Here is a 51018-nt window from a genome sequence, read left to right on the forward strand (position 1 = left end):
GCGTGCTCGCGCACGAGCAAACGGGCAACGCGTCCGTGTTGATCGGTCTTGGCGACAGCTTGCGCGCGCAATGGCGTGACGACGAGGCACGCGCGGTCTACCGCGAGGCAGCCAAGTTGGCGCCGGATTCCGTGGCGCCGCAACGCGCCGGGCTGCCGGATCACCAGCGATTTCGTCTGGACGTCGGTGGCGAATACAGCAGCCTGTCGAACGGATCGCCGGCCTGGCAGGAAGGCTCCGTCCGCCTGGCGTATTCGATCGACGATCGCAACGTGGTTTCCGTCAGTTCGGACGTGAGCCGGCGATTCGATACGACCGACGTCTATTCCGAGTTGAGGCTGGATCATCGGTATTCCGACAGGTTGAGCGTCTATCTCTATGGCGGCGGCACACCCGACGCATCGATTCTGCCGAAAGTGGCGGCCGGTACCGGCGTGCAATGGCGGCTCGATAGGGAGGCCGGCAAGCGGCCGACTTTCGCGACGCTCGATGCGCGTTACGCCCGCTATGAGACTGCGCGGATCTGGTCCGGTAGCGTTGGCGCGATCCAGTATCTCGGCGACGATCAGCTGTGGGTCACGGCGAAATGGATCAACACGCTGGACGAACGAAACCGGTATCTGACGGGGTACGCGCTGCGCGCGGATTGGCAGGCGTGGCGCCGGCTGCGTCTGCTGGCAGGGTTCGCCGATGCGCCCGAGTCGGACCAGGGCGTGACCGTCAGGACCCGCGCCTTCTATGCGGGTGCCGTCTACGATGTCAGCGACTCGCTGGCGATCAACGTCTCGGCGGCGCGCGAGTTACGGCCGCACCTTTACGACCGCGACGTCGTAGGGCTCGGCATGACCGTGAAATTCTAAGCGGACGCGCCGATGCTCCGATCGATCCAGACCGCATCGCTCGCACTCAGCGCCATATCGGTGCTGATGCTGGGGATGCTGCTGCTCGGCCATGCGGTGCGCGGATGGCTGGCGTCACGCGATACGGAGCTGGCGGCGGCGCTGTCGCACGAGCTGATCCTCTGGCTGGTCGGTCCGGAAGCGAGCCTTGCCGAGATCAAACGCGCCGCGCGCCACAACCCGGCGCTGATGACGTCGCTCGTACTCAGGCTGGCGGGTCAGTTGCTTGGCGATGAGCATGTCCGGCTGATACAACTGGCCAGCCAGTTGGGGCTGGAGGAGCGCATGGTGCGCGACTTGCAGCGGCGGAGGTCCGGGTTACGGCGGCGCGCGGCGGAGTCGCTCGCGTTGTTTGAAGATGACGCCTCGGCCCGCGCGTTGATCGTCGCTCTCGACGACCGCAAAGCCACGGTATGCCTTGCAGCCGCTTGGGCGCTGGCGCGACGGGGACATCACGTGCCGTTGAAGCAGGTCATCGACAAGCTGGGCGGATTGACCGACTCGATACTGACCCAGGAGTTGTTCGAGCGCCTGGCGAGCCACCAGATGTCGGATCTGATCGCGCTCGCCGCGGACGATCAAGTGCTGCCGCGGCTTCGCAGCTTGGCCATTCGCGCGCTGGCCGCGTCCGGCGACTACGCGCTGATTCCCGTCTTCACGGACGCCACGCGTTCGCGGCAGCCCGACGTGCGGGTGGCGGCGGCGCGTGCGCTGGGCCAATTGCATCATCCGATCGCCGCTTCGTCGCTGCGGGCGCTGCTGCGGGACGACGTGTGGTATGTCAGGGTGGCGGCAGTCGAAGCAGCGGGCAAGATCAACGTCGAAGCGCTCGACGGCGAGATCGAGACACTGTTGAGCGACGCCAACTGGTGGGTCCGGTTCCGGGCGGCGGAGGCCCTCGCGATGGAAGGCGAGCGCGGTTACCGCATACTGGAGCGCGCGGCGCAGGGTGGGCCGTCTGCGGCGCGCGACGTCGCTGCGCTGACGTTGCTGGAGCACAAGGAGATTGCATCGTGACCGCGAATGACATCTTGTCCGTGATCGTGCATGGCATCGTGACCGTCATATTGACCGTCAACGTGCTGCAGAACGCGCTGTACCTGTTCCAGATCGTCGCGGCGGCCGGTGGCATGATCCGTCCCGGTGTGAAAAGCGGGGGTATCCAGCTCTGGCGCCGCTATGGCGCGAGCGCCCCTCCGATCACATTGCTGGCGCCGGCCTACAACGAGGAGTTGGGGATCGTCGACTGTGTGAAGGCGCTGTTTGCGCTCGAGTATCCGCTGACTGAAGTGATCGTCATCAACGATGGCTCGACGGACAATACGCTGGGTGTCCTGACCGACGCGTTCGAGCTGATGCCGACTCAGCGCACGTTCGACGCGGTCGTCGCGCATAAGCCGATTCGCGGCATCTATGTGTCGCGCGTCCATCCGAACCTGCTCGTCATCGACAAGGAAAACGGCGGTAAGGCCGACGCGATGAACGCCGGGATCAACCTGGCGCGCGCGCCGCTGTTCTGCGCGATCGACTCGGACTCGCTGCTGGAGTCCGACGCATTGTTGCGTATTGTCCGCCCCTTCGTCGAGCAGCCACAACGCACGGTTGCGGTCGGCGGCGTAGTGCGTGTGGTGAACGGGTGCCGCATTCAGAGTGGACGGGTCGTCGAGATTCGCGCCCCAAGGCGCTTCCTGCCGCTCGTGCAGTCCATTGAATATCTGCGCGCGTTCCTGATGGCGCGCGTCGCGTGGAGCGGCGTGGACACGCTGATGTTGATCTCGGGGGCATTCGGCCTGTTCCGGCGTGACGTGGCGGTGCAGGTCGGTGGCTTCGGGACGGATACGATCGGCGAGGATCTCGATCTGGTGATCAAGATACACCGCCATTTGCGGGATCAACGCCGACCGTACAACATTGCATTCCTGACCGATCCGATCTGCTGGACGGAAGCGCCGGAATCGCTACAGGTGCTGAAGGGGCAGCGTTGTCGCTGGCAGCGTGGTGCGCTGGAAGTGTTCTTCAAGCAGCGCGATATGCTGTTCCGGCCCCGATATGGCCGTATCGGCTGGCTCGGCATGGGGCAGATCCTGATCGTCGATGTCCTCGGGCCGCTCGCCGAACTGTCGGGCTATATTCTGTTGCCTGCCTTCTGGGCGCTCGGTTGGATCAATGTCTCGTACTTGAACGCGTTCCTTTCGCTGGTCTTTCTGTTTGGCATGTTTCTTAGCGTGTCGTCGCTCGTGTTGGCCGAGCTTGCGACGCACCCGTTCCCGCGTTTGGGCGACTTGCTGCGGCTGGCGTTGGCTGCCGTGATCGAAAATTTCGGCTACCGTCAGCTGAACAGCTACTGGCGCATGCTCGGTTGGTGGCAGTTCCTGCGCAAAGACAAGTCTTGGGGGAAGATGACACGGGTCGGGTTCAACGCACACTAGGCAGTGTGACTTCGCCGAGGCAAAGGCTTGCCAGCCGTGGGAAATCAAACCTGGGTTTGCATTTCTGGCAGAGCCGCACGGTGTGGACAGAGCCCCGGCGATGGGGAGCGCGATTGGGCGCACCGGCTGAAGGAATAAAATCAATCCGACCCTAAAACATCGATAATTACCATTATGTCAATTTATATCGATGACCGACCACCACGACAGCGATGCTCGACGAGCCTGCTCGTGCCTCGGCTCGGACGAGATGGTCGAACGGGCCGCACCGTTATCGGTTCGCCCCGAGCCCTCGCCGAGTGACTTCGACGAGTCTGCTCAAGCATGGGGGCTTTCGCACGGCGCGCCCGGGCCTTGTGATGCTACCGCTTTGGAGATCGGCCGCGCGTCGTTGATTTCGTTGCGATAACCGGTGTCGCTTCCGTCGGCGCGCCCGCCGCGGTCGCGCGCTTGAACCACGGAGAACCCAGCGTGGCCGCGCTCATGTCGGAAGCCGCTTCGAGCAGCAGCGGCGCGAGCTCCTTGAGCCGGGATTCCGGCAGGCGACTCGTCGGGCCGGCGAGGCTCACGATGCCAACCACCGTGTCCGTTACCGGATTGCGCACCACCGCCGCGATCGATGCCATGCCGATCTCGTAAGTCTCGATCGCCATCCCGTAGCCGCGCTCGCGCGCGCCTTGCAGGTCTTTCAGGAACTGCTGGATCGTCTTTGGCGCGCGAGGCACGTTCTGCGCTTTCGAGCCGAGTCCGCCCTGCTTCGAAACGAGTTCGATCGCGCGTTCGTCAGGCAGCGTCGCGAGCCACGCCTGGCCGCTCGCGGTGCAGTGCAGCGGCGGCTGGCTGCCCATGTCCGGGTCGTAACGCAGCCCCGATTTCGCGCCCTGCGCCTTGCCGACGAATGTGATGTGATCGTCCTCGACCACGCCGAGCCGCGCCAATTCACCGGACGCCTCGGCCAGGCGGTCGAGTACCGGCTGGGAAATGTCGAACATCCCGCTCGTCGACATATAGATCAGCGCAAGCGATACGAGCTTCAGCGCCAGCATGTACTCGCCGTGTTCCCCGTCCTGCCGCACGAAACCTTCGTCGATCAGCATCGACAGCAGGCGATGCGTGCCGCTGCGAGGAATGTCGAGCGTATCGGCAATGGTGGCCAGCGGCATGCGGCCGCCGTTCTTTGCCAGCAATTCCAGCACTGCGAGCGCACGCTCGAGATTTCCTGCCATGGCGCCTTCTCATCCGTATCGTGATGGGCAAATGAGAACACAATTCCACACTGGAATTCAAGCGGATTCGCGCGGCGCGTCGATTTGGTCCGGCGCACAGCCCCGCCTTCACGCGATCCCGCGCGCCGCCTCTCGCGCCGCGCTCCCGTTCAATGGCCGGCACTCACGCTCACGGACACGAACGTTCCCCGGTGGCGCGCGCCCTTGAGGAGCACCGCCGCGCCGCCCACGGCCGCCGGCACCGCGAGCGCCGCAAAGACCTGGCCGAAGCCCCAGTTCGCATGGAGCATGGCCGCGCCCAGCATCGCGCCCGCAATGCCGCCGAAGCGACCGACGCCGAGCATCCAGCTCGTCCCGGTCGCACGCATCTCGGTCGGATAGGAGCCGGCCGCGAGCGCGCAAAAGCCGGTATTCGAGCCGTTCATGCAATAGCCGATGCCGAGCGCCAGCAGGCAGATCATGTTGAACGGGTGTGCCGATGCGCCCATGTACCAGGCGAGTACGCCGCATGCGAGCACGGTCACGCCGAGCGCGCGGTGCGGATTGAAGCGGTCCATCTGCCAGCCGATCAGCACCGATCCGACCGTACCGCCCGCCTGGAACAATGCCCCCACGACCGCCGCTTCGGCCAGCGAAAAGCCGAGGCCGCGAATCAGCGTCGGCAGCCAGCTGCCGAGCAGATAGACGGTGAGCAGCCCCGCGAAGTAGCAGATCCATAACATCACCGTGCCGAACGCGTGCTCGCGCGACAGGATCGCGCGCACGGGACTGCGCGCGTCGCGTGCTGGTTCGTCCGAAACGAAACACGTGCGTTCGTCGGCGGTGCCAGGCTGAACACGGTTCAGCACGCCGACGAGGCGTGCGCGCCGGCTCTCCTTCAGCGCGAGGTAACGCGCCGACTCGGGCAGCCACTTGACGAGCAACGGGACGTAGGCGACCGGCAACACGCCGCCGAGCAGCAGGACCGAATGCCAGCCCCACGTTTCGATCAGCCACGCGCTCACGAAGCCGCCGCCCGCCGCGCCGAAGGTGAAGCCGCAGAACACCGCCGTCACCATCAGCGCGCGGCGCCGCGGCGGCGCGTATTCGGCCATCAGCGTAGCCGCGTTCGGCATCGACGCGCCAAGACCGATGCCCGTCAGGAAGCGCAGCACCGTCAGCGATGCCACGCCGGTCGCAAACGCCGACGCAACGCTCCACAGGCCGAAGAACAGCACTGCGCTGACCATTACCGTCTTGCGACCGAAACGATCGGACATCGGGCCGGCAGCGAGCGCGCCGAACGCGAGGCCGAGCAGGCCACCGCTCATCACCGGGCCGAGCGCGTCACGCGGAATCGCCCACGCGCTGGAAATCGACGGCGCGATAAAGCCGATCATCACCGTGTCGAGCCCGTCGAGCATCACGATCAACATGCACAACAGCAGAACGAGCCACTGGAAGCGGCCCACCGGCTGCGCGTCGAGGAAGTGCTGGACATCGAGCGGTTTTGCACGGCTCGCTTCGTGATCCTCAGGAATTCGTTTCGGCCGCCGGGCCGTCTGCGAGGAACTCATGGGTGTGTCTCCGGGTTGTTGTTCTTCTTGTTTTGATGGATGCCCGATCTTCGCGCCGACGTGACGCCGGGCACGGATCGGGCCCGTTATATCGCCATACCGGCCGACATGCGATCAGGCCGGCACGGCCGACGCCTCGATCACGGCAAGCGTCGCCTCGCGCAGGCGGCGGGCCCGCGCCACGGCGGACGTCGTCTTCGCCCATCGATCGTTCGGCACCTCGACGCTGACCGGCAGGTGACCGGGCAGCGCGCGCAGGATGCCCGTCAGGTCGAGGCCGCCTTCGCCCGGCACCATCCGTTCGCAGCGCGCCTGGAACAGCAGCGTGTCGATGTCGGTCGGGCGCTCGGCCGGCGCGTCGCAGAACTGCACGTAGCCGAAGTATTCGTGCGGCAACGCACGCAGCGCGTCGAGCGACGATCCCGCACGATCGAAGTGGATCGGATCGACGATCAGCCCGGTGTTGGGCCGGCCGCACGCGTCGACGATGCGTGCGCCGGCGTCGATGTCTTTCACGTCGGTCCACGGCATCGGCTCCAGCGATGGCGACAGGCCGAGAGGCGCGGCGAGATCGCACAGCCGGCCGAGCCGGTCGACGGTGCGCGCTTCGTCGGGATCGTTGCCGGCCACGAGCACATAGCACGCGCCGAGTTCCGCCGCCGTTTCGAGCATCGGCAAGTAGCTCGTCACGTCGGTGTCGGGCTTCAGGCGCGCGATCTCGACATCGAGCACGCGCATGCCGGTATCGCGCAGGATCGACAGCGTCTCGCGCTTGAGCCGCGTGTCGCCGACGATCTCGTGGCGAATCTCGGTGTCGGTGGCCGGCAACAGGCGCAGGCCGACATAGTCGTAGCGCGCGTCGACCGCGCATTGCACCATCTGCGGCGGGTTCAGCTCGAGCACGGTCAGCGCCGACAGCGACAGCGGGCGGGGTTGAGGCTGGGTCATATCGTCTCCTTGATCGTCATTGCGCGGCGCGCGTCATGTTCAGCGCAACGGCGAGAACGGCGCGGGCACGCAGATCGTCGATTCCATCGTCGTGAGATGGGCAGGACCGCCCTTCGGCGGCCAGATGCCGTCCTTGACCGCTTCGGCGCGAATGCGCGAACGCTCGTCCACGCTCGCATACGGCCAGATGTTGAGAAAGCGCGGCACGTCGCCGTCGAGCGCGTACATCGCGCCGACCAGCGGCGAGCGCTTTGCGCGCTCCGGCACGGCCTGTTCCCACACGTCGATCGTGTGCTTCAGACTGCCGAGCTTCGTGCCATACACGCGCATCTCGTAGATGCCGCCATGCACAGCCGGTTCGATTGGCGGCAGGAACGGGAACAGCGCGTAGCTGGCGGTCTTCACGTCGACGATGCATTCGCCGCAACCGAACGGATTGCCTTCGAGCAGCATCCGCTTGCGCTCGGCGACGAGCGCAGCCTCCGATTCATAGCCGCGCAGCACGAGCACCTGGCCCAGCGTGCCGATGTCCGAGTACCAGCAGCCCAGCAACCTGCCGCCCTGCGGGTCGCCGCTTGCCTTGATCCCTTCGAAGACCTGCGCGTTCGCGCCGATCTTCACCGTGAGCGTCACTACGTCATACAGTGTCATTGCATTTTCCTTGAGGACGAGTCGATGCCAACGTGCACGCGGTATCCGGCGCGGCGTTGGCGAGAGAAAGCCCGGCGAGATAGCCGAAGGTCATTGCAGGCCCGAGCGTGATGCCGCCGCTCGGATAGCAGCCGGCCATCATGCTGGCGGCATCGTTACCCACCGCATAGAGGCCCGCGATCGCGCGGCCGGCGCGGTCGAGCACGCGGGCGTCGCGGTCGGTGGCAAGGCCCGCGAACGTGCCGAGGCTGCCTGGCAACAGCTTCACCGCATGGAACGGCCCCGATTCGATCGGCGCGAGACACGGGTTCGGCTGATGGTCGGCGTCGCCCTGCACGCGGTTGTACGGTGTCGAGCCTTTGTGAAAAGCCGGATCGGAACCCTGCTTTGCATACTGGTTGTATGCGGACACCGTATCCGCGAGCGCTTGGGCGTCGATCCCGCATTCGCGCGCGAGCGCGTCGAGCGTCGCGCCGCTCTTCAGATAGCCCGAGCGCCGGTACGGGCCGGTCGGGAACGGAAACGGCTTGGAGAAACCGAGCCCGTAGCGCCGCTGAAAACGATGGTCGCATACCAGCCATGCGCAGACTTCATCGCCGGCGGGCGTCGTATCCAGCAGCGCGGAGATGAAGTCGTGATACGACGACGCCTCGTTCACGAAGCGCTTGCCCGCGCGCGTCACGGCGATCACGCCCGGCTTCGCGCGCTCGATCAGATGCGGAAATGCGACGGCGGCGCCACCGGATTGCGGCACCAGCGAGACGGGCGCCCACGCGGCCGGCGCGTCGAGCGAAGCATCGAAATGCGCGCCGATCGATTCGCCGAGCCGGATCCCGTCGCCCGTATTGCAGAGCGGCGCCGCCGACCAGTGCTCGTGCCCCGACGGCGTATACGCGAAGGTCTGCCCGCGCCGCACCGGATCGTGCGGAAAACCACCGCAAGCGAGCACGACGCCACGCGCCGCGCGCACTTCGTGCACGACGCCAGCGATCTCCACGCGCGCACCGGTCACGCGCGCGGCATCGCGCATCAGGCCGATCGCTTTCGCGCGCGTGCGCAGATCGACGCCGCAATCGGCCGCCGATTTAAGCAGGCGGGCAACGAGCGCATTGCCGTTGACGAGATGCATCGAACGCCCGTAACGCAGCTTGTGCCACGTAAACGCGGTCAGCCTGCGGCCGACATGAAGCGCCGATTTCAACGATCGCGTCGCACGAAAGAAATGCGCGAGATCCTGACCGGATGCGAGCGCCATGCCCTTGATCGTCGTGACCGACAGTGGCTCGCGCAGCTTGTCGATCAGCGGGCCCAGTTCGCGGCCGTCGAACGGCATTGCACAGACCGAGCGCCCGCCCTTTCCAGCGCCCGGCGTGGTATGAAAGTCGGGAATGCGGTTGCCGTCGACGAAGCGCACCGCCGTGTGCCGCTCGAAGAATTCGACCATTTCCGGCCCGCGTTCGAGCAGCGCATCGGCCTTCGCGGCATCGAACTGCGCGCCCAGCTCATTCTTCAGATAAGTACGTGGCGCATCGATGCCTTCGTGAATCCCCGCGCGCGTTGCGAGCGGATTGCGCGGAATCCACATCCATCCGCCCGACCACGCGGTCGTGCCGCCGAACACGGCTTCCTTCTCCGCGACGATCACGCGCAGGCCTTGCGTAGCCGCCGTCACCGCCGCCGCGAGCCCGCCCGCGCCGGAGCCCAGCACCAGCACGTCGCAATCGAGTATCGGTTCACGTTTCATGTTCGGTATCGCCCGTTCAATGTCTCCAACGTCGAATACGAGGCAACTCGCGACGTTTGTGGAATGTTCTTTCGAAGTGGAATAGTATTCCAATAAAACGAGTTTCGCAAAGAGTTTGTGACGACATGGAGGCACGACAATGCGGGTACTGGTAACGGGCGGCAGCGGTTTTCTGGGCGCTTGGATCATCAAAAGGCTGCTGGCACGCGGCATGGAATGCGTGAGCTTCGACGTGTGCGCGAACCCGCGTCTCGTCGATGCGCTCGCGCCCGAACGCGCAGCGGCGGTGCTATGGCGCACCGGCGACATCGCCGATGCCGCCGACACGACGCGTGCACTCGACGGCTGCGACGCGGTGATCCATCTCGCGGGCATCCTCACGCCCGGCTGCGCGGGCGATCCCGTGCGCGGCGCGCAGGTCAACCTGATCGGCACGCTGAACGTGTTCGAGGCTGCGCGCTCGGCCGGGCTTCGGCGCGTGCTCTACGCGAGCAGTGCCGGCGTATTCGGCCCGGATGACGGCGCCGTGCCATTGCCGCAAACGCATTACGGCGCGTTCAAGCTGGCGTGCGAGGGTTCGGCGCGCGCGTACTGGCACGACCATGGGATCGCGAGCGTGGGCTTCCGTCCTCTGGTGGTCTATGGCGCCGGACGCGAGACGGGGTCGAGCGCGGGGCCGAGCCTGGCATGCCGGGCGGCCGTGCGCGGCGAGCGCTACACGATCCCGTTCAGCGGCACGACGGGCCTCGTGTTCGCCGACGATGTCGCAGCCGCTTACGAGGCCGCGTTGCTGCACGAGATCGAAGGCGCACACGCATTCACGCTGGCGGGCGAGATCACTCCCGTGGCCACGCTGATCGAGCGCATCGCGGCCATCGCGCCGGACGCGCGCATCGACGCCGACGGACCGCCGCTGCCGATCGCGACGGCCTTCCCCGGCGATCCCGCGCTCGCGCGCCTGCTGCCCGGCCTGCCGCAGACCGCACTCGACGATGGCCTGCGGCAGACCATGGCGTTCTATCGCCACGCGCGCTAGGCACGCGCCGGGACCCGCGGCGATGCGACGGCGACGTCCGCGGGCGGGACACCCGTGAGCGCCGCCACCGCGCGGTGCACGGCGAGCGTCGCCGCGAGCGTGCGCGCGGCGTCGTCGGCGGAACACAGCGGCGCTTCGTCTCCCTCGATCACGGCCGCGAAGTGGCGCAACTGCTCATGGTAAGGATCCGCGCCGTGCGGCGTGCAGCGCTCGACCGTCAACGGATCGTGCCAGCCCTTCCCGCTGCGGTACTCCCACAGATCGAGCTGCGGCAGCGTGAGCGACGCATCGGTGCCGATCAGGAAATGCGTGTTCACCTGCTGGCGCGGATAGTGCGCGGCCTCGCCCGCCGCGAGATCCCAGTTCCACGGCGACGCCGCGCAGTCCGATACGACCAGCGTGCCGAGCGCGCCGCTGTCGAAACGCAGCAACACCGCGGCCGTGTCCTCCACGTCGAAACCGCGCACGCCATTCGACGCCTGCGCCTGAACCTCGACGATCTCGCCGAGCAGGAAACGCATGATGTCGATGTCGTGAATGAGGTTGATCAGCACCGGCCCGCCACCCGCACGACGGCGCCATTCGACGTCGAAATACGCGTCGGGCTTGTAGAACGTCGCAAGCGCATTGGCCGCGACCGGCTTGCCGAGCCGCCCGGACTGCACGATTTCTCGCGCGCGCCGCAGGATCGGATTGTGGCGGCGATGGTGCCCGACCAGCAGCGGCACGCCGGCTTCGCGCGCGGCGCGACTCATGCCGGCCGCCTCTTCCACGCTGTCCGACACGGGCTTCTCGATCAGCGCGGGCACGCCACGCGCGATGCAAGCGAGGCCGACCTCCACATGCGTCGCATTCGGCGTCGCGACGATCGCGCCGTCCGGGCACGTCTCGTCGAGCATCGCCGCGTAATCGGCGAACCAGCGCAGCCCCTCGGCGCGCGCGAACAGCTCCGCCGCCGGCGACGGGTCCGCGATCGCCACGACTTCCACCTGCGGATGCACGCGCGCGCGCTCCACATGCATCCGCCCGATCGCGCCTGCGCCGATCACTGCCAACCGTTTCCTGGCCATCTCTTCATCTCCTTGTTTGGGTTGTACGACTCGTGTCCGGGACCAACCCGGTGAATACCCCGATTTCTTGAAATTATCTTTGATTGTTGAATCCTATTCCAGTTTGAACTAGAGTTCATCAAAAAATTCGGCGCGCGTCGCGAAGGCGCGCGACGGACGGACCATTCACCGGGAACAGGAGCGGAGACAAATGACTGACGAGCACCAGCAGGACGACAACCTTTCCAGCCATCGGGCAGGCGAGCGCGACAGCCCGGCGCTGTCGCGCCGCGCGTGGCTCGTGACCGCGGGCAAGGCGCTCGCGGGCGGCGCGGCGGCACTCGCCGCGCCCGCGATCGTGCGCGCGCAGGGCGAACAGCCGTTGAAGCTCGGCCTGCTGATGGCCAAGCAAGGCGTGTGGACCGAACAGGGCGAAGTGATCGCAAACGGCGTGAAGCTCGCGCTCGACGATGCCGGCAATCAGGCGCGCGGCCGGCGCGTCGACCTCGTGTGGTACGACGAGCCCAATCCGCAGTCGGCGCAGCAGAACATGCAGAAGCTCGTCGAGCAAGACAAGGCGATCGCGGTGATCGGCGGCACGAACAGCGGCACGTCGCTGGCGATGTCGTCGGTCGCGTGGCGCACGAAGACGCCCTATATCGCGCCGAACGCCGCCGCGCGCGAGTTGACCGGCAGCAGTTGCAATCCGTATACGTTCCGCGTGCTGAGCCCGACGCCCGTCACCTGCCGCGCGCTCGCGCCGTCGCTGCTCACGATCGGCAAGAAATGGCACTTCCTCGTCGCGAACTATGCGTACGGGCAGGACATCCAGCGTTCGATGTCCGAATTGCTGAAGCAGTCCGGCGGCTCGATCACCGGCGCCGACGTCACGCCGCTCAACACGACCGATTTCAGCTCGTTCATCCTGAAGATCCGCCAGTCGAAACCCGACGTCGTGCTGCTCGGGCTGCCGGGCGGCGACTTGTCGACGTTCCTGAAGCAATACGCGGAAATGGGCATGAAAGGCCGGATTCCAGTGGCCTGCCCGATCATCGGCGATTCGGATCTCTGGTCGATCAGCGTCGATGCCGCGACCGGTTACTTCGGCAAGCCGTGGCACTTCAGCTCGCCAGGGCATTCAGCGGACGAAGTCGCATTCGTCAGGAAGTACGCGGCGAAGTACGGCAAGCCGCCTGCTGACAAGGCATGGATCGGCTGGTTCACGACCCGCGCGCTGCTGCAGGCGATCAACCAGGCGAAAAGCACGTCCGGCGCGGACATCGTGCAGAGCCTCGAGACCGCGCAATTCGCCGACGGCAGCGGCCCCGCGCACTTCCGCCCGTGGGACCACCAGATGCTGCGGCGCTGGACCGTGTTCAAGGTGAAGGACCACATCACCGACAAGTGGGACTGGCTCGACCAGATCTCCGCCGTGCCGCAGAACCCCGCCGATCTCGACCGGCTCTACGGTACGCGCCAGGAGATCGGCTGCACGATGGCCGCCCGCTGATGCCCGTCGCCACCATATCGGCGGCGCCCGGGCTGACAGACCCAAACATATCTCGCGCGCCCGGTGCGCTGCCCGCTGCGTGTCGACAAGCAGCGGTGCGACGCCGGCGCGCCGCAAACCGGAGTAAGGGCATGGCAGAAATGGTGTTGTCCCAGGTCGCGAACGGACTCGTCCTGGGATTCCTCTACGTGCTGCTCGCGATCGGACTGTCGATCATCTGCGGGCTGCTCGGTATCGTCAACTTCGCGCATGGCGCGCTCTTCGCGCTCGGCGCGTACTTCGCGATCGCCCTCTCGGCGCAGTTCGGGTGGGGTGCCGTCGCGCTCGCGCCGGTGCTCGTCGCGGCCGTCGGCGTGCTGATCGAAGTGGTGTTCATCCGGCGTCTGTACGGCAAGGAGCCGCTTCTCAGCCTGATCGTGACGTTTGCGCTGTCGCTGCTTCTCACCGCGCTGACCCGCCTCGCCTGGGGCGCGGGCGGCCTGCCGTTCAGCCCGCCCGACGTGCTCAACGGCTTTCTCGTGTACGGGCCGCTGCTGATCACGAAGTACCGGCTGTTCGTGCTCGCCGCGACGATCGCGATCCTCGCCGCGCTGTGGTGGTTCATGAACTACACGCCGTATGGGCGGATCCTGCGCGCGGGCAGCCGCGATCCGGAAATGGTCGGATTGCTCGGCATCAACCTGCCGCGCGTGCTGACCGGCGCGTTCGCGCTCGGCGCGCTGCTCGCGGGCGCCGCCGGCGTGCTGGCCGCGCCGCTGCTCACGGTCACGCCCGGCATGGCGACTGCCGCAGTGATGCCCGCGTTCGTGATCGTGACGATCGGCGGCCTCGGCTCGTTCGCGGGCGCCGTGGTCGCGGGCCTGCTGGTGGGCATCGTGACCGCGCTGGCCGTGCAGTTCTTTCCCGAAGGCTCGTCGGTCGCGATGTACGTGCTGATGGCCGTCGTCCTGCTCGTGCGCCCTCGCGGGCTGTTTGGTGAACGCTGGGAGCGATTCGAATGAAACTCGGCCATCTGACCCGGCACCCGGTCGCGGTGCTGACAACCTCGCTGATCATCGTGTCCCTCGCGCTCACTGCCACCGGCACGCCGCTCGAACGCGCGACGCAGATCGCGATCTACACGCTGTACGGCATGGGCGTGAACCTGCTCGTCGCGTACACGGGACTCGTGCCGTTCGGCGCATCGGTGTTCTTCGGCACGGCCACTTACCTGGTCGCCGTGTCGCTGCTGCGTTTTCTCGGCAACGAAGTGCTCGCCCTCGCGGCCAGCGTGATCGTGACGACCGTGCTGGCTGCGTCGATCGGCGCGATCGTGCTGCGCCGGCGCGGGCTGTACTTCTCGCTGCTCACGCTCGCCTGCTCGCAGATCGCGTTCGAGATTGCCTTCAAGTGGACCGACGTGACCGGCGGCGAAAACGGCCTGCAGAACGTGCCGCGCCCCACCTTCTCGACGACCGTCGGCTTCCACGTGTTCGCGTGCGTGACGGTGATCGCCGTCGCCTATGTGCTGTGGCGTATCGTGCACGCGCCGTTCGGGCGCGCGCTGCAGGCGCTGCGCGACAACGAGCAGCGCGCGGCGAGCCTCGGCTACGACACCTATCGGCTCAAGCTGCGCGCGTTCGTGATCTCGGCGGCCGTGATCGGTTACGCGGGCGGCCTGCTGTGCCTGATGCTGCAGGGCGCCTATGCGAACAACCTGAGCTGGGAACATGCGGGCGACAGCCTGCTGATGACGGTGCTCGGCGGCGTCCACCAGTTCCTCGGGCCATTGTGGGGCGCGATTGCATTCATCCTGCTCGAGGACAAGCTGAGCAGCCTGACCGAGCACTGGTGGCTGATCTTCGCGCCGATCATCATCGCGTTCGCGTTCTTCTCGCCCGAAGGCATTCAGGGCATCGTGCAGCGGTTGCTGCGGCGCCCGGGCTGGACGCTCGTGCGCGACACGATTCCCGCCCGGCCCGACGTGATCGCGCCGTATCGCGCAAGCCGTATCGACTCTGATCCCGACACGCCCGTGCTGAGCGTGCGCGGCCTGTCGAAGCGTTTCGGCTCGCTCGTGACCGCCGAGCAGATCGACCTCGACGTCCATCCGTACCGCCTGCACAGCTTCATCGGCCCGAACGGTGCGGGCAAGACCACATTCTTCAACATGCTGACGGGGGTGCTGTGGCCGACGGCCGGCACGATCACGTTCGACGGCAAGGACGTGACGAAGCTCGCCATGTTCCGCCGTGTGCGGCTGGGCATGAGCCGCTCGTTCCAGATCCTCAGCGTGTTCCGCAACCTTACCGTGTTCGAGAACGTGCGCGTCGCGGTGCAGGCCGCGCAGCACGATCGCCTTGGTCTCTGGCGCGACGCGCACACGCTCGACGAACAGAATGCACAAACCTGGTCACTGCTCGCGGCGGTCGGGCTCGTCGAGCGCGCGGCACACGCGTGCGAAAGCCTGTCACACGGCGAACAGCGTCTGCTCGAAATCGCGCTGTCGCTCGCGACCCAGGCACGCCTGCTGTTGCTCGACGAGCCGCTCGCGGGTCTCGCCGAAGCCGATCGCGCGCGTGTGGCCGCCATCATTCGCGAACTGGCGAACCATCACGCGGTGCTGCTGATCGAGCACGACATCGATCGCGTGCTGACGATCTCCGACCGCGTCAGCGTGCTGCATCGCGGCCGGCTGATCGCGGACGGCTCGCCGGCCGAAGTCGCGCGCCACCCCGAAGTGATCGAAGCCTATCTGGGCCATGCGAAGGGCGAGCGGCCGGTCGATGCGCGGCTGGCCGCGCGCGACGACGGACGCGACGGCAATGCAGCGGCCGCGCGCCGCCCGCTGCTGCGTCTCGAAGGCGTGAAGGCGGGCTATACCGGCAATACGATCCTCGACGGCATCGACATCACACTCCACGAAGGCGAAGTGATCGCGATCCTCGGACGCAACGGTGTCGGCAAGACCACGACGCTGCGCGCCGCGACCGGCGTCGCCGACATCGCGGCCGGCCGCATCACGTTCGACGGCGACGACATCACCGGCCGCCCGGCGCACGAGATCAACCGCCTCGGCCTCGCGATGGTGCCCGAGGGTCGCCGCCTGTTCCCGAACCTCACCGTCGCCGAAAACCTGCGGCTCGCCGCGCGCAAGGGCGGCGCGAGCGTCGACGAGATGTTCGCGCTGTTCCCGCGCCTCGCGACGCGCAAGGACGCGCGCGCCGAACATCTTTCGGGCGGCGAACGACAGATGGTGGCGATCGCGCGCGCGCTGATGGCGCCCGCGAAGGCGATCCTGCTCGACGAGCCGTTCGAAGGCCTCGCGCCTGCCGTCGTGCAGGAAGTGCTCGACGCCGTCGTGAAGCTGCGCGAGCGCGCGAGCGTCGTGATCGTCGAACACCAGGCCGACATGGTGCTGCCGATTGCCGACCGTGCGTACGTGCTCGTCAACGGCCGCGTCGCGCACGAAAGCAGCGCGGCCGCGCTCGAACAGGACTCGGCCACGCAAGCAAGATTGCTCGGCATCGTGCACGACGATGCCGCTTCTACCCTGGAGATGAAAACAGCATGACTTCCCCCTTGACCCCCGCCATCCCCGTTTCGCTCGACGAAGGCCTGAGTGGCGCGACGCGCGTCCATTTCATCGTCGGCGATCCGATCGCGCAGGTTCGCTCGCCGAAGGGCGTCACGGCGGCGCTGCGCGAGGCCGGGCTTGATGCGCTCGTCGTCCCCGCGCACGTCGCGCCGGACGATCTCGCTGCGTTCTTCGCGGGCGTGTCGCCGATGCGCAATGTCGACGGCGTGATCATCACCGTGCCGCACAAGTTCAGCGCCGCCGGGTTCTGCGCGAGCCTGTCCGACGAAGCCGCGTTCCTCGGCGCGGTGAATACGTTGCGCCGCACGGCCGACGGCGGCTGGCACGGCGGCATGTTCGACGGTACCGGCTTCGTCGCCGCGCTCGCCGACGAAGGCTGCGACCTGCGCGGCAAGCGCGCGCTGCTCGTCGGCGCGGGCGGCGCGGGCTCGGCGATCGGCCACGCGCTCGTGACGGCGGGCGTCGCGTCCGTCGACGTGCTCGACAATGACGCCGCGCGCGCCGGCGCGCTCGTCGATCGGCTCACGACGCTGCGGCCTGGCATGGTGCGCGTTGCCGCCACGGACATCGCGCCCGAATCCTTCGACGTGGTCGTCAATGCGTCACCGATGGGCATGCGTGCGGACGATCCGTTGCCCGTCGACGTATCGCGCCTGCCCGCCACCACGTTCGTCGGCGACGTCGTCACGAAGCCGCCGCTCACGCCCTTCATCGAAGCGGCGCGCGCACGCGGCTGCAGAACCGTCACGGGCACGCAGATGTTCGCGCGCGTCTGCGACCGCATGGTCGCGTTCCTGATGGACGGCTCGGCATGAACGCACTCGCAAACATTCCACAATCATCAAGACATCATTCGCCACGCGTCGAATCCGGACGCACGGCGGGACGGAACGAAGGAGACGCGGACATGGGGTCGGTCATGGAACAAGGCTGGGACGAAGAAGTGGACCTGCTGGTATTCGGCGCGGGCGCGGCGGGCATGACTGCCGCGCTCGTCGCAGACCACGAGGGGCTCGCCGTCCTCGTGTGCGAAAAAACCGGATCGGTGGGGGGCATCACGTCGACGTCGGGCGGCACGACATGGGTGCCGGGCACGCGGCTGAGCGTCGACGCGGGCGTGCCCGACAGCGTCGACGATGCGCGGCGCTTTCTGCAATCGGTGGTCGGCGCACGCGGCGGCGACGACGCGCGCGAAGCGTTCCTGCAAAGCGGCCCTGAGGCCATCGACGAACTCGCGCGCATCAGCGACGTGAAGTTCGTTGCCGCCACCGCACACCCCGATTACGTGAACGGGCCCGGCGCGGCGTACGGCGGGCGCGCGCTCGTACCCGCGCCGTTCGATGCGCGCGTGCTGGGCAGCGCATTCGCGCGCGTGCGGCCGCCGCGCCGGGAGTTCATGGGCCTCGGTGGGATGATGGTCGCCCGCAACGACCTCAACGCGCTGCTCGCGCCGTTCGCGTCGGTCGCGAACTTCAAACGCACGATTGCGGTCGTGGGCCGCTATGCGATGGACCGGCTGCGTTTCCCGCGCGGCACTCAGCTCGTGATGGGCAACGCGCTCGCCGCACGGCTCTATTACAGCCTGCGCAATCGCCGCGTCGAGGTCCGCTTCGACACGCCGCTGCTCGAACTCGTGCGAGAGGACGGCCGCGTCACCGGCGCCATCGTCGCGAGGCCGGACGGCAGTCGCATGCGGATCGGCGCGCGGCGCGGCGTGGTGCTCGCGACGGGCGGCATCACGCGTCATCCGACGTTGCGCCCGCAGTTCTTTCCCGCCGCCGCGCTGCCGCTGTCGCTTTCGCCGGATACCCACACCGGTGACGGTGTCGATCGCGCGCTGCGCGTCAACGCGCGCGTCGAGGACGGCGGCGACAGCCCCGGGCTGTGGATGCCCTGCTCGATCCGCCGCGCGCCGGGCGCAGACAACAGCGGCGACGGCGAACGCGTCTGGCCGCATATTATTCTCGACCGCGCGAAGCCCGGCCTCATCGCGGTCAACAGCCGCGGCGAACGCTTCGTCAACGAGTCGAACTCGTACCACGACTTCGTGATGGGGATGCTGCGCGACGACGGCAACGGGCCGAGCGTGCCGGCCCATCTGATCGTCGATGCGGCGTTCGTCCATACCTGGGGCCTCGGCCTGCTGATGCCGGCACGCAGCGCGGCCCGCATCGCCGATTTCGAACGTGCCGGCTATCTGGTCAAGGGCACGACGCTGGCCGAACTGGCGGCGAAGCTGCAGGTGGACGCGACCGGTCTCGCGCGCACGGTCGCGACCTATAACCGCGATGCCGCCGAAGGCAAGGATCCGGCGTTCCAGCGCGGCAGCAGTCCGATGAGCCGCTTCAACGGCGATCCGGCGCAACAGCCGAATCCATGCATCCGGGCTATCGGCGCGGGGCCGTACTATGCGGTGACCGTGTGGCCCGCCGACCTTGCGTGCAGCGCGGGGTTGAGCGGCACGGCGAATGGCGAGGTGCTCGATGTCGAAGGGCGCGTGATTCCCGGCCTCTTCGCGTGCGGAAACGATCTCGCGTCGATCTTCCGCGGTACCTACCCCGGCCCTGGCACGACGCTCGGCCCGGCCATCGTGTTCGGCTGGCGTATCGCGAAGTTCGCTGCGCGACGCGGTGCGGCGTCGACGGGCACGTCGCCCGCAGGCGCGACGCCGCGCCGGTCGACGTGCGAAAGCACGCACGGCTGACGGACATTCCGGTACCGTGTTTCAGCATGCAAGAGCCACGCCCGGTCGCGCCGGCTCAATACGCCGGCGTGCGCTGCGCTCCGACTACGTGGACCTGTTCCTGATCCACTGGCCGGCATCCGACTGGAATCTCGCCGAGACGATCGACACGCTCGTATCGTTCAAGGAGCAAGGGCGAGCACGCGCGATCGGCGTCGCGAACTTTCCGCTCGCGCTGATGCACGAGGTCGTCGACAACATGAAAGCGCCGCTGGCTGCGATACAGGTCGAGTACCACGTGCTGCTGGGCCAGACGAGGTTGCTGCAGTTTGCCCGCCAGCATGACATGACGCTGATCGCCTACAGTCCGCTCGCACGCAACAGGGTGTCGGAGATCCCGGAACTGCAGCGGCTCGCCGACAAGCATCGCGTGCTGCCGACACAGGTCGCACTGAAATGGCTGCTCGATCAGCCGAATGTGGCCGCCATGCCGAAGGCCGGCGGACGAATCAATCAGCTCGCCAATCTGGCATCGCTCGACGTGGACCTGGACGACGACGATCGTGCGCTTATCGCCGGCCTGCCGAAGGATCAGCGCCTCGTGAATCCGGCCTTCGCGCCGCAATGGGACAAGGCCGAGTGACAAGCTCAGGGGACATTTCGCGCGGGGGCGGCGACAGGCCGGTGCCCAGCTGAATGTGCAGACAGCGTCGGGACAATTTGTGGGGCTGCGAATTTTCCAGACAGCGTCTGCAAAATTGGTTCGTCCGGCCAGGCGAGATGAAACGCCCGCGTGTGTCAAGGAACCGATGAATCCGTCCATTGCCATCCCGGAAGGGATGCAGGCAGGCGAATCCAAAAGCGGCGCAAGCCGCTCTCACCAAGGGCTCCGGGCGTTGAAGGTGGCGAGGACACGCACTTCCCCACGAGGAGATCTTTGACACGTCCTCCCATAGAGCTGGGCTGACGAGTGCCGAGGCTTGCCCCGGCCTGTCAAGATGCGCGTCGCCCAACTGATGTGTCTGTGGTGAAAACACACACTGCCCTTTTGGCCCCGAATACTCCGCAAACGGTTGCTTATACTCTGTGCACCTCTTTGTCCGAGGCATATCGCATGTGGCAGCAATCGCTTGAATTTCTACAACGACTCAGCTGGAATACTCCATTGAGTCTGGCGCTGGCTTCAGGGGCAGTCGGCTCAGCCATAACGCTCGCGTGGATCTCAGCAAGGGATGCCAGGGAGCGCAGGCGTCAGCGACGCGACACTGCGTTGGAACTCGCGTTATCGCTGGAAAGTTACGCTCGAACCTGTCGGACAATGATGCATAAGGCCGCTTGGGCGGCAGCGGTGCCGATCGGCCCTATGAGCTACGAAGCCAGCAAGGCTGTATCCATCCCCGCCTTTGGCTATCCGGACAAGGTGCACTGGCATGTTCTGAGCCGCAGTGTGATCTCCGAGCTACGCGAGTACCCGGCTACCGTGCACTCGGCCAGCGAGTACGTGCACGCATATCGGGAATTCAGTGAACCCATAGATCTTTGCGACCAGGTTGAATACGAATGTGCCAAGGCGGCTAGCTACGCATTGGCGCTGGCTCGGGCTACGCGCCGCCGGCACGGAGCAGCGACGTGGAAACCGGGTGCCAAAGATTCAGCCATGGAACGCGAACTATCCGAGTTCATCAAGAGCGCCGAAGAAAAGCGCAAAGCGTCGCTGGAGCGACGAACGGCGTCCACGGTTGGTCGACGAGCTGACGCACAGCCGTTCAAACAACCGTTAAGCGCCTGAAACTTGGACGAGACAAGGGGATACGACTAGCGTGCTCGGGCTTCGCCGTCAATCAAACCCCAAAGAACGCCAACCCCGCCATCACGATACCGATCGCAGCCACGCCGATCGACAGACCCTGCATCCATGACCGCCGCGTGAGGATCGTGATCGCCGCAAGTGCGATCGAGATCTGGATGACGGTCGTCGCCTGCGACCATCGATGGTGTCGGTGCATCCGCGCCTCGCTCGCCGCGTTGTTCTTTTCGACTTCCTTTTCGAGCGCCTCGGCACGTGCCCGGATCGGCGCCTTGTCGGCGCGGTATCGCGCGGCGTCCGCCTCGAACCGCTTCCGCTGCGGCGACGTGTCCGGGCTCAACGCCGCACCGAGTTCGGCGAGGTTCTGCTTATCGCCCTTCGCCTGATAGTAGGCCCACTGGTTCGCAGCCTCGGTTTTCCGGATCGCGGCGTCATTCTTGTAGAGCAGCGCGAGGCTCTCGTCGGCACCGCTCTGATAGGCAGATATCGCGCCGAAGCAGGCAAGCACGGCCGTCAGCACCGCGATGCGCGACGTACCTTGATCGCCACCGTGAGCCGCGTGATGTTCCACCGCATGGTCATGAGGGCCATGAACTTCGTATTCGTCAGACATCCGTGGCAAACCCGCAAGAGTTGAATGAATCCGTCGCCGGCCGACCGTTTGGCCAACATTAAATGAATTCGGCGAGGCAATAAAATAACGTGAACACAAGATTCTGACGACAGACCGAATATCGCGCGTTCCTCGCTGTCTCGACGAGCGAGTAGAGATTGGCGCTGGCCTGCGCGCCGGCGAATGCGTCCGTCGTCCAGAAAGTGCCAGTAACGGCCGGGGCAAGACGAATCCTTTATATCAGCAGAGGATTGGATCGGCAAACCCTCCAGGTTCATGACGGATCCAATTTTTTGCCTGCCGCGCTACGGTCACCATTCAAGTGTGCTTGATGCGGCCGGCAGCAGAGGCCACCAGCAGGTCACGGCCGTCGAATATGCCGCTCTGCACCGCAAAGCATTTCTGAGCTACAGATCCAGCCGGCGGAAATACCCGGTCAATTCAAGGTACCCCCGCCCAAGCTTCTTTCCGGCGCGCGCGTCAGTTCCGCTTGTTCCTTCAATCGCGCTTGCCGCCCCCCGGGCATGCGCCCGATACGGCGCTTCGAATGCAGTCACCGCGCCCTCCCAGTACACCGCTCCCGTACTCGCACGACTGTCGAGCTCCTGATCGTCCATCAACGGCGTGAGCAGCAGCCGCACCTCACCCGCATCGACGCGCATTGCAACCGGGTAGCGTGTTTCCGTATGCGGCGAGCGCCACCAGCGCAGCGGCGTGAAGCGGACGTTCTCCGGCGATAACGCGCGGGTATGACCATTCGCGTCCCGCAGCGTGCCACCCGCCCAGAACTTGCGGCCCGCCTTGTCGCGAATCACGAACGCCATCACCGCGCCGCCGTCATCGAGATCGATGCCGATCCAGTCCCAGCCGACAGCGTTGTCATCCAGCAGCGCCGACGACCATTCGTGGTCGAGCCATGCGTGACCGCGCACGGGCTCCGTCCGGCCGTTGGCCTTGTCCCGGCGAAGCAAGGTGCCGCTCACGTGCAGCCACGGCTCACTATAGTAGTAGCTCGCCTCGTTCGCGAGCGGGCCTTTACGGCTGTAGCCCGATATGCCGTTGAGCAGCACCGGATGCGCCGGGCGCATCGTGAGCGCGAACGTGAAATCGGGCGCGGCGACACGGGCACCGTAATGTCCGTTGGCGTCACGCCGAAACGACCAATCGCCGACGTGCACGTCGGTATCCGCTTCGCTCGCTTCGGCGAGGCCGAAACCGCTACGCGCGGCGCGCTGGGCGTGCTGCAAGCTGCCCACCTGAGTATCGCTTAGTGCGACATTCGCAAACAGCAACTGCGACGGAGCGAACCGGCTTGGGTTCGCATCGTCCAGGGCGGGCCGCGAACGAAAGAACGTCACCTGAAAACCCAGCGCGGGACTCGTATCGGTTTGCAGCCAGCCGGTCACATACCACCATTCAGTCCGAAAGCGCGAATGCGCGCCGTAGTCGCGTGGAAACTCGAGCGCGTGTCCGTTCACCACTTGAGGGTAGTCCGGTGTGCCGGCCGACGCGCGGGAGCCAAGCGCCAGCGCCGCAGGAACGAGCAGAAACGTGCGCCGGTTCATTGCATCACCAGTCGTCGCGCACGGCACGCACCGCGTCCACCAACATGGCCGCGCGAGCGCTCCATAGTGCGGTGAGCGCGGCGGCGCAGATGACTGCCGACGCAAGTGCAACCAGCAGTCCCCATGGCATATGCAGGCTCATGGTCCAGTGAAACGACTGCGGATTGACCACATACACGAGCACCGCCGCGATCACCGATCCCAGCAGCAAACCGGACAGCACGCCGAGCAGGGCGAGGAGCGCGCCTTCGAGCGCAAGCATCGCGGCGATCTGACGGCACGTGACGCCGATGTGCCTCAGCATGCCGAACTCTCTCGCGCGCGCCAGCGCCTGCGCGCTGAAGCTCGCGCCGATGCCGAACAGGCCGATCAACACAGCGACCGCTTCCAGCAGATAGGTGACAGCGAAGCTCCGATCGAAGATCTTGAGGGTCACCGCGCGAATCTCGCCGGGCTCGGCGAACGCGAGCTGCTGTCCGCCGGCGATGCGCGCGCGCAGACGCGTCATCGCCTGTGATGGCGTGACACCTGACGCGAGCCACAACGCCGCATCGGTGACACGCATATCATGCGTGAGCCGCCGATAGTCGCGCTCGTCGATCACCACCGCGCCAAACTGGCGTGCGTAGTCGCGCCATATGCCGGCCACCGTGAACGTGACGCGTTGGCCGGCGACCGGCAATGCCACGGTCTGCCCAGGATGCAGGCCGTACAGATCGGTCATCGCCTCGCTGACCCACACCGGCGGAGGTTCACCAACGCGCGGCACGACAGGCGCGCTTACGAGCGGCAAGCGTGCGCCGGGATTGCGGGGGTCGATCGGCCGTGCAATCAGGCTGACCGGCGGCAGGCGCGGGTCGGGCGAAATCTGCGTCGCGCGCAGAAATTCGGCGCGCTCGATGCCGGGTGTCGCCACGATCGCAGCCTGATCGTTTGCGGACAGGTACGCGCTGTCGCCGCCTGGCGATGCGCGCAGGTAAAGCGGCGCGGGCAGCAGCACTTGCAGCCAGTCGTCCACCGCAATGCGAAAGCTCGACACCATGATCGTCATTGCCGCCATCAGACTGAAGCTCACGACGATGCCGGCCAGCCCGATCGCCGCGCGACCGGGCGCGTGAGCAAGCTGGGCGAGGGCCAACTGCGGCAGTGCACGTTGTGAAGGCAGCAGCGCGTCGAACACGGTGCGGGCGGCAAAGGGCATTGCAAGAATGCCGCCGAGCAGCAGCAACGCGATCGCCATGTAGCCGAACACCGGCAATCCGCCGACAGGCGGCAGCTGCGTCAGCGCGAGACCCGCGCCGACTGCGCATAGTGCGCTCGTCCAGGCCCACGATGCGTGCAGGCGTTTGAGCGGCTTTTCTTCATCGCCTGCTTTCAGCGCCTGCGCGGGCTGCGCGCGCGCGGCTTCGACTGCCGGCGCGGCGCTGCCGAGCAGCGCCGCGCACAGGCCGAGCGCGAAGAACATCGAAGCGGCCCCCGGGTCGAAGTGCACCGCCGGCTGCACGCCTTCGAAATAGCCGCCGCCGAGATCGCCGCCGGCAAAACGCAGCACGGCTGCCGCAAGTGCGAAGCCGAGCGCGACACCCAGCAGCGCGCCGAGCGCGCCCTGTGCGGCGCCCTCGGCGACGACGAGACCGAGCACGCCACGGCGTGTCACGCCGAGCGCGCGCAGCAACGCGAACTGCGTGCGCTGCCGCAGCACGGCGAGCGCCTGCATCGTGAAGACGAGAAACGCACCCGTGAACAGCGCGACCAATGCCAGCACGTTCAGGTTCGCGCGATATGCGCGTGACAGCTGTGACGTGCGACGCGCATTGTCGAGCGGCGTCACCGCAGCGACGCCGGCCGGCAGAAGCTGGACGACCGAGCGTTTGAACGCGTCGACGTCGACACCCTGCCTGAGCTTGATGTCGATCCTCTGCAACGTGCCGAGCCGCTGCAAATGCCACTGCGCCGCGCCGATATCCATCACGCCGACGCGCACGGCATCGCCCGTTGCAGGCAGCGCGCCGGCTATGCGCAACACGACGGATTGAAGCCCGACCTGCACCACAAGGCGTTCGCCCGGCCGCAGGCCGGTCCATGCTATTGCCGCCGGCGACAGGAACACCGCATCCGGGTCCAGCAGGTCGAGCCTGCCAGCACCTGCGTTCCCGCTTCGTCCGACCAGATTCGGCGTCACGAAGCCAGCACGAAAAACATCGATTCCGAGCAGCTTCAACGGTGTCCTGCGGCCCGCCACCGGCGCATCGACCTCGACGACAGGGCTTGCCATCGCGATGTCCGGCAGGCGCGCGATGGCTGGGTACAGCGCTTCGTCGAAGCCTGCGCGCGGGCCGCGAATCTCGACGTCGGCATTGCCCATCAGCGAATTGACCGTCGATGACAGTTCGGTGAGCGCCGCGCGGTTGATTAGATCGACCGCGTAGCCCATCGCGACGCCGACTGCGATCGCAAGTATCGCCACCAATGCCCGCAACGGGTGGCGGCGCGTCTCGCCGAAGACAAGCACGGTGCCGTATGCACGGGGTCCGGCGAATCGTCTGCGTGAACGAATGGCTGGCACGGCTTGCGGGGCACGCATCGCTCATGCGCTTCCATGGTGCCCGAGTACATGCGGCTCGAGCCCGCGCGGCGTCAGTCGCAGGATTCGGTCGGCCGTCGCGGCCGCCACCGCCGAGTGCGTGACGAGCAACGCGGCAGCGCGGCACTGTTGCGTCAACTCGCGCAGCAGGCGCAGGATACGCATCGCGGTGTCGTGATCCAGGTTGCCGGTTGGTTCGTCCGCAAGCACGAGGCGTGGCCGGTGAACCAGCGCACGCGCAATCGCCACGCGCTGCAATTCGCCGCCGGAGAGCTCGCGCGGCATCGTATCGGCGCGTCCTTCGAGTCCGACCGATGCCAGCGCGGCCGCCACCTGCGCCGACGCATCCGTTGCGCGCACGCCGTTCAGCAGCAACGGCAGCGCGATGTTCTGCGCCGCGCTCAGATTCGGCAGCACGTGAAACGCCTGGAACACGAAGCCCATCTTCTGCCGGCGCAGCAGCGTGGTGGCATCGTCGTCGAGCGACGCGAGATCCTGTCCGTCGAAAACGATCTGCCCGGTATCGGGGCGGTCGAGCCCAGCTGCCAGATTCAGCAGTGTCGACTTGCCCACGCCGGATTCACCCATGATCGCCACACACTCGCACGCGCTCAATTCGAGGTTGACGCCGCTCAGCACATTGCGCGGCTGGGTGCCCGGATAGCTTTTCGAAACGTTCGATAGCGTCAGCATGGTGTCCCAGGTCGGCGCCCGCGCGCGCGGCGCACTGGGCCGGTTCGGCGTTTGCGCGCTGCACAACGCGCGGTCGAACCGCATGGCATCCGCACAAGCGCAGCGCCAGAATGGACGTACGTCCACCTGTGAGTATAGAGGCACGGTTGCGCATACTGGTCGTTGGAGCGCCTGGGTTCCCCTGAAAGGAAATCGTCGGCCCCGAATGCGCGATGAGCGCGCGACCGTTCGTGAAGCTTCCCTCGTCTCACCAGGCCTTTACCCATCCAGCGCCGACATCCCGGACCATGCCCCCTGCACTTCGGCAATCAGTGCTGCCGAGCGTCCTTCGTAACGCGGCGAAAAGTGGAACGGCACGACCGCCCGGGCTCCGATCCGGCGCGCAATCAGTCCGGCCTGGCGGGCAGTCAGGTGGTTCTTGCGCAGACCGTGCGCCTTGTCCTCGTCAAGAAAGACACTCTCGATAAAAAGCAGGTCCACATCGTGCATCAACTGACACAGGGTCTCTACGTTCGATTCCGTGTAGCGCAAGTCCGTTACGTAGCCAATGCGCTGCCCAGGAACAATGGCGAGGATCAGGTGACGTAGTTCGCCGACCTGTCGTGTCATGGTGTGCTCGCCATGCCGGTCGCGCCACTGCACCTGAAGGGGCGTCTCGTCAGGCGCGCCGGTCAGCACCGCATGTTTCAGTTCGCGCAGCCACGCACCCGCCGACACACCCAGGGCGGCGAGCTGGTCCTTCGCGACTTTGACGCGGGCCTTCTCCTCGATCACATATGCAACGCACGGGATGTCGTGATCGACAAAGCGGCCACGCACGCGAAAGGCTGCTTCGTCGTGCACCAGGTCATCAGATCGTTCAAAGGACGCGTTGGCTTCACGGGCGAACCGTCTGCGACTTGAAAAGAGCGCGCGCTGCCCGCCGCCGCCCTCACCGATTTCGCGCACGTCGATCACCAGCTCGACCTCGTAACGATGGACCACGTTCCAGGTATAGGCGCGCAGCTTGTGTTCGATTTGTTCGAGGAAGTTGGGTCCGCCGAATATGACAATGCCAGCCTTGCGCCCGAGCATCACCCGCAACAGGTGATCGAAGCCACAAAAATGGTCCATGTGCGTATGGGTGACAAACACATGTGACAAACGCATCAGGTGGCGCGGCAGCAACCTGGTGATATCGCCAAGATCGAAAAGGAGCGCGCGCCGTTCGTCGCGAAAGTCCACGTACAGGCCTGGGTCGCCAAACGCGTCATTGACAAGCGAGGGTTCGAAAAGGGCGTGCATGGATGGGGTAGCGCGGCGTACGATCGGTCGTTCGCATATCGGGCCGGAGTGCCAGCAAGATGGAGGCGCAGGCATCGCCTCGATTTCCACGTATGCGGCAGCGGTTTTTGCAGAATTCCCACTGTATACCCATGTCCGGGGGCCTCAATTCCCGCTCGTAAAGACCGTCAGTACCCCGGTATAGCCGTAAAGGTGGTTTCTTGCGATTTCGCCGCCGGCGAAGAAGCCCACCAGAGGTACGTCGCCCAGCGCATCCCGCACCGTCTGCAACTCCGCATGCCGCGCGCCGAAGTGCGGGCCGCCCCGTCCCGAGCAACTGACATACAGGGCGCCCAACACGTGTCCCGCCGTGCCGCCTTCCAGCTCCCTGCGGATTTCCATTGCAATGCGCACCAGATCGGCCCGGGCGGCTTCGGGGTTGCGCGTGCAAAAGGCCAGATGCATGCCGGGCTCGACCCGATCCGCAAGCGCCAGGATCCGATGCTGGAGATCCACGCCTACCAGGTGCCGCACGAGTGTATCCGCGCCGAACTTTCCGGGACCCTTCGGCACGTCCTCGGCGCCGATGCTCAAGCCCGCCAAGGTGGCAGACAGCGCCTCCGACAATGCATCGGGTGGCAGATCCCGATCGAGCCCGAGATCTTCGAGCACGCAATCGAGTGCGGGCTTGTCATCCAGCGTGACCACCAGATTGCGATCGGCCCGGGTAATGGTGCGCACCGGCCCGATGGGCTGGCAGCCCTGCGTCACGCGTGAGATCAGACTGACCTCGGGGCCGAAGAGCACGCCTGACAGCCCCCCGGTGAACACGCCGTCCGCGATGTGCAGCGGACGGTTTCGCGCCGAGGACAGGCCGCCGAAGAGATAACCCGTGCTCGTGCGTGCGCTCAGCTCGTGCAGCAATTCCTGCAGGTCCGGCGTGCTGCCCTCGGTGTGAACCAGCGCCGTATGGGACGCGAACCCGGAGGATATCGCAGGCAGCGGCTGCAGGCCGGAGAATAGCCGGAACGAGTCCCGTGGCAGCGGCGCGACCATCAAAACCAGGGCCGGTTCGTCGATGTATTCGATGCCGCTCGCGGCCACACCGACACCGACCGTGCCGACCCACGCGATGCCCGGCAGAGCGCGGTGCAGTTCATCGAGGATTGCCTCGGACTCGGGTGCGTAATAGTCGCTCAGGTAGCACCAACCTAGGGTGAACTGCTCGGTTTCATCCTGCAGGGCCGCACGCGCCGCAATTTTGGCTTGAATCTGCCTCTGGCACTCGGCCAGGGCCACCCGCCAATCGGAGTGGGCAGCGTGAGCGTGGACAAATGAAGCGTGAGACATGGCAGAACCCTGTCGAAAACAACAATCTATTGGACTCTCGGCTGACACGACATGTTCAGCCCGCCGTTGAGAAATCCGCGCTCGATGCCCTTCCGGATGCACAGTGTTCAAGGAGCGCGTTGCCGTCGGTTACCGGTGCAGCGCACGTGCGATCTCGGCAAACATATGCCGCAGGCCTGTCCTTGACCGGGTGGCACTCCCGCCCGATCGGCACGTCTTCGGCAAAGGCCAGCACGCGCGCGGGGAGGTATGCGCGGTGAACGCGTGTGACGAGTGCGTCAGCGGCCAATCTGTCGCCGGCAAAGATGATCTCGAGCGGGCCGCGTTGCGCGAAGTCTCTGGCGGCCAGCAGATGGGTGAAGCCGGCTGGCGCTCTGCCGGCCGCGGCCGCGTATCTCCGGAATTCGTGGTCGGCGCGGTCACGGTAGAAGTCGAGGCCGGTGACTTCATGCAGACGCAAGAAGGCAAACACGCTCGACGAGATGCCCGACGGCCACGCGCCGTCGTATGGTGCGCGGGGCCTGTGCACCAATCGCTCGCCGTCGCGCGGTGTGAAATACAGCCCGTCGTCCCAGAACTTGTCGAGGATGAGCGTCGCAAGTTCGATCGCACGATCGAGGAAGCGCTTGTCGAAGCATGATTCGTAGAGGTCGAGCAGCGCGTTGCAGAGGAAGGCGTAGTCTTCTAGAAACCCCGGCACCTTGGCCATGCCGTCTTTCCAGACCCGGAACACGCCGCCGTCGGACAGTGTCAGCCTGTTCTCGATGAAAATCGCGGCACGCTTTGCCGCGCCGAGATACTCGGCGCTGCCCGTCGCCTGGAAGGCGGCACAGAGCCCCTCGATCATCAGGCCGTTCCAGCCGGTGAGAACGTTGTCGTCCCGCGCCGGACGCACACGTTGAGCGCGCGCCGCCAGCATCCGTTCGCGCCAGCCCGCCAACTGCGCTTCCTGCGCGTCTTCTTCGACCGCGCGGTGGAGCACCGTGGCGCCGTGATCGAAGTTGCCGTGTTCTGTCACACCGTAGGCCCGGCACGCCAGTGTACCTTCGGATTCGCCAAGGACTGCCTTGATCTCGGCGGGGGTCCAGACATAGAACTTGCCTTCCTCGCCTTCGCTGTCCGCATCTTCGCCGGCATAAAAGCCGCCATCGGGGTGCGTCATGTCACGCAGAACATAGGCGAGGGTCTCCTCGACGATGTGGCGCCACGCCCGCTTGCCGGTCAGGCGGTAGGCATCCGAGTACAGCTTCACAAGCTGGCCATTGTCATAGAGCATTTTCTCGAAGTGCGGCACGGTCCAGTGCGGGTCGACGCTATAGCGGGCGAACCCGCCCCCAAGCTGGTCATAGATTCCACCGGCCGCCATGTGATCGAGCGTGCGTTCCAGTGCGTCAAGGAGCACCGGCTCGCCACTTCGTTCATAGACGCGCAGGATGAGGTCATAACAGCTCGGGTTCGGAAATTTGGGCGCGCCGCCCAGCCCGCCATGGACCGGGTCAGTGTCCGATGCCAGGGCACGGGCCGTCTGTGCCGGCAGATCCTCGATTTCGGCGGCATGCCCGCCCAGGTTTGGTTGATCGAGCTGTCGGAAGCCCTCCTGAATCTGCGCAATAATGTCGCGCAGCCCTTCTCGCCGATGCTGCCAGGCTTCGCTCAGACGTATCAACACGTGTGCGAGCCCCGGGCGGCCATCGCGGTCGTTCGGCGGGAAATAGGTGCCACCGAAGAACGGCTCACCCTGCGGCGTGAGGAACACGGTGAGCGGCCAGCCGCCCCCTTGTCCCGTCATCTGGTTGAATTGCTGGTAGATGTCGTCGATATCGGGACGCTCCTGCCGATCGACCTTGACGTTGACATAGTGCTCGTTCATCAGGCTGGCAATGCGCGGGTTTTCAAACGACTCGTGCGCCATGACGTGGCACCAGTGGCACGCGGCGTAGCCCACGGAGAGCAGGATCGGCTTGTCTTCCTCGCGGGAGCGGCGAAATGCTTCTTCGCTCCACGGATACCAGTCCACCGGATTATCCGCATGTTGGCGGAGGTAAGGCGAGGTTTCTGTAGCGAGCCGGTTTGTCATCGCGGTCTCCAGGCGGGCGCATGCACCAGCCATCACGACCAATATCGCGCAGACTCGCGCGCCCTGCAAGGGCGTGGCTACGCGTCGGTCATCGCTCTGCAATGACAAAGAAAGGCAAGTCGGCAATGACTGGCGTGCGGCAAGTCGCGTTATTTTGCTGAAACCGTCAGCGCTCCAACTGCATAGCCGCGTATCCACATTCAGCTATTCGCGCCGTCGCCGGAATCCCTACTGGGACCCGGTTTCCGTCTCGCCATCCAGCGCGCGCGAGCAGTCGTTGACGCCGCCTTGTCGCTCTTTGTCATCCATGATCCGGGTCGCCCAGGGTTGCAGGCCATGAACTCACGATTTGCCGGGCCGATATTCATATATGAAACGCCATCGCTCAAAAGGCGTATCGACGCTCAACTCGGTGCCGCGGCAGGTACTCCGGCGCCACGTGCCGGGCGCCTGGCACAGTGCTTTCGGTCGCCCTGACGAGCGACCGATCGGGGCGCATCACACGCGGACATCGGTGGTGCTATGGCTTGTTTGACTTTCTGACCGGCCTTTCTACGCGGAGCACCGTACATCGGCAGCGGTAAACACGGTCATCGTATCTTCTTACAAGAACATGACCTATCACCAATGTGTCATTTATCAATTTTATTCATCCGGCACCATTCCTGATCACGGACTAACATAGTCATTCTGGTGTTCGAATCCGCCGATTTCGCAAGACCAGAGCGACAGGAATTGCGACCAACGCTGGAGTGCCACCGGCGCGACTGTGACAATTCCTACCTTCCAGCAACGTTGATCCAGATCATCTGCGAGACAGCCATGCTGAGTCCCCATGAATTCGCCACGCTGATGTTGGTCAAGTCCGCACCTGATCAGATCGATCTCAGTCGCGAAGAGCTTGACACCCTGCTGGAACAGCAACTGGTTGCACTGGAACAGCTTGCGTCGGGGCAGCAGCGTCCGCGGCTCACCCGCGACGGCGATGCCGTGCTGCAGGCCGTCGCACGGTATCGCTGAAGCCGATCCTCCACCAAGCTTGACCACCTGCGTTCGCAGGTGACGTAGCTACCTATGCAGCGCATGGCCTGTGCGTCTGCGCGATCCTCCACGTGGTATTGCTCGACGGCCGCCGTGTCGCATGCGCGCGGCCCCTTACAGGAGCTTCATCATGTATACCCCTGAGCAGTTTGCTGCGACCCAGAAGGCCAACGTCGAGATGCTCTTCGGCGTCTCCAATAGCATCGTCGAGAGCGTCGAGAAGCTCGCCCGGTTGAACATGCAGGCGATGCGGTCCGCGATGGACGATACGCTCGATCAGGCCAAGCAATCCTTGTCGGTAAAAGAGCCGCGCGAATGGCTCGAACTGCAGGCCGGCCTTGCCGCGCCCACGGCGGAAAAAATACAAGCCTACAGTCGTCAACTGGTTGAAATCGTGACGGCGACCCAAGCCGAAATTGCGCGGTTGGGGCTGGCTCAGTGGGAAGCGTACGGTAACCAGGCCAGGACGCTGGTGGCGGATGTCGCGAAAAGTGCGCCCGCCGGCTCCGAGGCCGCCATGGCTGCGTTGAATTCGGCGATGACCGCCGCCAACACGCTCTACGAAACGCTGCAGCGAACCGGGCAACAGGCGGTCGAGGTGACCCGAAGCGGTTTTGACATGGCCGCAGTCGCGGCCGCGAAATCGGTCAAGCGCACCGTCGAGCCGGCGGCACCGGCCACGAAGCGGTAATCACTGGCATTGGGTGCCGTGTGCGATCGCTCAGCCGCCAACGTCCACAGACCTCTGATGCATCGTTGAACGCGGATGGGGCCGCATTATCAACATCTCGTCAGTCAATGGCTCGACGGGTTCCATCGGGCAGACCAACTATGCGGCGGCCAAGGCGGGTATGCATGGCTTCACGAAGGCGCTTGCGCTCGAAGTCGCGCAGGGGGTGACGGTCAACACGATTTGCCCTGGCAGTCCTGTCCACAAGACCGACTGTTCCTCACGCCGCCATCATCTCGGCCTGTTGCCGACCTGCCTGCCGATTTCGTCGGAACCTGGCGCAGACCGGGCCGTCGCACCGGATAGGCGGTCTCAAGTGCATCGGCCGTTTGCGTGGAGATCGGTTTGATCACATATCAGGCCAACATCGACAATCGTGTCGTATACTCCCGCCCAGTATCGACATATACTTCCACCCAGTATCCTGAATTTCACGACACCATGCCGCATTCCCCCGAAGAGAAGAAGCGCGTCCTGACACGCGTGCGTAAAGTTCGCGGGCAATTGAACGCGCTCGAGCGCGCGCTCGAAGAGGGAGCGGACTGCGGCCCGGTGCTTCAGCAATTGGCAGCAATCCGCGGCGCGATCAATGGGGTCATGGCTGGCGTACTCGAAAGCCATTTGCGCGAGGAGTTCACCCAGCTCGCGGATGCTGCACCGCCCTCTTCGGGATCGATTGATGACATCGTGACGCTCGTTCGATCCTACTTGCGCTGACTGACGAGGGATCGCCAACTCGCCGAGTCGCCCGACTTCATTTTCAACAGGACTGCTATGAAATCACGTGCTGCTGTTGCCTTTGCGCCAGGTCAACCGCTGGAGATCGTCGAACTCGACGTCGAACCGCCTCGCAAGGGCGAAGTGCTGGTCAAGATCTCCCATACCGGCGTGTGTCACACGGATGCCTTCACGCTGTCTGGGGACGATCCGGAGGGACTGTTTCCTGTGGTGCTGGGCCACGAAGGCACCGGCATCGTGATGGAAGTCGGTGAAGGCGTGACGAACGTGAAACCCGGCGACCACGTCATCCCGCTGTACACCGCCGAATGCGGAGAGTGTCTGTTCTGCAAGAGCGGTAAAACCAATCTTTGCGTGTCGGTGCGGGCAACCCAGGGCAAGGGTGTGATGCCCGATGGAACGACGCGTTTCAGCTACAACGGCCAGCCCATCTATCACTACATGGGCTGCTCGACGTTCAGTGAATACACCGTCGTCGCCGAAGTCTCGCTGGCGAAGATCAATCCGCAGGCGAACCCGGAGCAGGTTTGCCTGCTGGGCTGCGGAGTCACCACGGGCCTCGGCGCGGTGAAGAACACCGCCAAGGTGCAGGCGGGTGATTCCGTGGCCGTATTCGGACTGGGCGGCATTGGTCTGGCCGTGATTCAGGGCGCCAAACTCGCCAAGGCCGGGCGCATCATCGCGATCGACACCAATTCCGGCAAGTTCGACCTCGCGCGAGCCTTCGGCGCCACCGACTGCGTGAACCCCAATGACTTTGAAAAGCCCATCCAGCAGGTGATCGTCGAGATGACCGGCTGGGGCGTCGACCATAGCTTCGAGTGCATCGGCAACGTCAACGTGATGCGCGCCGCGCTCGAATGCGCGCACCGCGGCTGGGGGCAATCCGTCATCATCGGCGTGGCTGGCGCCGGCCAGGAAATCGCTACCCGCCCATTCCAGCTTGTCACCGGCCGCCGTTGGCTCGGCACCGCCTTCGGAGGCGTCAAAGGCCGCTCCGAATTGCCGGGGATGGTCGAGGACGCGATGGCCGGCAAGATCGAGCTTGCACCGTTCGTGACCCACACGAAGCCGCTCACCGACATCAACGAAGCATTCGACCTGATGCACGAAGGCAAATCCATCCGGACCGTCGTTCATTTCTGAAACTCACGAAAGGAGACAGACCATGACCGTAGCCATTCACCCGTCGGTTGATCGCGGCATCCAGAAAGGCGCCGAGAATTTCGCTGGTGGCACGCTGCGCTGTCAGTGTGCAGACGAACCGGTCGAGATCCGGGTCGATTCGCAGGTCGCGTTTAATCACGCATGCGGATGCAGCAAATGCTGGAAACCCGCGGGCGCACTGTTTTCAGTCGTCGGCGTCGTGCCCCGCGACAAGGTGTCGGTCACTGCGCATGGAGAAAAGCTGAAGGTCGTGGACGATAGCGCGCTGATCCAGCGACATGCGTGCACCGTCTGCGGCACGCACCTGTTCGGCCGTATCGAGAACAACGCGCATGCCTTTTATGGGCTCGACTTCATTCACACCGAGTTGTCGAATGATGCCGGCTGGGACGGCCCTGGCTTCGCGGCGTTCGTCTCGTCCATCATCGAGAGCGGAACGCCGCCGTCCGCCATGGCCGACGTACGCCAGACGCTGCGCGACAAAGGCCTGGAACCCTATGATTGCCTCAGTCCGGCCCTGATGGACATTCTGGCGATCCATGCGGCCAAGGCCAAGGGTACGTACCGTGAGGCCTGATTCGTAGCGAATGCGCTGAGCCGCACGCGTCGGACATGGCGTGGAAAGGTCCGGAAGCACGCCACGTTCATCGCCAGCTACGAAATGACCGTACGGGGCGCGTCAAAAAACGTGCCACCGCCAACGACGGAGGGCAAACCCCCGGGGGCGGTCAACACCAGCCTTAGGCCAGTACGGCGCGCTTCAAGGATTTGCTGCTCCGCCTTCGCGCGTCAGGTCGAGCCCCACACGCGGCGCGGCAGCTCATCCATCCATTCAATCTGTCATGTCGACGACTTCCATGGCCACGACGGATAAAAGGGCCCCCCGCTCTCGACGCTCTCCCGTTCATACATCGTGGACGCTTCGTCGCGCTCGACGTCGCCAACGACTGCGGGCTCATCCGCGCGCGCATCTTCTTCTACTGCGTCATACGTGTCGGCGCGCGATTCTGCGTCTGTGTCTCCCGCTGGCAGCCCGTCGCCGAACCATGCCACCTCCGGCTTGAATCCCCTGACATAGGCACGCCACCCTGCTGGGTTACCCGCGAACAGATTCCGCTGGACCATCGAGGCGAGATGTTCGCGGTTCAGTTCGGGCTCGAGCAATGCTCGCGGCCAAGTGCTAAAGGCCGCGCTTGCACGCTGAACGAACTCGTGCAGCGTCATCTGCTGCGACACCTGTTGCAGCAGCGGGAGGCTGGCGAGCGCCTCGTTCGCCGCGATCAACTGGTGCAGCGTCTTGCGCTCGCCCTCGCCACCTGCCGACAACCGTTCGATGGCCTCGAGTACGTCGCCGAGGTGCAGCAACAGTGCGCGGCGTTCGAATGCGTCCTTCATGGCTCCCTCGTCCTGCATCAGTCTGAACCGTGATTCTAGCCTTCTCGTCGGGCGATGCCATGAATCGAGCGACACGCACGGACGTCAGACGAAACTGGATTGCGAGGCCACAGCGTCGGCATGCGAACGAAATCGTCGAACCTCGCAAAGGGCGGTTGCACGCCTGTCACTTCGAACTCGTCGACTAGCGCGGCCGGCACGCCGTCGTGTAACCATTCCGCATGTCGGTGAGCCGCCAGTGCGAGCCTTGCAGCGGCGCTTCCACGCGGAGTCATCCATGCGGTTGCGAACCCAGCCCGCACCGCTGTCGTCCATGGCTTACGCACGCATCTCTCTGTTCAATACCTCGTCCGTAACGGAGCAGGAAACCATCGTGTGCCGTCAAGGACACAACATTTTGCTTTTCGCGCGCACTGCGACGCGCTGGTCGTTGCCAGGCGGGGCCATCAAAAGTAGCGAATCCGCGATGGTTGCCACGTAATGTGAGTTGTGGGAGGAAACAGGGCTGTCGAGTCTCGATCCTACGTATGCACTATCCAATACTTTCGGCGCGGGCGTCACCTTACGAAGTATCCCTAAGCGCACGAACGACAGCAGCGATATAGGATCGATACCAATGTTTTGTTTGTTGAGATGGTGTGATGCGTCCCCGCTATGCAACCGAGAAAGACGTGCCCGAAGTTGAGGATCTGCTGCGTACCTGCCAATTGCCCGTCGATGGCGTCCGCGAACACATCAATGGCTATTTGGTATCCAGGGACAGTGAGGGCATCATTGGATGCGCCGGCCTCGAGCAATATGGCAAGGTCGCGTTACTTCGAGGCATCGCCGTTGCGCGACGCGCACGACTGGCGGGGCTCGGCGAGTTAATCCTTTCTTTCCTCGTCGCCGACGCGCGTCAGAGCGGGATCGAGTCACTGGTCGTACACCCCGCTGGTGCCGCGCCCTACTTCGAGCAGATCGGATTTACGGCAGCCGAGACAGCGGTGTTGCCCGCCGATCTGCAGCGTTCACTGGAGCGTAGGTCGCCTTGTGTCGCGCTCGACATCATGCAAGTCGCGTTGTAGGCGTTCGCGCTCGAAGATTACCTTGCGACGTCGAGGTTCCACGGCGATACCATGAAAAGGCTCCTTCTTTTCCCTTTGATTTCGTTGACCGTAACGGGGGCCGGAATTTTGACGCCGTCGGTGTTCGCGCGCACGCTCGATGAGCAATTCACTTGCAAATCAAATGCACACGCGTTCATTGGCAACCTCATCAATGATCAGTCGATTGACCCCGCTCCGATTCGCGTCGAGCCGAACTCGGTCAATGCGTTTCGTCCCAAGCATGCGACGGATCTCACTGTTTACGGGCTGCGAGTTCGCGCGGTGTTTGGATACCAACCGGGCGACCCGATCTTCAGACCTGGGAATGGAAAGATTTCCTCGGGTCCAGTCTACGGAGCCGTGGTATTTGGATCGACCGAGTCTGTCGAAGCTCTCTCGCGAAAAGCTGGCGGTCGTGCGGAAATTCAACAGGTCATACCATTGATGCTCTCGGCTATTGTCTGTGAGGCCTAACGCACGAACAGTTCGCACAGGGGCCGCAGGCCGGCCTCCGATTTCCAGTCGAGCATCCGGATTGGCTCCGCGCCGTGCGTATTGAGGGGAAGTCATGAGCTGCCCCTGCCGTGGAACTTTGAGGCACCGGTTATGCCAGCCGCTCGCCGCTCCCGGCGCTCGAACAACCCGTAGTTCAGGCGCTGTTGGACAACGCACCACCCAGGTCGCAGACCGTCAATCCGATGCTTTCCCACATTCACCTGAACGTGGGCAGGCTGCGACGCGTGCGGGCAGACGTCGAATTGAAGGGCGCGCAGTTGAGTGGGCCAGCCACGGCGTTACAGCAGTTCCTGATACACGCGTGCGGTACTTGAGCCGGGTGACGCGTGCGACCGCCGGGTTGCCTGCGCGGCGGAATCCTCTGCCTCCGGCTGGCAGAGGATCCGCCACGCGAGCGCTGCTGCGGCGGCCACGCACGCAAGTGCGTCGACAGGTTCCGCCGTCGCGAACGGTGCGCGGTTCAGTGCGAAATGCGCTCGAGTGATTGACCGCGGGTTCGCGGCCCCATCAGGCCGATTGCGACGATGACGAGCGTCATGGCACCCGCGATGAAGACGAACACGCCCGTGACACCGAATTCCTTCAGCGTGTATGCAATGAAGAACGCGCTGAATACGGCCGAAAGACGGCTCCACGAATAGACGAAGCCCACTGCGCGTGCGCGGATCGCAGTCGGATAGAGTTCCTGCTGGTACGTGTGATAGGTGAACGAGATGATGTTGCCGGCCAGCGTCAACAGCACGCCCAGCGTCACGATCGCCGATGCCGAGGCCACCTGGCTGAACAGCAGGCCACATGCGATGTTCAGCGCGGCCATGCCGACGATCACGTGCTTGCGTTCGAAGCGATCCGCAATCCAGTAGCCGAGCAGCGGCCCAAGCGGCGCGGCAAGACCGATCACCGTCGTGTACAGCAGGCTGGACGTCACCGTGATGCCTTGCTTGACGAGCAGTGTCGGCACCCAGTTCGCGAATCCGTAGAATCCGACGGTCTGGAAGACATGAAAGATGATGAGCATGACCGTGCGCTTGCGGTACGGCGATCTCCACATGTCCGCAAATCCGGCCTTTCCCGGCACCGGGTCGGACGGATCCGGCCAGGGCAGCGGCTTGCCATGCTGACGCGCGACGCTTTCTTCGAGGCGGCCGAGGATTTCGTCGGCCTCCTTGACGCGTCCTTTGCTCGCCAGCCAGCGCGGGCTTTCCGGAAGGTTTCGCCTGAAGTACCAGATGAAGAGCGCGCTGACACCGCCCAGCAGCACGACCCATCGCCATCCATCGAGCCCGAACGGCGCCTGGGGTACGAGCAGATAGGAAAGAAACGCAACCACGGGCACAGCCGAGAAGCCGACCGCCTGACAGATGGCGAAGGCCCTGCCGCGCAGGTGTTTCGGCGCGAGTTCGGACATGTATGTGCCAATGGTAATCAGTTCGACACCGATGCCCATGCCCGAAATGAAGCGCCAGACATTCAGGCCGCTCGCGGTGTCCTGGAACGCCATCACCGTGTTTGCCGCGGCGTACCACAGCAAGGACCACGTGAAGATCGCCCTTCGGCCAAAGCGATCGGCCAGAAAGCCGCATGCGATCGTGCCGACGAACAGTCCGCAAAAAAGAGCGGCGATGAAGCTCGCGACACCCGAGGTTGCGAAGAGACCCGAGGTCGTCGGCGTGAGGATCCCGCTCCTGACGAGACCCGGCGCAACGTAGCCTGTAAAGAGGAGATCGTACAGCTCGAAGAAGAATCCGAGGCTGAGCAGCAGGATCAGCTTCCAGACTGCGCGCGTCGCGGGAAGCCTGTCGAGGCGTGCCGATATCCCGCCCGTGTCGGCTTGCGTCGACCTGTCGGCGGGTGTTGCATGGTCAGCGGCGCGCAGCTGCGAGGCGCCCTCCAGAATGGCCATGTCTGTCTCCTGTATCGTAGTTTGAATGTGTCACAACGCACTGACCTGCCGGTCTCGATCGACGATTTCGAAATTGAAAATGTGCATGCAACGCGCCGGGCGCGCGTGACCGCGCAGCGATCCCGTCTCCTCGCATGGCTGCAATCGTCACCGGTACTGCTCCTGCAACTCCGCAAATGAAACGATCCTGCCGGCGAGCGCACTTGCCACGACGGTCGGCGGGCTTGCGAGCCAAACCTGGCCCGGGCCGGAACGACCCGGGAAGTTGCGGTTGATGGCACTGATGGTGACCTGGCTGGCATGAATGGAAGCGCCCGGTCCGCAATTGGCGCATGCGCCGCACGACGGTTGCAGAAGGATGGCGCCGACCCGTTCGAATGCGTCGATGTATCCGCGCCGCACACAGTAGTCCCTGACGTCGGATGTGCCGAACTGAAGGTAAAGCTTCACGTCGGACGGGACACGCATGCCGCGCGCCGCCGCCCATGCCAGCACCGCGTGATAGTGGTCGAAATCCTCGCGCTTTCCGGCGGTGCATGAGCCGCCATAGGCGATATCGATGCGTGGACGTTCCGCAAGATCGCGCAGCGACATGCCGTTGCCCGGGTCACCGGGAGCGGCGAGCATCGGCGAGATCGCCGTGCAGTCGATCTCGATGATCTCGGCATAGGCAGCACCGGCATCGCTGCACATCCATGGTTCGATCACGAAATCGATGCCGCGCCGCTCCTTGAGGAACCGGACGGTTTCCGCATCGGGCGCGACGATCCCGGTGAAGCCGCCGAGTTCCGCCGTCATGTTCGTGAGGGTCGTCCGCTCGTCGGTCGTCAACTGCGATATCGCGGCACCCGCGAACTCGAATACCTTGCCCACGCCTGCCCCGCCCCGGATCGTGGGCTCAGCGAGCAGGTGCAGGACCAGGTCTTTTGCCGTGACGCCAGGAGAAACCGCGCCGTTGAAATTGACGCGCAGCGATTGCGGCACGGTCATCCGCACCGCGCCGGTAACGAAGGCATTCGCCATGTCGGTCGTGCCGACGCCAAACGCCACGCATCCGAGCGCGCCGCTATGCGGCGTATGCGAATCCGTTCCGACAATGACCTGGCCCGGCAGCGCGTACCGCTCGGCCATCATCGCGTGCGAGATCCCTTCGGATCCTTCAGCGAAGGCGTCATCGGCTTCGTTCAGGTATCCATGGTTCTTCAGCCCGTAGTCGCGAGCGAACTGCCGATGTGCCGCCGAGAGTTCCCGCACGTCGGGAAGCAGGCCGTTCACGACGTGGAGCTCGCTCTTGTGCGAATAGGACAGGTGATCCTCGAACGCGAGTATGGTTTCGCGCTCGTGCAGCGGCAGCGGCCTGCCGAACACGGCATGCAACATGTGTGTCGCCATGCCCGTGTAGTACTCGTGGATGAAGCGCCAGTCCGCGCGAACGAAGATGCCGGAACCGGGGGCCAGCGATTCGCCGGTTCCTTCGGTGCGCAGCGCATGACGCTCCAGGATTTTCACCGCGAGCGTGCGCGGTGCGGTCCCGGCAGGCCGCGCGGCGCTCCGGATGTCGCGCATGTATTGCGCGCCGTAGCGCAGCAGGCCGCCGCTTCGCAGGATGGAAGCCGACAGGCTGTCGCGCGACGCGACGAGTTCGTCGATCGCGATCGGCTCGCCGCGCTGGATCCGCTCGATGAGCCCGAAGTCCGTCGACGTGAAGAGGCCGACGTTGTCCGCATTCTGACGATAGATGCGTTCGAAGCTCTTCGCGATCACCAGCCGGACGCCGGCGCGATATTCCGCAAGCGGGCTGTGTTCCCGCGACGAGCCCTTTCCGTACCGGTTCCCTGCAACCGTCACGCAAAAGCCGCCCGTGCGGATCGCGTCGGGGCCAATCGGATTGCACCCACCCGTTCTGAAGCCGAGGTACGGGAATCGACCCAGGCGATCGTCGAAGCGCGTCAGCACGCTCATCGGTGTGATCTCGTCCGTCGAAACGTCGTCTCTCAGCGCTTGCGCGGCCACCATCGGCAAGTCGACGCCGCCGAGCTGCAGCGTGACGAGTTCTGGGTCCTTGCAAAGAAACAGCATCCGGCCGGTCAATTCAAGTTGTGCCATCCGATCTCTCCTTGAACGGAAATCTAGACGGCCGGACCTCCGCGTACCAAGTGCTCGATCGGCAAGGGGGGCATCGCAAACCGCGATGCCCTCGTTATCCCTCGGCCTGCTTCAATGAATCGATCAGTGCCTGCACGGCCTTGAGTCGGGAGGATTTCCTGAGCGCATGAACCCGCAGGCTGCGACCGGTTGCCCACGTTTCGTCAAGCGGCCGGCGCACGAAGCCGTGCGACCCGGCAAACGCCGATGCCGCGCTGGTGGGAACGATGCCGATACCGAGCCCGGCTTCGACCATCCGGCATTGCGCGTCGAAACTGTTGACGGTGACGGACAGCCTGAGCGGCATTCGAGCCGCATCGGCGCGCTCCCTGAGCAGCTGGTCCAGCGAGCCGCCCGCCTGAAGCGCGACGAGCGGAAACCGGATGACGTCGCCGAATGTCGGCGCAACCAGGGCAGCAAGTTCGTGGCCGGGGGGCAGCACGACCATCAGCGGATCGTCGGCGAAGTGCCAGGATTCCAGGCCCCCGGGTGTCTTGCTGCTCGCCGATATGCCCACGTCGGCCCGATCATCCATGCACGCCCGGATGACCTCATCGCTGATCTGCTCCGTCAATGCAATCTGCACGAGCGGGTATCGCGCCTGAAACGCCTTCAGCCGCTCGGGCAGGAAACCGACGATCGCGGATGCATTGGCATACAGGCGTACGATGCCGGCAACCTGGCCACTGAGCGACTGGACTTCGCGCGCCAGCGATTGCAACTGGTCATGGACAGATACCGCACGTGAGAATGCGTGGCGGCCCGCCTCGCTCAATGCGACACCCGAAGGCGAACGGATGAGCAACGGAACGCCCATGGCGGCTTCGAGATCCGCGATGCGCCTGCTCAGTGCCGACGGGGCAATGTGATTGCGGCTGGCGGCCCGGGCGATCGAGCCTTCCTGCACGACGGAAATGAACAACTCCAGGCTGTATGGGTCGATTCGCATGCTGCCGGAATCCTTGTCGACGTTCATGGCTGCTCGATGGGCGCGTCGAGACAGGCAGTCGGCGTGCGGCCAGCTCGCGTGTCACGCATGGGCAACGTGGCCGATCCACGCGGTGTACGGCGCCAGCTTCAGATGGCGTCCCGTCAGCGTCGCCCCGACGAGACCGTGGCCATCGGCCGGATGGGCGATCAAGTCGTCCGGCAACGCCCAGCGCTGCGGGTCGGCACCGAGATTGAACACGAGCAGACGCCGGTCGGCGTCCGACTCACGCTCGAATGCCAGGATCGGCTCCGGCGCTTCGAGGAAGCGGATGCTGCCGTCGAGCAGCGGCCGCTGACGCCGGCGCCATGCGAGGAAATGGCGAAAAAAGCCGAGCGTCGATGCGGAGTCGCGATCCTGCAAGTCGACCGCCTTCGACACGTGTTCGGCCGGAATCGGCAGCCAGGTCTCGCCCGATGAGAAACCGCAGAACGGCTCGTCCGCCTGCCACGGCAACGGTGTGCGACAGCCGTCGCGCCCCTTGTAGCGCGGCCAGAACTCGATGCCGGCCGGATCGCGCAGCCGCTCGTAGGGAATCTCCGCTTGCGTCAGGCCGAGTTCTTCCCCCTGGTAGATACAGACGCTGCCGCGCAGCGTCGCGACCAGCGCGAGGACCAGCTTCGCGAAGCCGGGCCCTGCGGCGCCGTTTCCCCAGCGGGAAACGACGCGCTGCACATCGTGATTGCCGGCCGACCAGCATACCCACCCTTTTCCGCCATGTTCGACCAGCTTCGACTCCATGCGCTCGACAGTGCGGCGCACATGGGCCGCCGAGAACTCGGGCGTCAGCAGATCGAAGCTGTACGCCATGTGCAACTTGTCTCCGTCAGCGGTGTATTGCGCCATCGTGGTCAGTGCGTCGTCGTCGCCGACCTCGCCGAGACCGACCGAGCGATGCGCATCCAGTTCACGCCTGAGCCGTTTCAGGAAATCGAGGTTTTGCCGCTGTGTCTTGTCGTAGCGGTGGCGCTGCATCGTGTACGGGTTGTCGACCGACGCCTGGAATGCCGGCGTGGCGACGGCGGGCGGGTTGTTGCGCAATCGCCGGTCGTGGAAATGGAAGTTGCACGCGTCGAATCTCAGGCCATCCACGCCTCTGTCGAGCCAGAACCGCACTTCTTCAAGCAACTGACGCTGAACGTCGGGGTGATGGAAGTTGAGATCCGGCTGGCTCGCTAGGAAATTGTGCAGGTAATACTGCCGCCGCCGGGTATCCCACTGCCATGCCGACCCGCCGAACACGGACAGCCAGTTCGTCGGCGGCGTGCCGTCCGCGCGCGCGTTCGCCCAGACGTACCAGTCCGCACGCGGATTGTCGCGATCTGAACGGCTCTCGACAAACCACGCGTGCTGATCCGACGAGTGGCTGAGCACCTGGTCGATCATGACTTTCAGACCGAGTGCGTGCGCGTCGGCGACGAGCCGGTCGAAATCGGCGAGCGTGCCGAACTGCGGATCGACCTCGCGATAGTCGGACACGTCGTAGCCGAAGTCCTTCATCGGCGACCTGAAGAACGGCGATATCCAGATCGCGTCGACGCCCAGCGCGCGAATGTAATCGAGCCGACCGATCAGGCCGGGCAGATCGCCGATACCGTCGCCGTTGCTGTCCGCGAAGCTGCGCGGGTAGATCTGGTATATGACACCGCCCCGCCACCATGTATCGGACATCTGATCCGCTCCAGTTGGAGTCGTCAGCACACGTGTGCCGGCATGCCGTCGCCAGTGTCAGGCGCCTTCCGGCGATCCCACGCAAGCGACGAGCGCCGCGTCGTGTCGGACGGCGCGTCGTCGCGCAATCAGTGTATAGGGCACGCGCTCCCGAATCAAAGTCTCCATTGCCGGCAATCGCCGATTCGAGTTCCGCAGCGACGCTCGCGTCGCGCTCGGCCTGCGGATCACCGCCGAACCGCGCCTCGTACGCACGTTGCGCGGGCAGCGCGGCGCGCACGGCGGCCGCCTCCGCCGCGAACACGCGCGCCGCGACCTGCCCGACGACTTGCTGCACCGGCGCATCGTCGCGCACCGCGCTTGCTGGATCAGCGGCAGCCTGCTGCTGCCGTGCTGCCGGCGACGCGCTCGCGCGGACACTGGTGCATCGGCCTTGCGCGTTGCGCAAGGCAGTGCCGGCACACGCGCGCGGCCCGCTACCCGCTACCCGGCCGCGACTTCAGCCGACGAACCGCGCCTCCACGCCGCTCGTCACGACGAGATCGAAGCGCTCGGGCCGGATATGGAACACGGTCGATTCACAGGTACGGCCGTCCGCCAGGCGCGATGTGCGCCGCAATACGAGCAGCGGCGCGTGCGCAGCGACGCGCAACCGCGCGGCGACATCGTCGGGCGCGCCCACGGCCGTGACTGACATGTCGGCGTCCGTGATCCGCCAGCCAAGCAGCCGCTCGAGCATCTCGTAGGTCGGCAGGCTCGCCGCCTGCGCCCGGGAAATGGCCCCCGCCTCGGGCAGCAGGCAGGTCTGCGCGAGCGCAACGGGCGCGTCGTCGACCCAATGCAGGCGCTCCAGATAGATGCAGCGCATGACGTCCGCGGCAAACGCGTGCCGCAAGCCGGGCGGCACGTCGCACGCCTCCATGCGCAGCAATTCCATGCGTGCCCGCGCGCCCTGCCCCGCGATTGAATCGTAGAAGCCGCGCAGCACGTCGAGCCGGTGCCGCAGCCGCTGCTTCGCGGCGAACGTGCCCTTGCCCTGCTTGCGCTCGACGATGCCTGCGTCGGCCAGGCGGCCCAGCGCGAGCCGCACCGTCACGCGGCTCACCGTGAAGCGCTCGCTCAACTCCGCCTCGGACGGGAGCTTGCCGGACGGCTCGTAGACGCCCCGCTCGATCTCGTCGCGCAGCGTCGCGGCAAGTTGCTCGTAAAGCGACGTCGCGTCGTCACGCACCAAACTCATCGGTTCTTCCTTCGTGTGCTCGGCGCGCCCTCAGCGCGAATCCCGATATCGATATGAAAAGCAATTGGATCGCCCAACTTGTATTAATACGTATTATCACATCTCGACAGACGGCCCGGTCCGTCGCATCGGGACCAGACGCACGGGGAGCATACCAGTGACAGACAACGCAATCGGCACGCCGCCGCTCGACGGCACGCGTGCAGGCCGGCCGCCACGGGCCGAACCGGCGGCGCGGCCGCCTGCCGATCCGCACGCGGCCGCGCACGAACGCGGTGCGCAATGGCGGGCACGGATCGGCTTCGCCGCCGCGTGGCTGGCGTTCTTCGCGATCGCGTGGTGGCTGCCCGCGCCCGCGCACCTGTCCGCCGAAGGCAAGGCGACGCTCGCGGTGGTCGCGTGGGTCGCGATCGTGTGGATCGCCGACGCGGTGCCGGTCGGCGTCAGCGGCATCCTGCTGCCGATGCTGCTCGTCCTGTCGCACGCGAGCCCGTCGTTTCCGAAGGCGGCGAGCGGCTTCGCCGCGCCTGTCGTGTTCCTGTGTCTCGCGGCCTTCCTGTTCTCCGCGATCATGCAGGCGTGCGGGCTCGACCGGCGCATCGCGCTGCTGCTGCTCGACCGCCTGAAGGTGCGCACCGCCAACGGCGTGATCTGGGCGATGTTCGCGGCGAACTGCCTGATGGCGCTGGTCGTGCCGGCCGCGAACGCGCGCGCGGCCACGCTGCTGCCCGTCACGAACGGCATCGTCCGGCTGTTCGGCGATTCGCCGCGCGAGCGCGCCGCCAGAAAGGCGATCGTGATCCAGACGCTCGTGTACGGCGCAATGATCAGCGGCATGTGCATCCTGACAGCCCACCTGCCGAACCTGGTCGTCGCCGGGCTGCTCGAGAAGCAGCTCGGCATCCGGATCTCGTATCTCACGTGGCTGAAGCTGCAGTGGCCGTATCTCGGGATGTTCGCGATCACGCAAGGCTGGGTGCAGTTCTACTTCCGCTCGCGGGCGGTCGCGATTCCCGGCGGCGCCAGCGCGATTGCGGCGATGCGGCGCGCGCAGCCGCCGGCCTCGCGCAACGACCACGTCGTGCTCGTGCTGTTCGCGGCCGTCGCGGCGATGTGGGCGACCGAACCGCTGCATCACCTGCCGTCGGAGATCGTCGCGCTGGTCGCGCTCGCGCTGCTGTTTGCGCCCGGCGTGCTGCGCTTCGGCTGGGGCGAAGTCGAGCAGCGCACGATCTGGGGCACGCTGTTCCTGCTGGCCGGCGCGCTGTCGCTGTCGGCTGCGATCAGTTCGTCGGGGCTCGCGGGCTGGGCAGCCGATCACATCTACGCCGTCGCGCAGGGGCATGGCTGGTGGCTCACGATCGCGATCGTGATGCTCGGCACCCACGTGATCCGCATCGGCATGCTGTCGAATGTCGCGGCCGTCACGATGATCGCGCCGATCGCGCTCGCGCTGGCGCCGCGCCTCGGGCTGCATCCGGTCGCGTTCACGATGCTCGTCAGCGACACCGACAGCTTCGCGTACCTGTTGCCCACGCAGATCACCGCCGGCGTGATCGCGTACAGCAGCGGCGCATTCTCGACGGCCGACTACGCGAAGGTCGGCGCGGTGTCGGTGCTGATCGCGATCGTGTACGGCCTGTGCGTGATCGCGCCGTGGTACGCGTGGCTCGGCGTCCCGGTCTGGAATCCGGCCGCGCCCTGGCCGTTCGCGCATTGAACATCGACGCGCGCCTCTTTCCCTCGACCTTTCTCAGACCATCCATGAACGAAGCCAACGACACCCTCGACGCGCGCGCCGCCGCGCTGCGCGACCGGCTCGGCCCGCACGTCGCGCCGACGGGCCTGTACGAACGCCACAAAAGCCTGCCGTTCGCGGGGCGCGTGCGCTGCAACGTCGCGCGCGTCGAAGCCGGCGACTGGAGCGAGATCGTGCTCGACTACGAAGTCGGCTCGTCCGGCATCGCTGACGGCGGCTGGCTGAAGGCGACCTTCAAGTTCTATTCGGACTGGGCGTTGTTCCAGACGAGCGATCCGACGGCCGCCAACTACATCAGCGCCGAATACCAGGCGGCGCCGCTCGTGCCCGGGCAGAGCCCGGCCACCGTGCAGGCGCTCAACGTGCGGTTCGACCAGAAGGGACACGAGCGGCCGTTCCAGAAGGCGGTAATCGTCGATATCGTCGACGGCTACGTGAATGCCGGCGATCGCATCGTGATCCGCCTCGGCGACCGCCGCCGCGGCCCCGGCACGCGCGTGCAGACGTTCGCCGAGGACAACTTCCGGTTCCGGCTCTACGTCGATCCGCTCGGCACGTCGCGGTTCGTCGCGGTGCCCGGCGACGTGTCGATCGATATCCGCCCCGGGGTGCCGTCCGACGTGCTGCTGAACGGCCCGCGCTTCGTGCGGCCCGGCACGCGCGCGCCGTTCCGGCTGTCGCTGCAGGACCGCTGGGGCAATGCGTGCCGCGACGTCGGCGGCATCGCGCGCGTGATCGCGTACGACGAACGCGGTGCAGCCGTCTACCGGCGCGACCATGCGCTGCCCGACGCGGGATTCGCGACCTGCGCGGTGGACGACCTGCCTGTCGACGCGGGCACTCTGCGCATCGTGGCCGACGTCCCCGCGCGGCCTGACGTGCGCGCGGCGCACGCGCGGCTGACGGTCGATGCGTCGCTGCCCGCGCCGCGCGCCCTGTATGCGGACCTGCACGTCCACGCGCACGACACGGTCGGCACCAACAGCCCCGAGTACAACGCGGGCTATGCGCGCGACATCGGCGGCATCGACGTGCTCGGCTACACGGCGAACGATTTCCAGATCACCGACGAGAACTGGCAGCTCGGCGTCGACGCCGTCGAACGCTTCAACGAGCCGGGCCGCTTCGTCGTCTATCCGGTGCAGGAATGGTGCGGCAGTTCGACCGCGGGCGGCGACCACAACGTCGTGTTCCTCGGCGATGCACGGCCGGACTTTCCGTACAACGCGCGCGGCGAGCACAACCGCACGCTCGTGTGGAACGAGGACATGAAGGGCAGCGCGGTCGAGCTCGGCCGCTGGCCTGTCGAGGAACTGTGGGACGCGTATGCGGACGACGCCGCGCAGCATCTCGTGATGCCGCACGTGGGCGGCCGCCGCTACATTCCGGACTGGCATCACCCGGAACTGGAACGGCTCGTCGAGATCGCGTCGTCGTGGGGGCATTTCGGCTGGCTGTACCAGGACGTGATCGCGCGCGGCTACCGGCTCGGCGTGGCCGCAAGCGGCGACGAGCATCGCGGCCGGCCGGGCGGCGGCGCGCCGGGCGTGCAGGTGTTCGGCGTGCACGGCGGGCTGACGGGCGTGCTCGCGACGGCGCTCGACCGGCACAGCGTCGGCAAGGCGTTGCGCGCGCGCCGCACGTGGGCAACCACCGGCGAGCACAGCGCGATCCTTGTGCGCTGCGTCGATCACTGGCAAGGCGATGCGTTCGCGCATCGCGGGCCCGCTCGGCTCGACTACCGGCTGCTCGGCGACGCGGGCTGGGAATACGTGGCCGCCTACGATCACAACGGCCTGCTGTGGGAACGCGATCTGCATGCGGAACTCGGCTATGCGGAACGCCTGATCCGCGTGCGCTGGGGCGGCGCGCGCATCCGCGATCGCTACCGCTGGGCCGCATGGCGCGGCCGGATCCGCGTCGTCAACGGCACGATCCACCGTTTCGGGTCGAACGGCTTCGAGCATGTCGAGGAATCGGCATGGCGCACCGGTGCGACCGACATCGAGTTCCGCAGCGACACCTACGGCGATGCCGACAGCATCGAGATCGACGTCGGCAACCTCGCCAATGCGACGATCGTGGTCGAAGGGACGATCGACGGCTTCGTCAAGACCGGCGATCCGCTGCAGCGCAATCCGTTCGCGCATGCGCCCGCGTTCCGCTTCGAGATGAGCGGCGCGGAGTTGCTTGCGCGCGGCGCGGCAACGCACGCGCTCGGCGGCACCGAGCTGTTCGTCGCGATCGAGCGGCTCACGGACCAGCCGCTGCCCGTCGACCTCGCGGGCCACATCGACGTCGCGCCTGGCAATGCGCGGTTCGGGCATCGCCCCGTGTATTTCTTCGGGCGGCAGCGCAACGACAGCAAGGTGTGGTCGTCGGCACAATTCATCCGTTTTCACGAGTGACGCACTCCACGCCGTGCCATGCAGCGGGGTGCGATCCATGCACTTTCGGAAAACCGTGCCGCTCGGCCAGCAGTTCGACGATGCGGCGTCCCCGTCCTCCACGCAAAAACTCGAGGCCAAGCTCGACCAGATGGCTCAGCAACTGCTGGAGATGCGTAGTGAACTCACGCAACTGAAGCAGGAGAACACCCAGCTCAAGGCGCAACAGCAGCAACAGGCGCAAACCACGCAACAGACCGCCGCCGATCAGGCGACGCTGAAGAGCCAGGTCGACGCGACCAGCCAGCGTGTTCAACGGCGGCACCGTGAAGGCGACGCCCGACATGGGCAGCAGCCAGCGCGTGACGCTGTACGAAGCGCACGCACGCTATCAGCCGGGGCCGTGGGACCTGTCGGCGCTTTATGCAAACGGCAGCTTCTCGCACACGGCCGAGGCGAACGCGGCCGCCGCCGCGACCGCGGCAGCGAACGGGCGGACCCTGACCAATCCGATGCCGGCCAGCTTCTACGGCTGGTATCTGCGGGCGGCCTGCAACGCGCACGTCGGCGGCTACCGTCTGGCGCCGTTCGCCCGCTACGAGAAGTACAACATGGCCTCGAGCTATGAAGGTGTCGGTTCCGGGTTCTCGTTGCCGGACGGCTTCGCCGTTCCGCACGATACCGTCTACACGGTCGGCGCCAATTTCTACCTGAATCCGAACGTCGTGTTCAAGGTCGACTATCAGCGCTTCAAGATCAACCGCGATTTCTCACGCATCGACCTCGGCCTCGGGGTGCAATTCTGATGATTCGCGACAACGCTCACTGGACACCCCTGGTGACGCTTACTGCGGCAGCCGGCGCGACGCCGGCGGTCGTATTCGGCGCCGTCGTGCTTCCCGCGGTGTTCGCGACACACGTCGTCGTGGCCCGCATGCCTCGTTGCCGAAAGCAACTCCAGCCGATAACCGCCCTCACGCGTGGCCAACG

Annotated in this window: 43 protein-coding genes and 1 pseudogene (1 of these 44 cut by a window edge); 23 read left to right on the forward strand and 21 right to left on the reverse strand. The window is 65.5% G+C overall.

The features are described 5' to 3' along the window. The 3 genes in view from ACV229_RS31540 to ACV229_RS31550 are tightly spaced (at most 12 nt apart) and all read left to right on the forward strand, a layout consistent with a single transcriptional unit that may run on beyond the window. On the forward strand, nucleotides 1-860 hold the 3' portion of the coding sequence (locus tag ACV229_RS31540) for a YaiO family outer membrane beta-barrel protein (RefSeq protein WP_448087002.1). It extends 490 nt beyond the left edge of the window; the window shows 860 of its 1350 coding nt (coding positions 491-1350); the start codon falls outside the window, past its left edge; the stop codon is at nucleotides 858-860. Between the two features lie 12 nt (nucleotides 861-872). Continuing rightward, on the forward strand, nucleotides 873-1916 hold the full coding sequence (locus ACV229_RS31545) for a HEAT repeat domain-containing protein (RefSeq protein ID WP_448087003.1): 1044 nt from the start codon (nucleotides 873-875) through the stop codon (nucleotides 1914-1916). After that, on the forward strand, nucleotides 1913-3328 hold the full coding sequence (locus ACV229_RS31550; protein ID WP_448087004.1) for a glycosyltransferase family 2 protein: 1416 nt from the start codon (nucleotides 1913-1915) through the stop codon (nucleotides 3326-3328). The genes ACV229_RS31545 and ACV229_RS31550 overlap by 4 nt, the downstream gene beginning before the upstream one ends. Before the next feature lie 362 nt (nucleotides 3329-3690). Here ACV229_RS31550 and ACV229_RS31555 read toward each other — a convergent pair whose 3' ends face one another. From ACV229_RS31555 to ACV229_RS31575, 5 genes are all read right to left on the reverse strand, one after another. Continuing rightward, nucleotides 3691-4554, reverse strand: a complete 864-nt coding sequence (locus ACV229_RS31555; RefSeq protein WP_448087005.1) for an IclR family transcriptional regulator — start codon at nucleotides 4552-4554, stop codon at nucleotides 3691-3693. 149 nt (nucleotides 4555-4703) lie between these two features. Beyond that, entirely contained in the window at nucleotides 4704-6110 is a 1407-nt protein-coding gene (locus ACV229_RS31560) for an MFS transporter (protein WP_448087006.1), read from the reverse strand. A 114-nt stretch (nucleotides 6111-6224) separates the two neighbouring features. Then, on the reverse strand, nucleotides 6225-7058 hold the full coding sequence (locus ACV229_RS31565; protein ID WP_448087007.1) for a sugar phosphate isomerase/epimerase family protein: 834 nt from the start codon (nucleotides 7056-7058) through the stop codon (nucleotides 6225-6227). Between the two features lie 39 nt (nucleotides 7059-7097). Continuing rightward, the gene (locus ACV229_RS31570) at nucleotides 7098-7709 is read right to left on the reverse strand and encodes an NIPSNAP family protein (RefSeq protein WP_448087008.1); all 612 of its coding nucleotides are present in this window, start codon (nucleotides 7707-7709) and stop codon (nucleotides 7098-7100) included. After that, nucleotides 7696-9453: an FAD-dependent oxidoreductase gene (locus ACV229_RS31575; RefSeq protein ID WP_448087009.1), complete on the reverse strand. Its 1758-nt coding sequence runs from the start codon at nucleotides 9451-9453 to the stop codon at nucleotides 7696-7698. Before ACV229_RS31575 ends, ACV229_RS31570 begins: the two co-directional genes overlap by 14 nt. A 139-nt stretch (nucleotides 9454-9592) precedes the next feature. Between ACV229_RS31575 and ACV229_RS31580 the strand changes: the two genes are divergently transcribed. Then, nucleotides 9593-10489, forward strand: a complete 897-nt coding sequence (locus ACV229_RS31580) for an NAD-dependent epimerase/dehydratase family protein (RefSeq protein ID WP_448087010.1) — start codon at nucleotides 9593-9595, stop codon at nucleotides 10487-10489. Here the strand turns inward: ACV229_RS31580 and ACV229_RS31585 are convergent. Then, nucleotides 10486-11559, reverse strand: coding sequence for a Gfo/Idh/MocA family protein (locus tag ACV229_RS31585; RefSeq protein WP_448087011.1), 1074 nt, complete (start codon nucleotides 11557-11559; stop codon nucleotides 10486-10488). The genes ACV229_RS31580 and ACV229_RS31585 overlap by 4 nt on opposite strands. A gap of 190 nt (nucleotides 11560-11749) precedes the next feature. On the opposite strand from ACV229_RS31585, the gene ACV229_RS31590 reads away from it, so the two are divergent. From ACV229_RS31590 to ACV229_RS31615, 6 genes are all read left to right on the forward strand, one after another. Further along, nucleotides 11750-13048 carry an ABC transporter substrate-binding protein gene (locus ACV229_RS31590; RefSeq protein ID WP_448087012.1) on the forward strand — a complete coding sequence of 433 codons (1299 nt, stop codon included), beginning with the start codon at nucleotides 11750-11752 and terminating at the stop codon, nucleotides 13046-13048. Nucleotides 13049-13179: 131 nt separating this feature from the next. Then, entirely contained in the window at nucleotides 13180-14049 is an 870-nt protein-coding gene (locus ACV229_RS31595) for a branched-chain amino acid ABC transporter permease (RefSeq protein ID WP_448087013.1), read from the forward strand. Then, on the forward strand, nucleotides 14046-16601 hold the full coding sequence (locus ACV229_RS31600) for a branched-chain amino acid ABC transporter ATP-binding protein/permease (protein WP_448087014.1): 2556 nt from the start codon (nucleotides 14046-14048) through the stop codon (nucleotides 16599-16601). Before ACV229_RS31595 ends, ACV229_RS31600 begins: the two co-directional genes overlap by 4 nt. Next, on the forward strand, nucleotides 16598-17440 hold the full coding sequence (locus tag ACV229_RS31605) for a shikimate dehydrogenase family protein (RefSeq protein WP_448087015.1): 843 nt from the start codon (nucleotides 16598-16600) through the stop codon (nucleotides 17438-17440). The genes ACV229_RS31600 and ACV229_RS31605 overlap by 4 nt, the downstream gene beginning before the upstream one ends. 92 nt (nucleotides 17441-17532) lie before the next feature. Then, nucleotides 17533-19329, forward strand: coding sequence for an FAD-binding protein (locus tag ACV229_RS31610; RefSeq protein WP_448087016.1), 1797 nt, complete (start codon nucleotides 17533-17535; stop codon nucleotides 19327-19329). A 16-nt stretch (nucleotides 19330-19345) separates the two neighbouring features. Further along, nucleotides 19346-19951 carry an aldo/keto reductase gene (locus tag ACV229_RS31615; RefSeq protein ID WP_448087017.1) on the forward strand — a complete coding sequence of 202 codons (606 nt, stop codon included), beginning with the start codon at nucleotides 19346-19348 and terminating at the stop codon, nucleotides 19949-19951. On the opposite strand, the gene ACV229_RS31620 is transcribed toward ACV229_RS31615, so the two are convergent. Further along, nucleotides 19878-20417 carry a Fic family protein gene (locus ACV229_RS31620; protein ID WP_448087018.1) on the reverse strand — a complete coding sequence of 180 codons (540 nt, stop codon included), beginning with the start codon at nucleotides 20415-20417 and terminating at the stop codon, nucleotides 19878-19880. The two genes, ACV229_RS31615 and ACV229_RS31620, sit on opposite strands and share 74 nt — an antisense overlap. A 254-nt stretch (nucleotides 20418-20671) precedes the next feature. On the opposite strand from ACV229_RS31620, the gene ACV229_RS31625 reads away from it, so the two are divergent. Beyond that, nucleotides 20672-21097, forward strand: coding sequence for a hypothetical protein (locus tag ACV229_RS31625; RefSeq protein WP_448087019.1), 426 nt, complete (start codon nucleotides 20672-20674; stop codon nucleotides 21095-21097). A gap of 52 nt (nucleotides 21098-21149) precedes the next feature. Here ACV229_RS31625 and ACV229_RS31630 read toward each other — a convergent pair whose 3' ends face one another. The 7 genes from ACV229_RS31630 to ACV229_RS31660 all read right to left on the reverse strand — a co-directional run bounded on the left by ACV229_RS31630 (nucleotide 21150) and on the right by ACV229_RS31660 (nucleotide 31260). Then, complete coding sequence (locus ACV229_RS31630; RefSeq protein ID WP_448087042.1) at nucleotides 21150-21728, reverse strand: DUF4337 domain-containing protein; 579 nt, start codon at nucleotides 21726-21728, stop codon at nucleotides 21150-21152. 407 nt (nucleotides 21729-22135) lie between these two features. Continuing rightward, entirely contained in the window at nucleotides 22136-23293 is a 1158-nt protein-coding gene (locus ACV229_RS31635) for a lipocalin-like domain-containing protein (RefSeq protein WP_448087020.1), read from the reverse strand. 4 nt (nucleotides 23294-23297) lie between these two features. After that, entirely contained in the window at nucleotides 23298-25877 is a 2580-nt protein-coding gene (locus ACV229_RS31640) for an FtsX-like permease family protein (protein ID WP_448087021.1), read from the reverse strand. Between the two features lie 3 nt (nucleotides 25878-25880). Then, nucleotides 25881-26570 (reverse strand): ABC transporter ATP-binding protein, encoded by a 690-nt coding sequence (locus tag ACV229_RS31645; protein WP_448087022.1) that lies wholly within the window; start codon nucleotides 26568-26570, stop codon nucleotides 25881-25883. 258 nt (nucleotides 26571-26828) lie between these two features. Next, nucleotides 26829-27854, reverse strand: coding sequence for a ribonuclease Z (locus tag ACV229_RS31650; RefSeq protein WP_448087023.1), 1026 nt, complete (start codon nucleotides 27852-27854; stop codon nucleotides 26829-26831). Between the two features lie 144 nt (nucleotides 27855-27998). Beyond that, nucleotides 27999-29183 (reverse strand): FIST signal transduction protein, encoded by a 1185-nt coding sequence (locus tag ACV229_RS31655; protein ID WP_448087024.1) that lies wholly within the window; start codon nucleotides 29181-29183, stop codon nucleotides 27999-28001. A gap of 55 nt (nucleotides 29184-29238) precedes the next feature. Beyond that, nucleotides 29239-31260, reverse strand: coding sequence for a thioredoxin domain-containing protein (locus tag ACV229_RS31660; protein ID WP_448087025.1), 2022 nt, complete (start codon nucleotides 31258-31260; stop codon nucleotides 29239-29241). Between the two features lie 822 nt (nucleotides 31261-32082). Between ACV229_RS31660 and ACV229_RS31665 the strand changes: the two genes are divergently transcribed. The 6 genes and pseudogenes from ACV229_RS31665 to gfa all read left to right on the forward strand — a co-directional run bounded on the left by ACV229_RS31665 (nucleotide 32083) and on the right by gfa (nucleotide 35513). Continuing rightward, nucleotides 32083-32280, forward strand: coding sequence for a hypothetical protein (locus ACV229_RS31665; RefSeq protein WP_448078376.1), 198 nt, complete (start codon nucleotides 32083-32085; stop codon nucleotides 32278-32280). A 151-nt stretch (nucleotides 32281-32431) separates the two neighbouring features. Then, the gene (locus ACV229_RS31670) at nucleotides 32432-32992 is read left to right on the forward strand and encodes a phasin family protein (RefSeq protein ID WP_448087026.1); all 561 of its coding nucleotides are present in this window, start codon (nucleotides 32432-32434) and stop codon (nucleotides 32990-32992) included. Nucleotides 32993-33053: 61 nt separating this feature from the next. Beyond that, nucleotides 33054-33224, forward strand: a pseudogene (locus ACV229_RS31675) (SDR family NAD(P)-dependent oxidoreductase); the annotation flags it as partial. A gap of 248 nt (nucleotides 33225-33472) precedes the next feature. Further along, complete coding sequence (gene frmR, locus ACV229_RS31680) at nucleotides 33473-33748, forward strand: formaldehyde-responsive transcriptional repressor FrmR (RefSeq protein ID WP_448087043.1); 276 nt, start codon at nucleotides 33473-33475, stop codon at nucleotides 33746-33748. Nucleotides 33749-33805: 57 nt separating this feature from the next. After that, nucleotides 33806-34915 carry an S-(hydroxymethyl)glutathione dehydrogenase/class III alcohol dehydrogenase gene (locus ACV229_RS31685; RefSeq protein WP_448087027.1) on the forward strand — a complete coding sequence of 370 codons (1110 nt, stop codon included), beginning with the start codon at nucleotides 33806-33808 and terminating at the stop codon, nucleotides 34913-34915. Between the two features lie 22 nt (nucleotides 34916-34937). Beyond that, nucleotides 34938-35513: an S-(hydroxymethyl)glutathione synthase gene (gene gfa / locus ACV229_RS31690; protein ID WP_448087028.1), complete on the forward strand. Its 576-nt coding sequence runs from the start codon at nucleotides 34938-34940 to the stop codon at nucleotides 35511-35513. Between the two features lie 263 nt (nucleotides 35514-35776). On the opposite strand, the gene ACV229_RS31695 is transcribed toward gfa, so the two are convergent. After that, complete coding sequence (locus tag ACV229_RS31695) at nucleotides 35777-36331, reverse strand: hypothetical protein (RefSeq protein WP_448087029.1); 555 nt, start codon at nucleotides 36329-36331, stop codon at nucleotides 35777-35779. Nucleotides 36332-36972: 641 nt separating this feature from the next. Here ACV229_RS31695 and ACV229_RS31700 point away from each other — a divergent pair. Beyond that, a complete protein-coding gene (locus ACV229_RS31700; protein WP_448087030.1) occupies nucleotides 36973-37398 on the forward strand; it encodes a GNAT family N-acetyltransferase in 426 nt (141 codons plus the stop codon). Nucleotides 37399-37449: 51 nt separating this feature from the next. Beyond that, nucleotides 37450-37893 carry a hypothetical protein gene (locus ACV229_RS31705; protein WP_448087031.1) on the forward strand — a complete coding sequence of 148 codons (444 nt, stop codon included), beginning with the start codon at nucleotides 37450-37452 and terminating at the stop codon, nucleotides 37891-37893. 502 nt (nucleotides 37894-38395) lie between these two features. On the opposite strand, the gene ACV229_RS31710 is transcribed toward ACV229_RS31705, so the two are convergent. The 5 genes from ACV229_RS31710 to ACV229_RS31730 form a co-directional block, all read right to left on the reverse strand. Then, nucleotides 38396-39838, reverse strand: coding sequence for an MFS transporter (locus ACV229_RS31710; RefSeq protein ID WP_448087032.1), 1443 nt, complete (start codon nucleotides 39836-39838; stop codon nucleotides 38396-38398). Nucleotides 39839-39985: 147 nt separating this feature from the next. Next, on the reverse strand, nucleotides 39986-41944 hold the full coding sequence (locus ACV229_RS31715) for an aconitase family protein (protein ID WP_448087033.1): 1959 nt from the start codon (nucleotides 41942-41944) through the stop codon (nucleotides 39986-39988). 94 nt (nucleotides 41945-42038) lie between these two features. Beyond that, on the reverse strand, nucleotides 42039-42932 hold the full coding sequence (locus ACV229_RS31720) for a LysR family transcriptional regulator (protein WP_448087044.1): 894 nt from the start codon (nucleotides 42930-42932) through the stop codon (nucleotides 42039-42041). 81 nt (nucleotides 42933-43013) lie between these two features. After that, the gene (locus tag ACV229_RS31725) at nucleotides 43014-44642 is read right to left on the reverse strand and encodes an alpha-glucosidase (protein WP_448087034.1); all 1629 of its coding nucleotides are present in this window, start codon (nucleotides 44640-44642) and stop codon (nucleotides 43014-43016) included. A gap of 499 nt (nucleotides 44643-45141) precedes the next feature. Then, complete coding sequence (locus ACV229_RS31730) at nucleotides 45142-45882, reverse strand: GntR family transcriptional regulator (RefSeq protein WP_448087035.1); 741 nt, start codon at nucleotides 45880-45882, stop codon at nucleotides 45142-45144. 157 nt (nucleotides 45883-46039) lie between these two features. Here ACV229_RS31730 and ACV229_RS31735 point away from each other — a divergent pair, with 157 nt between their 5' ends. Together ACV229_RS31735 and ACV229_RS31740 are read left to right on the forward strand one after the other, a co-directional pair. After that, on the forward strand, nucleotides 46040-47602 hold the full coding sequence (locus ACV229_RS31735; RefSeq protein ID WP_448087036.1) for an SLC13 family permease: 1563 nt from the start codon (nucleotides 46040-46042) through the stop codon (nucleotides 47600-47602). Between the two features lie 44 nt (nucleotides 47603-47646). Continuing rightward, nucleotides 47647-50049: a hypothetical protein gene (locus tag ACV229_RS31740; RefSeq protein ID WP_448087037.1), complete on the forward strand. Its 2403-nt coding sequence runs from the start codon at nucleotides 47647-47649 to the stop codon at nucleotides 50047-50049. Here the strand turns inward: ACV229_RS31740 and ACV229_RS31745 are convergent. After that, complete coding sequence (locus ACV229_RS31745; RefSeq protein WP_448087038.1) at nucleotides 50030-50374, reverse strand: hypothetical protein; 345 nt, start codon at nucleotides 50372-50374, stop codon at nucleotides 50030-50032. The two genes, ACV229_RS31740 and ACV229_RS31745, sit on opposite strands and share 20 nt — an antisense overlap. On the opposite strand from ACV229_RS31745, the gene ACV229_RS31750 reads away from it, so the two are divergent. Continuing rightward, nucleotides 50373-50834, forward strand: a complete 462-nt coding sequence (locus tag ACV229_RS31750) for a hypothetical protein (protein WP_448087039.1) — start codon at nucleotides 50373-50375, stop codon at nucleotides 50832-50834. The genes ACV229_RS31745 and ACV229_RS31750 overlap by 2 nt on opposite strands. Continuing rightward, a partial coding sequence (locus tag ACV229_RS31755; RefSeq protein ID WP_448087040.1) for a hypothetical protein occupies nucleotides 50834-51018 on the forward strand: 185 nt, incomplete at its 3' end. The genes ACV229_RS31750 and ACV229_RS31755, both read left to right, overlap by 1 nt.

The sequence above is a fragment of the Burkholderia sp. MR1-5-21 genome, from assembly GCF_053427715.1.

Excerpts from the sequence above, each read along its gene's own strand:
- ACV229_RS31605 (WP_448087015.1), top strand. The coding sequence starts at position 16,598 with ATGACTTCCCCCTTGACCCCCGCCATCCCCGTTTCGCTCGACGAAGGC.
- ACV229_RS31650 (WP_448087023.1), bottom strand. The coding sequence starts at position 27,854 with ATGCACGCCCTTTTCGAACCCTCGCTTGTCAATGACGCGTTTGGCGAC.
- ACV229_RS31640 (WP_448087021.1), bottom strand. The coding sequence starts at position 25,877 with ATGCGTGCCCCGCAAGCCGTGCCAGCCATTCGTTCACGCAGACGATTC.
- ACV229_RS31710 (WP_448087032.1), bottom strand. The coding sequence starts at position 39,838 with ATGGCCATTCTGGAGGGCGCCTCGCAGCTGCGCGCCGCTGACCATGCA.
- gfa (WP_448087028.1), top strand. The coding sequence starts at position 34,938 with ATGACCGTAGCCATTCACCCGTCGGTTGATCGCGGCATCCAGAAAGGC.
- ACV229_RS31670 (WP_448087026.1), top strand. The coding sequence starts at position 32,432 with ATGTATACCCCTGAGCAGTTTGCTGCGACCCAGAAGGCCAACGTCGAG.
- ACV229_RS31585 (WP_448087011.1), bottom strand. The coding sequence starts at position 11,559 with ATGGCCAGGAAACGGTTGGCAGTGATCGGCGCAGGCGCGATCGGGCGG.
- ACV229_RS31700 (WP_448087030.1), top strand. The coding sequence starts at position 36,973 with ATGCGTCCCCGCTATGCAACCGAGAAAGACGTGCCCGAAGTTGAGGAT.
- ACV229_RS31655 (WP_448087024.1), bottom strand. The coding sequence starts at position 29,183 with ATGTCTCACGCTTCATTTGTCCACGCTCACGCTGCCCACTCCGATTGG.
- ACV229_RS31740 (WP_448087037.1), top strand. The coding sequence starts at position 47,647 with ATGAACGAAGCCAACGACACCCTCGACGCGCGCGCCGCCGCGCTGCGC.
- ACV229_RS31610 (WP_448087016.1), top strand. The coding sequence starts at position 17,533 with ATGGGGTCGGTCATGGAACAAGGCTGGGACGAAGAAGTGGACCTGCTG.
- ACV229_RS31720 (WP_448087044.1), bottom strand. The coding sequence starts at position 42,932 with ATGCGAATCGACCCATACAGCCTGGAGTTGTTCATTTCCGTCGTGCAG.
- ACV229_RS31725 (WP_448087034.1), bottom strand. The coding sequence starts at position 44,642 with ATGTCCGATACATGGTGGCGGGGCGGTGTCATATACCAGATCTACCCG.
- ACV229_RS31565 (WP_448087007.1), bottom strand. The coding sequence starts at position 7,058 with ATGACCCAGCCTCAACCCCGCCCGCTGTCGCTGTCGGCGCTGACCGTG.
- ACV229_RS31600 (WP_448087014.1), top strand. The coding sequence starts at position 14,046 with ATGAAACTCGGCCATCTGACCCGGCACCCGGTCGCGGTGCTGACAACC.
- ACV229_RS31685 (WP_448087027.1), top strand. The coding sequence starts at position 33,806 with ATGAAATCACGTGCTGCTGTTGCCTTTGCGCCAGGTCAACCGCTGGAG.
- ACV229_RS31745 (WP_448087038.1), bottom strand. The coding sequence starts at position 50,374 with ATGTCGGGCGTCGCCTTCACGGTGCCGCCGTTGAACACGCTGGCTGGT.
- ACV229_RS31715 (WP_448087033.1), bottom strand. The coding sequence starts at position 41,944 with ATGGCACAACTTGAATTGACCGGCCGGATGCTGTTTCTTTGCAAGGAC.
- frmR (WP_448087043.1), top strand. The coding sequence starts at position 33,473 with ATGCCGCATTCCCCCGAAGAGAAGAAGCGCGTCCTGACACGCGTGCGT.
- ACV229_RS31730 (WP_448087035.1), bottom strand. The coding sequence starts at position 45,882 with ATGAGTTTGGTGCGTGACGACGCGACGTCGCTTTACGAGCAACTTGCC.
- ACV229_RS31645 (WP_448087022.1), bottom strand. The coding sequence starts at position 26,570 with ATGCTGACGCTATCGAACGTTTCGAAAAGCTATCCGGGCACCCAGCCG.
- ACV229_RS31570 (WP_448087008.1), bottom strand. The coding sequence starts at position 7,709 with ATGACACTGTATGACGTAGTGACGCTCACGGTGAAGATCGGCGCGAAC.
- ACV229_RS31750 (WP_448087039.1), top strand. The coding sequence starts at position 50,373 with ATGGGCAGCAGCCAGCGCGTGACGCTGTACGAAGCGCACGCACGCTAT.
- ACV229_RS31705 (WP_448087031.1), top strand. The coding sequence starts at position 37,450 with ATGAAAAGGCTCCTTCTTTTCCCTTTGATTTCGTTGACCGTAACGGGG.
- ACV229_RS31695 (WP_448087029.1), bottom strand. The coding sequence starts at position 36,331 with ATGAAGGACGCATTCGAACGCCGCGCACTGTTGCTGCACCTCGGCGAC.
- ACV229_RS31620 (WP_448087018.1), bottom strand. The coding sequence starts at position 20,417 with ATGCCTCGGACAAAGAGGTGCACAGAGTATAAGCAACCGTTTGCGGAG.
- ACV229_RS31630 (WP_448087042.1), bottom strand. The coding sequence starts at position 21,728 with ATGTCTGACGAATACGAAGTTCATGGCCCTCATGACCATGCGGTGGAA.
- ACV229_RS31575 (WP_448087009.1), bottom strand. The coding sequence starts at position 9,453 with ATGAAACGTGAACCGATACTCGATTGCGACGTGCTGGTGCTGGGCTCC.
- ACV229_RS31590 (WP_448087012.1), top strand. The coding sequence starts at position 11,750 with ATGACTGACGAGCACCAGCAGGACGACAACCTTTCCAGCCATCGGGCA.
- ACV229_RS31555 (WP_448087005.1), bottom strand. The coding sequence starts at position 4,554 with ATGGCAGGAAATCTCGAGCGTGCGCTCGCAGTGCTGGAATTGCTGGCA.
- ACV229_RS31625 (WP_448087019.1), top strand. The coding sequence starts at position 20,672 with ATGAGCTACGAAGCCAGCAAGGCTGTATCCATCCCCGCCTTTGGCTAT.
- ACV229_RS31635 (WP_448087020.1), bottom strand. The coding sequence starts at position 23,293 with ATGAACCGGCGCACGTTTCTGCTCGTTCCTGCGGCGCTGGCGCTTGGC.
- ACV229_RS31545 (WP_448087003.1), top strand. The coding sequence starts at position 873 with ATGCTCCGATCGATCCAGACCGCATCGCTCGCACTCAGCGCCATATCG.
- ACV229_RS31595 (WP_448087013.1), top strand. The coding sequence starts at position 13,180 with ATGGCAGAAATGGTGTTGTCCCAGGTCGCGAACGGACTCGTCCTGGGA.
- ACV229_RS31580 (WP_448087010.1), top strand. The coding sequence starts at position 9,593 with ATGCGGGTACTGGTAACGGGCGGCAGCGGTTTTCTGGGCGCTTGGATC.
- ACV229_RS31660 (WP_448087025.1), bottom strand. The coding sequence starts at position 31,260 with ATGACAAACCGGCTCGCTACAGAAACCTCGCCTTACCTCCGCCAACAT.
- ACV229_RS31665 (WP_448078376.1), top strand. The coding sequence starts at position 32,083 with ATGCTGAGTCCCCATGAATTCGCCACGCTGATGTTGGTCAAGTCCGCA.
- ACV229_RS31560 (WP_448087006.1), bottom strand. The coding sequence starts at position 6,110 with ATGAGTTCCTCGCAGACGGCCCGGCGGCCGAAACGAATTCCTGAGGAT.